This is a genomic window from Kineococcus sp. NPDC059986 (assembly GCF_040702905.1).
Classification (GTDB): Bacteria; Actinomycetota; Actinomycetes; order Actinomycetales; family Kineococcaceae; genus Kineococcus.
The window spans coordinates 114,864-170,276 of sequence record NZ_JBFBND010000002.1; the positions used below are offsets into that span (position 1 = coordinate 114,864).

The 55,413-nt window shown below is 74.4% G+C and carries 56 protein-coding genes, 5 tRNA genes, 1 other RNA gene and 1 riboswitch (2 of these 63 running past the window's edge); of the genes, 26 read left to right on the forward strand and 36 right to left on the reverse strand.

What is annotated here, in order from left to right; genetic code table 11:
- Window positions 1–1,515: the 3' portion of a DEAD/DEAH box helicase gene (locus AB0637_RS02525; RefSeq protein ID WP_366169750.1), read on the forward strand. 831 nt of this gene lie to the left of the window's left edge; the window shows 1,515 of its 2,346 coding nt (coding positions 832–2,346); its start codon lies beyond the left edge, outside the window; its stop codon occupies window positions 1,513–1,515.
- On the opposite strand, the gene AB0637_RS02530 is transcribed toward AB0637_RS02525, so the two are convergent.
- The 8 genes from AB0637_RS02530 to AB0637_RS02565 form a co-directional block, all read right to left on the reverse strand.
- Window positions 1,467–1,928 (reverse strand): Rv3654c family TadE-like protein, encoded by a 462-nt coding sequence (locus AB0637_RS02530; RefSeq protein WP_366169589.1) that lies wholly within the window; start codon window positions 1,926–1,928, stop codon window positions 1,467–1,469. The genes AB0637_RS02525 and AB0637_RS02530 overlap by 49 nt on opposite strands.
- Window positions 1,925–2,299 (reverse strand): TadE family type IV pilus minor pilin, encoded by a 375-nt coding sequence (locus AB0637_RS02535; RefSeq protein WP_366169590.1) that lies wholly within the window; start codon window positions 2,297–2,299, stop codon window positions 1,925–1,927. The genes AB0637_RS02530 and AB0637_RS02535 overlap by 4 nt, the downstream gene beginning before the upstream one ends.
- Complete coding sequence (locus AB0637_RS02540) at window positions 2,296–2,556, reverse strand: DUF4244 domain-containing protein (protein WP_366169591.1); 261 nt, start codon at window positions 2,554–2,556, stop codon at window positions 2,296–2,298. The genes AB0637_RS02535 and AB0637_RS02540 overlap by 4 nt, the downstream gene beginning before the upstream one ends.
- 210 nt (window positions 2,557–2,766) lie before the next feature.
- Window positions 2,767–3,387: a type II secretion system F family protein gene (locus AB0637_RS02545; protein ID WP_366169592.1), complete on the reverse strand. Its 621-nt coding sequence runs from the start codon at window positions 3,385–3,387 to the stop codon at window positions 2,767–2,769.
- A gap of 31 nt (window positions 3,388–3,418) precedes the next feature.
- Window positions 3,419–4,042 (reverse strand): type II secretion protein F, encoded by a 624-nt coding sequence (locus AB0637_RS02550; RefSeq protein WP_366169593.1) that lies wholly within the window; start codon window positions 4,040–4,042, stop codon window positions 3,419–3,421.
- Window positions 4,039–5,262, reverse strand: a complete 1,224-nt coding sequence (locus tag AB0637_RS02555) for a TadA family conjugal transfer-associated ATPase (RefSeq protein ID WP_366169594.1) — start codon at window positions 5,260–5,262, stop codon at window positions 4,039–4,041. Before AB0637_RS02555 ends, AB0637_RS02550 begins: the two co-directional genes overlap by 4 nt.
- Window positions 5,259–6,437, reverse strand: coding sequence for a septum site-determining protein Ssd (gene ssd / locus AB0637_RS02560; RefSeq protein ID WP_366169595.1), 1,179 nt, complete (start codon window positions 6,435–6,437; stop codon window positions 5,259–5,261). The genes AB0637_RS02555 and ssd overlap by 4 nt, the downstream gene beginning before the upstream one ends.
- Window positions 6,438–6,826: 389 nt before the next feature.
- Window positions 6,827–8,893 (reverse strand): penicillin-binding transpeptidase domain-containing protein, encoded by a 2,067-nt coding sequence (locus tag AB0637_RS02565; RefSeq protein ID WP_366169596.1) that lies wholly within the window; start codon window positions 8,891–8,893, stop codon window positions 6,827–6,829.
- A 46-nt stretch (window positions 8,894–8,939) separates the two neighbouring features.
- Here AB0637_RS02565 and AB0637_RS02570 point away from each other — a divergent pair.
- The 3 genes from AB0637_RS02570 (at window position 8,940) to AB0637_RS02580 (ending at window position 10,587) form a co-directional block, all read left to right on the forward strand.
- Window positions 8,940–9,031 (forward strand) — tRNA-Ser (locus AB0637_RS02570).
- A 175-nt stretch (window positions 9,032–9,206) separates the two neighbouring features.
- Window positions 9,207–9,279 (forward strand) — tRNA-Arg (locus AB0637_RS02575).
- 723 nt (window positions 9,280–10,002) lie between these two features.
- Window positions 10,003–10,587: a histone-like nucleoid-structuring protein Lsr2 gene (locus tag AB0637_RS02580; protein ID WP_366169597.1), complete on the forward strand. Its 585-nt coding sequence runs from the start codon at window positions 10,003–10,005 to the stop codon at window positions 10,585–10,587.
- A 97-nt stretch (window positions 10,588–10,684) separates the two neighbouring features.
- Here the strand turns inward: AB0637_RS02580 and AB0637_RS02585 are convergent, their stop codons facing one another.
- The 3 genes from AB0637_RS02585 to upp all read right to left on the reverse strand — a co-directional run bounded on the left by AB0637_RS02585 (window position 10,685) and on the right by upp (window position 12,555).
- A complete protein-coding gene (locus AB0637_RS02585) occupies window positions 10,685–11,473 on the reverse strand; it encodes a PH domain-containing protein (RefSeq protein WP_366169598.1) in 789 nt (262 codons plus the stop codon).
- Between the two features lie 56 nt (window positions 11,474–11,529).
- Window positions 11,530–11,691: a hypothetical protein gene (locus AB0637_RS02590; protein ID WP_366169599.1), complete on the reverse strand. Its 162-nt coding sequence runs from the start codon at window positions 11,689–11,691 to the stop codon at window positions 11,530–11,532.
- 228 nt (window positions 11,692–11,919) lie between these two features.
- On the reverse strand, window positions 11,920–12,555 hold the full coding sequence (upp, locus tag AB0637_RS02595; protein WP_366169600.1) for a uracil phosphoribosyltransferase: 636 nt from the start codon (window positions 12,553–12,555) through the stop codon (window positions 11,920–11,922).
- A 114-nt stretch (window positions 12,556–12,669) separates the two neighbouring features.
- On the opposite strand from upp, the gene AB0637_RS02600 reads away from it, so the two are divergent.
- From AB0637_RS02600 to AB0637_RS02610, 3 genes are all read left to right on the forward strand, one after another.
- Window positions 12,670–13,233, forward strand: coding sequence for a hypothetical protein (locus AB0637_RS02600; RefSeq protein ID WP_366169601.1), 564 nt, complete (start codon window positions 12,670–12,672; stop codon window positions 13,231–13,233).
- Window positions 13,230–13,703, forward strand: coding sequence for a tRNA adenosine(34) deaminase TadA (gene tadA, locus AB0637_RS02605; RefSeq protein ID WP_366169751.1), 474 nt, complete (start codon window positions 13,230–13,232; stop codon window positions 13,701–13,703). Before AB0637_RS02600 ends, tadA begins: the two co-directional genes overlap by 4 nt.
- Window positions 13,704–13,787: 84 nt before the next feature.
- Window positions 13,788–13,874: transfer RNA gene (locus AB0637_RS02610), tRNA-Ser, on the forward strand.
- A 56-nt stretch (window positions 13,875–13,930) separates the two neighbouring features.
- Here the strand turns inward: AB0637_RS02610 and AB0637_RS02615 are convergent.
- The 3 genes from AB0637_RS02615 to AB0637_RS02625 form a co-directional block, all read right to left on the reverse strand.
- Window positions 13,931–14,626, reverse strand: a complete 696-nt coding sequence (locus tag AB0637_RS02615) for a LytR C-terminal domain-containing protein (RefSeq protein ID WP_366169602.1) — start codon at window positions 14,624–14,626, stop codon at window positions 13,931–13,933.
- A 41-nt stretch (window positions 14,627–14,667) separates the two neighbouring features.
- A complete protein-coding gene (locus AB0637_RS02620; protein ID WP_366169603.1) occupies window positions 14,668–14,967 on the reverse strand; it encodes a type II toxin-antitoxin system VapB family antitoxin in 300 nt (99 codons plus the stop codon).
- 109 nt (window positions 14,968–15,076) lie between these two features.
- A tRNA-Ser gene (locus AB0637_RS02625) sits at window positions 15,077–15,161 on the reverse strand.
- 109 nt (window positions 15,162–15,270) lie between these two features.
- On the opposite strand from AB0637_RS02625, the gene ffs reads away from it, so the two are divergent.
- The 6 genes from ffs (at window position 15,271) to AB0637_RS02655 (ending at window position 21,416) form a co-directional block, all read left to right on the forward strand.
- An RNA gene (gene ffs / locus AB0637_RS02630) (signal recognition particle sRNA small type) lies at window positions 15,271–15,367 on the forward strand.
- 101 nt (window positions 15,368–15,468) lie between these two features.
- Entirely contained in the window at window positions 15,469–17,724 is a 2,256-nt protein-coding gene (locus tag AB0637_RS02635) for a DNA polymerase III subunit gamma and tau (RefSeq protein ID WP_366169604.1), read from the forward strand.
- A gap of 65 nt (window positions 17,725–17,789) precedes the next feature.
- The gene (gene recR / locus AB0637_RS02640; protein WP_366169605.1) at window positions 17,790–18,389 is read left to right on the forward strand and encodes a recombination mediator RecR; all 600 of its coding nucleotides are present in this window, start codon (window positions 17,790–17,792) and stop codon (window positions 18,387–18,389) included.
- The gene (locus tag AB0637_RS02645; RefSeq protein WP_366169606.1) at window positions 18,382–18,963 is read left to right on the forward strand and encodes a DUF5063 domain-containing protein; all 582 of its coding nucleotides are present in this window, start codon (window positions 18,382–18,384) and stop codon (window positions 18,961–18,963) included. Before recR ends, AB0637_RS02645 begins: the two co-directional genes overlap by 8 nt.
- 93 nt (window positions 18,964–19,056) lie before the next feature.
- Complete coding sequence (locus tag AB0637_RS02650; protein WP_366169607.1) at window positions 19,057–20,349, forward strand: aspartate kinase; 1,293 nt, start codon at window positions 19,057–19,059, stop codon at window positions 20,347–20,349.
- On the forward strand, window positions 20,346–21,416 hold the full coding sequence (locus AB0637_RS02655; RefSeq protein ID WP_366169608.1) for an aspartate-semialdehyde dehydrogenase: 1,071 nt from the start codon (window positions 20,346–20,348) through the stop codon (window positions 21,414–21,416). Before AB0637_RS02650 ends, AB0637_RS02655 begins: the two co-directional genes overlap by 4 nt.
- A gap of 61 nt (window positions 21,417–21,477) precedes the next feature.
- On the opposite strand, the gene AB0637_RS02660 is transcribed toward AB0637_RS02655, so the two are convergent.
- Window positions 21,478–21,894 carry a hypothetical protein gene (locus tag AB0637_RS02660; protein ID WP_366169609.1) on the reverse strand — a complete coding sequence of 139 codons (417 nt, stop codon included), beginning with the start codon at window positions 21,892–21,894 and terminating at the stop codon, window positions 21,478–21,480.
- A gap of 50 nt (window positions 21,895–21,944) precedes the next feature.
- On the reverse strand, window positions 21,945–22,328 hold the full coding sequence (locus AB0637_RS02665; protein ID WP_366169610.1) for a hypothetical protein: 384 nt from the start codon (window positions 22,326–22,328) through the stop codon (window positions 21,945–21,947).
- On the opposite strand from AB0637_RS02665, the gene AB0637_RS02670 reads away from it, so the two are divergent.
- Entirely contained in the window at window positions 22,323–23,447 is a 1,125-nt protein-coding gene (locus AB0637_RS02670; protein ID WP_366169611.1) for an NAD-binding protein, read from the forward strand. The two genes, AB0637_RS02665 and AB0637_RS02670, sit on opposite strands and share 6 nt — an antisense overlap.
- A gap of 2 nt (window positions 23,448–23,449) precedes the next feature.
- On the opposite strand, the gene AB0637_RS02675 is transcribed toward AB0637_RS02670, so the two are convergent.
- A complete protein-coding gene (locus AB0637_RS02675; protein ID WP_366169612.1) occupies window positions 23,450–24,736 on the reverse strand; it encodes a solute carrier family 23 protein in 1,287 nt (428 codons plus the stop codon).
- A gap of 57 nt (window positions 24,737–24,793) precedes the next feature.
- On the opposite strand from AB0637_RS02675, the gene AB0637_RS02680 reads away from it, so the two are divergent.
- Window positions 24,794–25,378 (forward strand): hypothetical protein, encoded by a 585-nt coding sequence (locus AB0637_RS02680; RefSeq protein ID WP_366169613.1) that lies wholly within the window; start codon window positions 24,794–24,796, stop codon window positions 25,376–25,378.
- Here AB0637_RS02680 and AB0637_RS02685 read toward each other — a convergent pair.
- The 6 genes from AB0637_RS02685 to AB0637_RS02710 all read right to left on the reverse strand — a co-directional run bounded on the left by AB0637_RS02685 (window position 25,344) and on the right by AB0637_RS02710 (window position 30,480).
- Window positions 25,344–25,484 carry a hypothetical protein gene (locus tag AB0637_RS02685; RefSeq protein ID WP_366169614.1) on the reverse strand — a complete coding sequence of 47 codons (141 nt, stop codon included), beginning with the start codon at window positions 25,482–25,484 and terminating at the stop codon, window positions 25,344–25,346. The two genes, AB0637_RS02680 and AB0637_RS02685, sit on opposite strands and share 35 nt — an antisense overlap.
- 248 nt (window positions 25,485–25,732) lie before the next feature.
- Entirely contained in the window at window positions 25,733–26,092 is a 360-nt protein-coding gene (locus AB0637_RS02690) for a UBP-type zinc finger domain-containing protein (protein ID WP_366169615.1), read from the reverse strand.
- 1 nt (window position 26,093) lies between these two features.
- Window positions 26,094–27,512 carry an ATP-binding protein gene (locus tag AB0637_RS02695; RefSeq protein ID WP_366169616.1) on the reverse strand — a complete coding sequence of 473 codons (1,419 nt, stop codon included), beginning with the start codon at window positions 27,510–27,512 and terminating at the stop codon, window positions 26,094–26,096.
- Window positions 27,509–29,224: an FAD-dependent oxidoreductase gene (locus tag AB0637_RS02700; RefSeq protein ID WP_366169617.1), complete on the reverse strand. Its 1,716-nt coding sequence runs from the start codon at window positions 29,222–29,224 to the stop codon at window positions 27,509–27,511. Before AB0637_RS02700 ends, AB0637_RS02695 begins: the two co-directional genes overlap by 4 nt.
- 50 nt (window positions 29,225–29,274) lie before the next feature.
- Window positions 29,275–29,577 carry a hypothetical protein gene (locus AB0637_RS02705; protein WP_366169618.1) on the reverse strand — a complete coding sequence of 101 codons (303 nt, stop codon included), beginning with the start codon at window positions 29,575–29,577 and terminating at the stop codon, window positions 29,275–29,277.
- 150 nt (window positions 29,578–29,727) lie between these two features.
- Complete coding sequence (locus AB0637_RS02710; RefSeq protein ID WP_366169619.1) at window positions 29,728–30,480, reverse strand: methyltransferase domain-containing protein; 753 nt, start codon at window positions 30,478–30,480, stop codon at window positions 29,728–29,730.
- Between the two features lie 34 nt (window positions 30,481–30,514).
- Here AB0637_RS02710 and AB0637_RS02715 point away from each other — a divergent pair, with 34 nt between their 5' ends.
- Window positions 30,515–32,149, forward strand: a complete 1,635-nt coding sequence (locus AB0637_RS02715; RefSeq protein WP_366169620.1) for an ABC-F family ATP-binding cassette domain-containing protein — start codon at window positions 30,515–30,517, stop codon at window positions 32,147–32,149.
- A gap of 93 nt (window positions 32,150–32,242) precedes the next feature.
- Here the strand turns inward: AB0637_RS02715 and AB0637_RS02720 are convergent, their stop codons facing one another.
- On the reverse strand, window positions 32,243–33,796 hold the full coding sequence (locus AB0637_RS02720; RefSeq protein WP_366169621.1) for a DUF4038 domain-containing protein: 1,554 nt from the start codon (window positions 33,794–33,796) through the stop codon (window positions 32,243–32,245).
- A gap of 200 nt (window positions 33,797–33,996) precedes the next feature.
- Here AB0637_RS02720 and AB0637_RS02725 point away from each other — a divergent pair, with 200 nt between their 5' ends.
- From AB0637_RS02725 to AB0637_RS02735, 3 genes are read left to right on the forward strand one after another with little or no spacing between them, the layout of a single operon-like run.
- Window positions 33,997–35,214 carry an MFS transporter gene (locus AB0637_RS02725; RefSeq protein ID WP_366169622.1) on the forward strand — a complete coding sequence of 406 codons (1,218 nt, stop codon included), beginning with the start codon at window positions 33,997–33,999 and terminating at the stop codon, window positions 35,212–35,214.
- Entirely contained in the window at window positions 35,211–35,678 is a 468-nt protein-coding gene (locus AB0637_RS02730) for a GNAT family N-acetyltransferase (RefSeq protein ID WP_366169623.1), read from the forward strand. The genes AB0637_RS02725 and AB0637_RS02730 overlap by 4 nt, the downstream gene beginning before the upstream one ends.
- 50 nt (window positions 35,679–35,728) lie before the next feature.
- Complete coding sequence (locus tag AB0637_RS02735) at window positions 35,729–36,970, forward strand: Nramp family divalent metal transporter (protein ID WP_366169624.1); 1,242 nt, start codon at window positions 35,729–35,731, stop codon at window positions 36,968–36,970.
- A 104-nt stretch (window positions 36,971–37,074) separates the two neighbouring features.
- Here the strand turns inward: AB0637_RS02735 and AB0637_RS02740 are convergent, their stop codons facing one another.
- The 4 genes from AB0637_RS02740 to AB0637_RS02755 form a co-directional block, all read right to left on the reverse strand.
- Window positions 37,075–38,856, reverse strand: coding sequence for a prolyl oligopeptidase family serine peptidase (locus tag AB0637_RS02740; RefSeq protein ID WP_366169625.1), 1,782 nt, complete (start codon window positions 38,854–38,856; stop codon window positions 37,075–37,077).
- Between the two features lie 34 nt (window positions 38,857–38,890).
- Complete coding sequence (locus tag AB0637_RS02745) at window positions 38,891–39,901, reverse strand: hemolysin family protein (RefSeq protein WP_366169626.1); 1,011 nt, start codon at window positions 39,899–39,901, stop codon at window positions 38,891–38,893.
- A complete protein-coding gene (locus AB0637_RS02750; protein ID WP_366169627.1) occupies window positions 39,894–41,282 on the reverse strand; it encodes a hemolysin family protein in 1,389 nt (462 codons plus the stop codon). Before AB0637_RS02750 ends, AB0637_RS02745 begins: the two co-directional genes overlap by 8 nt.
- Before the next feature lie 197 nt (window positions 41,283–41,479).
- Window positions 41,480–42,202 carry a DUF2071 domain-containing protein gene (locus AB0637_RS02755; RefSeq protein ID WP_366169628.1) on the reverse strand — a complete coding sequence of 241 codons (723 nt, stop codon included), beginning with the start codon at window positions 42,200–42,202 and terminating at the stop codon, window positions 41,480–41,482.
- A 74-nt stretch (window positions 42,203–42,276) separates the two neighbouring features.
- A riboswitch (SAM riboswitch) is annotated at window positions 42,277–42,369 on the forward strand.
- 86 nt (window positions 42,370–42,455) lie between these two features.
- Here AB0637_RS02755 and AB0637_RS02760 point away from each other — a divergent pair.
- From AB0637_RS02760 to AB0637_RS02770, 3 genes are read left to right on the forward strand one after another with little or no spacing between them, the layout of a single operon-like run.
- Window positions 42,456–43,199: an ABC transporter ATP-binding protein gene (locus AB0637_RS02760; protein ID WP_366169752.1), complete on the forward strand. Its 744-nt coding sequence runs from the start codon at window positions 42,456–42,458 to the stop codon at window positions 43,197–43,199.
- Between the two features lie 40 nt (window positions 43,200–43,239).
- The gene (locus tag AB0637_RS02765; RefSeq protein WP_366169629.1) at window positions 43,240–44,289 is read left to right on the forward strand and encodes an aliphatic sulfonate ABC transporter substrate-binding protein; all 1,050 of its coding nucleotides are present in this window, start codon (window positions 43,240–43,242) and stop codon (window positions 44,287–44,289) included.
- Entirely contained in the window at window positions 44,286–45,092 is an 807-nt protein-coding gene (locus tag AB0637_RS02770) for an ABC transporter permease (protein WP_366169630.1), read from the forward strand. The genes AB0637_RS02765 and AB0637_RS02770 overlap by 4 nt, the downstream gene beginning before the upstream one ends.
- 3 nt (window positions 45,093–45,095) lie before the next feature.
- Here AB0637_RS02770 and AB0637_RS02775 read toward each other — a convergent pair whose 3' ends face one another.
- The gene (locus tag AB0637_RS02775) at window positions 45,096–46,232 is read right to left on the reverse strand and encodes a GNAT family N-acetyltransferase (RefSeq protein ID WP_366169631.1); all 1,137 of its coding nucleotides are present in this window, start codon (window positions 46,230–46,232) and stop codon (window positions 45,096–45,098) included.
- Between the two features lie 192 nt (window positions 46,233–46,424).
- Here AB0637_RS02775 and AB0637_RS02780 point away from each other — a divergent pair, with 192 nt between their 5' ends.
- Window positions 46,425–47,894, forward strand: coding sequence for an NAD(P)/FAD-dependent oxidoreductase (locus AB0637_RS02780; protein ID WP_366169632.1), 1,470 nt, complete (start codon window positions 46,425–46,427; stop codon window positions 47,892–47,894).
- Here AB0637_RS02780 and AB0637_RS02785 read toward each other — a convergent pair.
- Window positions 47,881–48,744, reverse strand: a complete 864-nt coding sequence (locus AB0637_RS02785) for an NAD(P)H-binding protein (protein ID WP_366169633.1) — start codon at window positions 48,742–48,744, stop codon at window positions 47,881–47,883. The two genes, AB0637_RS02780 and AB0637_RS02785, sit on opposite strands and share 14 nt — an antisense overlap.
- An 88-nt stretch (window positions 48,745–48,832) precedes the next feature.
- On the opposite strand from AB0637_RS02785, the gene AB0637_RS02790 reads away from it, so the two are divergent.
- Window positions 48,833–49,540 (forward strand): TetR/AcrR family transcriptional regulator, encoded by a 708-nt coding sequence (locus tag AB0637_RS02790; protein WP_366169634.1) that lies wholly within the window; start codon window positions 48,833–48,835, stop codon window positions 49,538–49,540.
- 106 nt (window positions 49,541–49,646) lie between these two features.
- Complete coding sequence (locus AB0637_RS02795; protein WP_366169635.1) at window positions 49,647–49,991, forward strand: hypothetical protein; 345 nt, start codon at window positions 49,647–49,649, stop codon at window positions 49,989–49,991.
- 176 nt (window positions 49,992–50,167) lie between these two features.
- On the opposite strand, the gene AB0637_RS02800 is transcribed toward AB0637_RS02795, so the two are convergent.
- From AB0637_RS02800 to AB0637_RS02815, 4 genes are all read right to left on the reverse strand, one after another.
- On the reverse strand, window positions 50,168–50,419 hold the full coding sequence (locus tag AB0637_RS02800) for a Txe/YoeB family addiction module toxin (protein WP_366169636.1): 252 nt from the start codon (window positions 50,417–50,419) through the stop codon (window positions 50,168–50,170).
- The gene (locus tag AB0637_RS02805) at window positions 50,416–50,688 is read right to left on the reverse strand and encodes a type II toxin-antitoxin system prevent-host-death family antitoxin (RefSeq protein WP_366169637.1); all 273 of its coding nucleotides are present in this window, start codon (window positions 50,686–50,688) and stop codon (window positions 50,416–50,418) included. Before AB0637_RS02805 ends, AB0637_RS02800 begins: the two co-directional genes overlap by 4 nt.
- Before the next feature lie 161 nt (window positions 50,689–50,849).
- A tRNA-Pro gene (locus tag AB0637_RS02810) sits at window positions 50,850–50,923 on the reverse strand.
- Between the two features lie 76 nt (window positions 50,924–50,999).
- A complete protein-coding gene (locus AB0637_RS02815) occupies window positions 51,000–51,926 on the reverse strand; it encodes a metallophosphoesterase (RefSeq protein WP_366169638.1) in 927 nt (308 codons plus the stop codon).
- Window positions 51,927–51,985: 59 nt separating this feature from the next.
- Here AB0637_RS02815 and AB0637_RS02820 point away from each other — a divergent pair, with 59 nt between their 5' ends.
- A complete protein-coding gene (locus tag AB0637_RS02820; protein WP_366169639.1) occupies window positions 51,986–52,453 on the forward strand; it encodes a GatB/YqeY domain-containing protein in 468 nt (155 codons plus the stop codon).
- Between the two features lie 13 nt (window positions 52,454–52,466).
- Here the strand turns inward: AB0637_RS02820 and AB0637_RS02825 are convergent, their stop codons facing one another.
- Both AB0637_RS02825 and AB0637_RS02830 read right to left on the reverse strand, forming a co-directional pair.
- Window positions 52,467–53,153 (reverse strand): GPP34 family phosphoprotein, encoded by a 687-nt coding sequence (locus AB0637_RS02825; RefSeq protein ID WP_366169640.1) that lies wholly within the window; start codon window positions 53,151–53,153, stop codon window positions 52,467–52,469.
- Between the two features lie 204 nt (window positions 53,154–53,357).
- On the reverse strand, window positions 53,358–55,413 hold the 3' portion of the coding sequence (locus AB0637_RS02830) for a penicillin-binding protein (protein ID WP_366169641.1). The gene runs 407 nt beyond the window's last position; the window shows 2,056 of its 2,463 coding nt (coding positions 408–2,463); its start codon lies beyond the right edge, outside the window — the gene reads right to left on this strand; the stop codon is at window positions 53,358–53,360.

Genomic DNA, 55,413 nt, shown 5'->3' on the forward strand with positions numbered 1-55,413 from the left:
GCCACGGCCGAGGCGTCGGACCTGCTGGGCGACCTCGTCCTGGAGGGCGTCCGCACCCTCGCCTTCGTCCGCAGCCGCACGGGGGCCGAGTCCGTGGCCGCCGGGGCGCGGCGGCGGCTGGCCGACGTCGACGAGGACCTCGCCGGGAAGGTGCTGGCCTACCGCGGCGGGTACCTGCCCGAGGACCGGCGCGTGCTGGAGGAGGGGCTGCGCTCGGGCCGCGTCGTCGGGATGGCCACGACGAACGCCCTGGAGCTCGGCGTCGACGTGGCCGGGCTGGACGCCGTGCTCGTCGCGGGCTGGCCGGGGACCCGGGCCTCCTTCTGGCAGCAGATCGGCCGCGCGGGACGCCGCGGGACGCCGGCGCTCGGCGTCTTCGTCTCGCGCGACGACCCGCTCGACACGTACCTCGCCCACCACCCCGAGGCGCTGTTCGGCGCCGGGGTCGAGGCCACCGTCCTGGACCCCGACAACGTCTACGTGCTCGCCCCGCACCTGGCCGCCGCGGCCCAGGAACTTCCCCTCACCGAGGCCGACCTCGACCTGTTCGGGCCGGTCGCCCGCGACGTCGTGGACCTCCTCGTACGGCGGGAGATGCTGCGGCGCAGGGCGAACGGCTGGTACTGGACGCGTCGCGACCGCGCCGTCGACCTCACCGACCTGCGCGGTGCCGGCGGCAGCGTCCGGATCGTCGAGGACGTCACGGGCCGCATCCTCGGCACGGTCGAGGCGTCCTCGGCCGACTCCGCCGTCCACGACGGGGCGGTGCACGTGCACCAGGGCCGCACCTACCTCGTCGACCGCCTCGACCTCGAGGACTCCCTCGCCGTCGTCCACCTCGAACCCGACCCCGGTTACACGACCCACGCCCGCTCCAACTCCGACGTGCGCATCCTCGGCGTCGACGGCACCCGCACCGCCGGACCCGTCACCGTGTCCTCCGGCGTCGTCGAGGTGACCAGCCGCGTCACGGGGTTCCTGCGCCGGCGCACCGGCACCGGCACGGTCCTGGGGGAGCAACCGCTGGACCTGCCCGAACGACGGCTGCGCACCCGCGCCGTCTGGTGGACCCTCGACGTCGACGTCGCCGAGGGCGTCCTGGGCGACGTGCTGCGCCTGCCGGGGGCCCTGCACGCCGCCGAGCACGCCTCCATCGGTCTGCTGCCGCTGCTCGCGACGTGCGACCGCTGGGACCTCGGAGGGCTGTCCACCGCCCTGCACCCCGACACCGGCCGACCGACCGTCTTCGTGCACGACGCCGTCCCCGGCGGGGCGGGGTTCGCCGACCGCGGCCACGACCGGTTCCTGGAGTGGACCACCGCGACCCGGGACGCCGTGGGCGCGTGCGGGTGCGAGGACGGCTGCCCCGCGTGCGTGCAGTCCCCCAAGTGCGGCAACGGGAACGAGCCGCTCGACAAGGCCGGCGCGGTCGCCGTCCTCGACGTCCTGCTCGGCGCCGTCAGCGCTCACTGGGACGTCCCCGCGGTCGGCACAGCGTCACCCGACGTGGCCTGATCCGGCGTGGCCTGACCCGACGTGGCCTGACCCGACGTGGCCTGACCCGACGTGGCCTGACCCGCACGGGCCGTCGCCCGGGCCGGGCCCAGCAGACCCGCCGCCCCGGCCGCAGGGACGAGCGCCGTCACCGTGACGCTCCCGTCGGCGGCCACGGCGCACGCCCCGGCCGCGGCCCCCTGGGCGTGCAGGACGGCGGCCGCCCGGGCGCACGGGTCGCCCGTCGCACGCCCCACGGCGACGTCGGCGCCCGCGAGCGCCGCGAGGTCGGCGGCCGCCTCCGCCCGGTGCCGGGCGACGACGGCGCTCGCCAGGGCGAGCACGACGAGCAGCAGCGAGAGCAACGCGGCGCACGCGCCGACCACGACGACCGAGCCGCTGCCCCCGTCGCGCGGACCCCGTCGCGCGGTCACGGCGTCTCCACGGCCGCGGTGGCCGCACCGCGGGCCAGCACCGTGCCACCCACCGGACCGGCCAGGCGCCGGGTGGCGCTGACCTCGACCGTGACGGTCGCCGACCCCGCCGCGGTCCCGGTGGCGACCCGGACGGTGGCGCCGTCCGGGCCTGCGGCGTGGGCCACCTGCCGCACGACGTCGACGGACTCGCCGCGGGCCGCGACCCGGGCGGCGGCCCGCGCCGCGTCGACGCACTGCAGCTGCGTCACCACGACCCGGACCGCCCCGAGCGCCAGGGCCAGCAGGACGACCACGGCGGGCAGCAGGAGCGCGAACTCGGCCGTCACCGACCCGCGGTCCTCCCGCCCGTCCACCCCGGCGCCGCTCACCCCAGCGTGAGGGCCTGCCGGACGATGCCCAGGAGCATCCCCCGCACCTCGTCGCTGCGGAGCACGGCGATGAGCAACCCGGCGAAACCGCAGGCGGCCAACGTCGCCATCGCGTACTCGGCCGTCGCCATCCCCGCGTCCCGGGGTTCCCCGCCGTCCCGTTCGCGCCGCACGAGTTCCCGCAACCCCAGGCCCCGCAGCCCGGGTTCCGGGCGCCCGGGTTCCAGGGCGACCCCTCCCACGGTCCCCCGGTCCACCACAGAACCCTCCAGCACAGAACCCTCCCGCACAGAACCCTCCACCGCTGGACCCTCCACCTCGTCGTCGCGCACCGTGTCCTCCTCCTCGCCGCAGCACCGGGAAACCCCGGCCCGCAACCACTCTCACCGTCCGGCCGCCACCGGGGAACCGCGTCGGGCGGGCCTGTGGACGAAACCCCCGGGCCGGAACCTGTGGAGACCGGGACGTCACCCGAGCACGTCCCCGGCCAGGCTGAGGACGACGGGGACGACGCCGAGCAGCAGGAACGCCGGCAACGTGCACACCCCGAGCGGGAGCACGAGGCCGGCGGCGAGCCGCGCCGCCGCCGCCTCGGCCTCCCAGCGCCGCCGGTCCCGGCCCGACGCGGCCGCGGACCGCAGCAGGTCCGCGACCGGGGCACCCGTGCGTGCCGACAGGAGCAGCGGATCGGCCACGTCGTCCCACCGTCCGGGTTCCTCGGCGAACGCCTCGGCGCACCCCTGCGGACCCGAACCCCACGACAACCGGGCCGCGGCCCGCTGGACCGCGGGTTCGGGGGCGAAACCCTCCCCGACGAGCGCGTCGAGGACGGCCGTGAGGGCGCGTCCCGGCGGCAACCCCGCGGTCACGGCGGCCGCCAGCAGGTCCGCGACGAGGGCGGCGTCGGCGCGCGGGACGACGGGTTCCCGGGACGCGCCGCGCGACAGCGCACCGCGGCGCCACCACCCGTGACGCCGGCTCGCCCCGTCACGGCGACCGCGCCCCGGCACGAGGACGGCACCGGCGAGCAGGGCCGCCACGCAGACCGCGGCGGCCGGTGCCCCGAGGTCGGGCCACGGTCCGCTCACCGGGACCACCGACGGGTCCACCCACGGGGCCTCACCGGCCGGCCCGTTCCGCGCGGCGGACCAGCCGCGCACTCCACCGGTGCCCGAGCACCAGCAACGCGACCCCGGCCACGAGGCACAGCCGTCCGGGCGCCGACGTCAGCAGCACCTCCCAGGGCCGGGCCCCGAGGAGTGCGCCGAGCACGACGCCGAGCAGGGGCAGGGCCGAGACCGTGCGGGCGCTGACCCGGGCCCCGGCCAGAGCGGTCCGGACGGCCGCCTCGGCCGCGGCGTCGGCCCGCAGTCCGGCGGCGCACGCGTCGAGCGCCTCGGCCGCGGGGGCTCCCGTGGCCGCGACCAGGCGCCGCACCGTCCGCAGGACCTGCGCCTCGCGCTCGCCGCCGTCGGGGGACGCCCCGTCCCCGAGCACCGCCCACGCCGTGGCGGGCGCGACACCCGCGCGCAGCAGGGCCGCCGCCTGCTCGGCGCTGCGGGCGGCGGTGAGGCCGGGCGCCGGGACCGCCGAGCTCCCGGACCCCCGCGGACGACGGACCCGAGGCCGTCGCCGCCCGCCCCGCCGACCCTCGGCCGGCGGCCGCCGCCCGGGGCGCAGGACCGCCGCGGCGAGCAGCAGTCCCGCGACGACCAGCGGGGTCGCGGCCCCCGGACCGCTCACGGCAACGCCTCGAGGTGAGCGGCGGGGTCGGCCGCGAGGTCGGCGGGAACCCCGTCCGTCCACGTCCCCGGCCCGAGGCGGTCGTGCAGCCGCGCGAACCCCGAGGCCCGGCACGCCCCGGCGGGTCCCCGCACGATGGCCGGGACGACGCCGACCCGGCCGTCGTGCCGGTCCACGACGCCGACCTCCGCGACGGCCCGCGTCCCGCCGCGCCGGTCCACGTGGACGACGACGTCGACCCCCGCCAGCAGCTGCGCGTCCACGACGGCGGGGGCGACCCCGGCGGTGGCCGCCAGGGCGTGCAACCGCACCGGGACGTCGGAGGCGGTGTTGGCGTGCACCGTGCCGGCCCCGCCCGCGTGCCCGGTGTTGAGCGCCGCCAGCAGGTCGCGGACCTCCGCGCCGCGGCACTCCCCCACCACGAGGCGGTCCGGGCGCATCCGCAGCGCCTGCCGCACGAGGTCGTCCAGACCGACCGCGCCGCGGCCCTCGACGTTGCCGTGCCGCGCCTCCAGGTGGACGACGTGCGGGTGCTCCGGACGCAACTCCCCCGCGTCCTCGACCAGGACGATCCGCTCCGACGGTGCGACCAGGCCCAGGAGCGCCTGCAGGAGCGTGGTCTTGCCGGTGCCGGTGCCGCCGCTGACGAGCAGCGAGAGGCGCCCGGCGACGACGGCCCGCAGCACCGGCCCGAACCCCGGGGGCACCGCGCCCGAGCGTTCCAGCTCGTCGAACCCGAGGCGGCGCACGGCCGGCACCCGCAGGCTCAGGTGGGTCCCGGCGGGGGCCAGCGGGGGCAGCACCGCGTGCAGCCGGGTGCCGTCGGGCAGCCGGGCGTCGACGAAGGGGCTGGCCTCGTCGAGGCGGCGGCCCGCCCCCGCGGCGAGCCGGACGGCGAGGGGACGGACCTCGTCCTCGCCCGCCAGGGACAGGTCCGCGCGCCGCAGCCCGGCCCCGTCGTCGACCCACACGGCGCCGCCGCCGTTGACGAGCACGTCCGTCGTGCCGGGGGCCTCGAGCAGGGGCTGCAGCCGCCCGGCCCCCGTGAGGGCGGCGCCGACGCCGTCGAGGAGACGGAGCAGGTCGGCCGCCCCGAGCACGACCCCTTCGGCGCGGGCGGCCGCGGCGACCGCGGGTGGGTCCGGTGGCGTGCCCTCGCGCGCCAACCGGTCCCGGACCGCCTCGACGACCCCGCCGAACCCGGCGTCGGCGGCCCTCACCGCACCCCGCCCGCGACGGGGGTCCGGTCCCCACCGCGGTCGTGCGCCCAGTCCCTCGCCAGGGTGGCGGCCACGGCGCGCAGGCTGCTGCGGCGACCCCCCGGCACGCCCTCCCCCAGCTCCAGGGCCGCGTCGAGACCGCGGTCCGGGCGCACGACGCCGGCCAGCGGTGCCCCGGCCGCGTCCGCGACGTCCTCGGGGTCCAGTCCCACCCCGGCGTCGCGCACGACGAGGCGGGTCCGCGTCACCCCGGCCACCCGCAGCTCGTCGAGCACGGCGCAGGCCGCCGCGGCCCCCCGCGTCGTCCCGGGGGTGACGACGAGGAGGTCGTCGCACGCGCCGAGGACGGGGCCCAGACCCGCCAGGGCTCCCCGGGGCAGGTCGACCACCGTCGCCGCGAAGGCGCGGCGGGCCGCGTCGAGCACCGTCCAGACGGCCTCGGGGTCCGGACCGGGGCCGCCACGGCGGTCCGAGGGCAGCACGTGCAGGCCCGCGCCGAGGTGGACGGCCGAGCGCAGGACGTGCGGTCCCAGCCGCCCCTGCACACCGGCCAGGTCCCCCCAGCGCAGCCCGGGCAGGGCGTCACCGCCGACGAGGAGGTCCAGACCGCCGGACCGCGGGTCGCCGTCGAGCAGCAGGCACCCGCCGAGGGTGTCGGCCAGCGCACGGGCGAGCCCGGCGGCGAGGACGCTGGCTCCGGCGCCCCCGGTGCCGCCGACGACGCCCACCACCGGCCCGCGGCGGCCGCGGCCGTCGGCGACGTCGGACAACCGCTCCAGCAGCCAGTCCTGCGCCTCGGGCAGGACGACGGCGTGGTCGGCGTCCAGACCCGCGGCCTCCTGCCACCACACCGGGTCCAGGGGCGCCCGGCCCACGACGACGAGGGGCACCCCGGGTCGCCGCAGGGCCGACAGGCGGTCCAGGTCGGCGTCGACGCCGGCCAGGACGAGGACGGTGTCGTCCTGGTCCGCGGGGCCGGGACCGTCGCGGTGCAGCGGACTGCCCGCCGCGGCCGCGAGCCGCACGAGCGCGGCGGCCAGCTCCTCGTCGCCCGTGACGAGGACGACGGTTCCCTGCGCGGGGGTGGACCCGGGGCGGTGGGAGGCGCTGCGGGGGCGGTCGGGGTGCCGGGCGGGGTGGGGCACGGGTCGGCGGCCGGGTTGCTGGGTGGGCACGGGGGCTCCTCGCGTCGGTGGGAGGACCACACTGGTCACGCGGGCGAGCGCCGGGCCCCGTGCGGCGGCCCGCCTGTGGACACGCGCGGGGCGGGCGGGGCTGTGGACACCGGATCGACACGGCGGGGACAGGACACGCCGGGGTGTGGACGAGCGGAGGGGGAAGTGGAGACGGCCCCCGCTGGGGGGGAGCGGGGGCCGTCAACGGTCCGGCTCGGGGGGGATGAGCCGGGCCGCATGTAGCCCACAGGGCGTACTCCAGCATCCTCACCCCTGGCAGGGCCGGTTGGCAATTCCTCCACGCCGACTGACGGAGAATTCGTGTCGGCCCGGTGGACTCTGCACGCGGCGCGGTCGCAGTTCCCGCACCGGACCCGCACAGGAAGGGGTCAGGAACCCCCCGTGTAGCCCCCCGCGGCGGCGATCCGACCCAGGAAGTCCCCGGCGACGGGGGCGGCGACCGTTCCCCCGGACACCCCGTCGGTGACGAACACCGCGAACGCCAGCCCGTCCTGGTACCCGATCGTCCAGGCGTGGGTCGCCGGCGGGACCGCGGTCCCGTACTCGGCCGTCCCGGTCTTGGCGTGCACGGGCGCACCGGGGACGCCGGCCAGCACCGTCGCCGTCCCGGACGTCACGACGTCCCGCATGAGGTCGCCGATGGTCCCGAGCAGAGCGGGTTCGGGCAGGGTCGCGGGCGCCGACGGGGCCGTGGGCGCCGGGTCGACGACGACCTGGGGCCGGCGCAGTTCCCCCGCGGCCACCGAGGCGGCCGCGACCGCCATCGCGAGGGGGGACACGAGCGTGCGGCCCTGCCCGAAGCTCGCGGCGGCCAGGTCGACGGCGGACTCCGCCGTCGGGACCGTCCCGGGGAACGCGTCCACCCCCGTGGCCCACGGCGCCCCCACGCCGAGCGCCGCGGCCGCGGTCGGCAGGTCGTCGTCGCCGAGACGGGGACTCAGGCTCGCGAAGGCCGTGTTGCACGAGCGGGCGAAGTCGGTGCGGAACGGGAGGTCACCGAACGCCTCGCCCTCGAAGTTCGAGAAGGACCGCCCGTCGACGGTGTACGTGGGCGTGCACGGGACGTTCTCCCCCACGTCGAGCCCGTGCCGCAGCAGGGCCAGGGTGGTGACGACTTTGAACGTCGACCCCGGTTCGAAACGTCCGGTGAGCGCCCGGTCGCCCCCGTCGACGGGGTAGTTCGCGACGGCGACCACGTCCCCCGTGGCGACGTCCACCGCGACGAGCGCGGCCTCCGCGGCACGGGCGGCGAGGGCGTCGTCCGCGGCGCGCTGGACCGCGGCGTCGAGAGTGGTGGTGACGGCCTGTCCGGGCAGGGGAGCCACCCGGAACAGTTCCGAGGAACTGGCGTCGGCACCGCCCGCGGCCTGCACGGTGATCCCCACCCGGCCCGCGAGGCGTTCGTCGTAGGTCTCCTGCAGCCCCGACAACCCCGCCAGGTCGCCGGCCTCGTACCGGCCGCGCGACGCCTGGACGACCTCGGCAGTCGCCTGCCCGACGCCGCCGAGCAGGGCCCGGGCGAAACCCCGCGTCGGCGCCAGCGGCTGGGTCGACTCGGCGAACACCGCACCGGGGATGGGTTGCAGGACGGCGCGCTGGGCGTCGTAGTCGCTGCGGCGCAACGTGATGACGTCGACGAACGCGGTGGGGGCGGCCTTCTGGATGCGGGTGGCCAGCGCCGCGGGGTCGACGCCGAGCGCGGCGCCGAGGGCGTTGGCCGTCGCGACGGGGTCGGTCGTGCGGGAGGGCTGCACGCCGACCCGCACGACCGGGGTCGCGGTGACGACGGGCGACCCGTCGCGACCGAGGACGTCCGCCCGCGCCGGAGCCGTCCGGTCCACCTGGAACGTGGAACCCGAGACCAGCGCGGGGTGGACGAGGGCGGGTTCCCACAGGGGCCGCCAGGTGTCCTCCACGCGCGCGAACCGGGCGGTCGTCCCGTACGCGAACCGTGCGCCGGCGGGGGCGCCGTGGGTCGCGGCGAGGTCGAACACGACCTGCAGGGCCGCGGCGGCCGTGCGGGGGTCCTGCTGGTCGACCGTCACCGAGGTCACCGAGACCGCGGGCGCCGGCTCGGCGAGGTCCCCGGTCAGGCGGGCGTACTCGGCGGCCACGTCGGCGGGCAGCTGGGCGCCGGCGGGCGCCTGGAAGCGCACGCGCCCGAGCGTTCCGCCGGACCAGGCCGCGGCGAGGGCGTCGGCCGCGGCACGCACCTCCTCCGCCGGGTCGTCGCGGCGGCCGGAGACGAGCCACCAGGCCCCGGCCCCGGCGCCCGCGACGAGGACGGCGGACCCGGCGGCGACGACGGCGCGGCGCCCCAGGTGCCGGGGCCCCGGGCCGGGGGGCGAGCCGTCGGGCGTCCCCCCGGGGGCCCCGGTACTGCCTCCGGTGGGCTCGGGCGGGGTGGGACCGGGGTCCGGTGCGTTGTCGGTCATCGTCGGTGATGCTCGCACGTCACGGGCTGCTAACCTTCGAAGCGTTGGAGGCGTCGCATAGTGGCCTAGTGCGCCCGCCTGCTAAGCGGGTTGGGGGCCAACACCCCCTCGCGGGTTCAAATCCCGCCGCCTCCGCCAGGGCCGAGGGCCCCGGTCGCACCACGCGGCCGGGGCCCTCGCTCGTTCCACGGGCCCGGGACCGCCCCCCACCCCTGCAGCGACCTGAGCGCGACCCCTTGCGGCGCAACCGATTGGTGACCACGCCGGAAGCCCGCTACAGTAGGTCCAGTCAGCGCGCCTCGGCGCGCCGGACGCGCCCGTAGCTCAACGGATAGAGCATCTGACTACGGATCAGAAGGTTAGGGGTTCGAATCCCTTCGGGCGCACACAGCAGCTGAGAGGCCCCCGGGACGTCCCGGGGGTCTCTCGCCGTGTGGGGCCACCCCGCGAGCCGCCCCCGTGAGCCGTCGGCGGGCCGGCCCCACCCCTTCGGCCACCACCCGGTCCGCCGCGACCGTGGGTGACGGCGACGGACCACCACAGGACCGGAACCCGAAAATGCGCGAACCGCTCCCCCGGCCCCGCGACGAGGACCGGAAAACGACCCCCGGCTCCGCGCGGAATCCGCCGCGGGCCCGCGGCCACGACCGCCTCCGGAACAGCGTGGGAACCCGGCGGGAACTCCCCCGGGAAGGCGCCGGGGAACGTCCGGGGGAACGCACAGGGATCTCACCCCACCCCGGGTCCGGTCCTCGACGGGACCCCGTCGCGCCCAGCCCCCGGGGCCACGCACCGGAGCAGGACGGGGTGGTGCGCGGGCGGTGCGGGACAGCCGGGAACAGGCCGGGAACCCCTGGCCGACAACCCGGCCGGGGCGCCACCGAACGCGGATCCCGCGGGCGCGGAACGGGTTCTCCGATCCGCCTCCCGTTCAGCCCCCCAGTTCCCCGGTGAGCGGTTCCGCACAACTCCTCCACGGAGATCACGGCGCGGATACCGCGAGAAGGGGGAACTGCGGCGAGAATCACTCGTTCGATGCGCGAACTCCCGGAGAACTGTGGTTCCATTGGTCACGCATGATTCCAGCCAACTTCCCCCGGGAGCCCAGCATGGCAAGTCACGACGTTGCACTGAAGGTGGCCACCGAACTGCCCGTCGGTGCCGTCGACCTCGAGATCCCCGTCAAGCGGAACGGTCGCAAGATCGGCACCTTCACGGTGAACGCGAACGGTGTCTCGTGGAACCCGGCGACCGCGAAGGCCGCCACCACCGTGACGTGGGAAGACCTCCCCGCCGCGCTGGCCGGCACCCCCGCCGCCGCCCCGGCCGCTGCGGCCCCGGCGAAGAAGGCCGCTCCGGCCAAGAAGGCGGCTCCGGCGAAGAAGGCCGCCGCCAAGAAGGCCGCCCCCGCACCGGTCGAGGAAACCCCGGCGCCCGTCGTCGAGACCCCGGCCCCGGCCGCCACCGCGACGAAGAAGGCGACGACCAAGTCGGCCGCCAAGTCCGCCGCGAAGTCGACCGCCGCCGCGAGCACCACCAAGAAGGCCGCCACCAAGAAGTCGACCCCGGCGGCCTCCTCCTCGGCCGTGGACGCCCGCGCCGTGCGCGAGTGGGCCGCTGCCAACGGGATCGCCGTCGCCCCGCGCGGCCCGATCTCCTCCAGCATCATCGACCAGTTCAAGGCCGCTCAGTGAGCTGAGCCCCACCTGGAACGCCCGAGAGGGGGCGGGATCTCCGGATCCCGCCCCCTCTCGCACGTCCGCCCTCCGGTGACGGTGACGTCCCCCGTCCTCAGCGGAAGCGCGGCGGCAACGCCTTCCGCGCGATGCGCCGCACCCGGGTGCCCCGCCGCCGGGGCGCGTCCACGGCCCCGACCTCGCCGAACAGCTGCTCGCAGATGCGGACGTACACCTGGTCCGGCATGGGCAGCCGGTCCACGTCGCTCAGGGCCTGGTCCTGGCCGGCGGATTCCATGACGAGCTCGCCGTAGCCGAGGAAGCGCCCGAGCAGCGAGCGGTTGTAACTCATGTCCGTCACCTTCGACAGGGGCATCATCGCCACCTGCCGCTTCACGACGCCGTAGGTCAGCAGCAGCCGCTTGTCCGTGGCGATGAACCAGTCGCCCCGCCACTGCAGCCACCGCCAGAAGGCTCGCCCGAGCAGGACGAGCCAGGCGAGGAAGGTGACGTTCGGGAGGTAGGCGACGTCGCCGGCCTGGGCCACGAGCCAGAACCAGCCGGCCAGCCCGACGACGCTGCTCAGGACGGGTTCGGCGAGGACGACCAGGTGCCGCCGCAGGCAGACGAGGCGCTTCTCGGTGCCGAGGACGTAGCGCTGGACGCGGCGGGGCGGTCGCTCCCACAACGGGTCTGCGCCCCGGCCGACCGGGCGGGGACGTCGCCCGCCGGATCGCGCGCCGTCGTCCTCGTCGCTCTCGTCGTCCTCGTCGTCGACGAGGTCACCGGCCGGCAGCGGGTCGTCGTCCAGTTCCGGCAACCGCGAGGCCTCACCGTCCTCGTCGTGCACCACGCGCCAGGTGCCGTCCCGACGGGACTTGCGCAGCCGGGTGCCGGAGAACATGACGAGTTCCCGGCCCTCCTCGTCGAGGTCCGGCTCGTCGCGGTGCCGGTCGTGCTTCAGCTGAGCAACCCGTTGAAGAAGCTCATGATGCTGTTGACGGCCGTCCCCAACCATTCCCCGACGCCGCGGACGAAGCTCGCCGCCTGGTCGGGCGAGCGGTAGACCGCGTAGAGGGCGAAGACGACCAGGACCCACCACAGAACTCGGCGCCACTTCACGGCCCGGCTCCCTTCCGACGTTCCCCGGGAACGCCCTGCTGCTCACCGAACGAGGACACGACTGCGCTGATCGGGGGACATCCTGCCGGAAAGGGCCGCGCAGCACGAAGCCCCGCGCCGCGGAACGCGCAGCGCGGGGCCGGTGGGTCCTCGCGGACCCGGGTCCGGGAACCGTGCGGGGAACGGGCCGAGAACCCGGCGGGATCCCCGCGCTCGCTCCCCGGAGGATCAGACGACGCCGTACAGACGGTCCCCCGCGTCGCCGAGGCCGGGGACGATGTACCCGTTCTCGTCGAGCCGCTCGTCGACGGCGGCCGTGACGACCGTCACCTGGGCGTGGTCGTCGAACGCCGTCCGCACGACCTCCAACCCCTCCGGGGCGGCCAGCAGGCAGATCGCCGTCACGTCCTGCGCACCGCGGTCCAGGAGGTAGGTGATGGCGGCCACGAGGGTTCCGCCGGTCGCGAGCATCGGGTCCAGCACGAAGCAGTGCCGGCCCGTCAGGTCGTCGGGGAGACGGTTCGCGTAGGTCGTCGCCTGCAGCGTCTGCTCGTCCCGGATCATGCCGAGGAAGCCGACCTCGGCCGTCGGCAGCAGCCGGACCATGCCGTCGAGCATCCCCAGACCCGCACGCAGGATCGGCACGACGATCGGTTTCGGGGAGCGGATCCGTACCCCCGTCGTGGGTCCGACCGGGGTGGTGATCGGGTGCGGTTCGACCGCGACGTCCCGGGTGGCCTCGTAGGCCAGCAGCGTCACCAGTTCGTCGGCGAGGCGGCGGAACGTCGGGGAATCGGTGCCGCGGTCCCGCAGGGCGGTCAGTTTGTGGGCGACGAGGGGGTGGTCGATGACGGACAGGCGCATGAGGCCCCAAAGTACGCCGCCCGGGCCCGGCGCGACGAGCGGCGGGCTTTCCCACCAGCGACGACACCACCGCACCGGTGGCCCCGGCCCACCTGCTCCTGCCACGATGGGTGCGTGGCGTACTTCACCGCAGTCCTTGCCCCCGAGGGTTCCGGCGCCGACCGCGGCTGGCGGTCGGTCGACATCGACCTCGAGGCGGGTTCTCCCGACGAACTCGGCGACGCGTTGCGCGGCACCGTCGACGACGACCGGCCCGTCCTGGCCGTCCTGGAACGCGAGGACGAGTGGTTCGCCCTCGTGCGCACCGACGGCGACATCGACGTGAAGGTGTTCGTCTCCGACGCCGTGGCGGCCGCCGAGAGCGCCTACGCGCCGCTGTTCGCCGAACTGCCCGCCGCGACGGGGCTGCCCGTCCGCGCGGCGGCCGTCGACGACGACGAGGACGACACCGACGAGGACCCGGACGAGGAGGAGGCGGCGGCCGAGCCGACGAGCGCGCGCAGCGAGTCCGGGATCGCGGAGGACGTCTGGGCCGGTGACCCCGAACTGCTGGGTGACCTCGGGTGCCCGGCGGACGTCCTCGTCCGCCTCGCCACCTCCAGCGCCGACCCGGCCACCGCCACCGTGGAGATCGGCGAGCTCCTCGGCTGCGCCGACGTGCTCGAGTCGCTGCGCTGAACGGACTCGCCACCCCCGCCGCGTGGTCGTCGTGGCTCGACGCGGCCCTGGCTGAAGCCCGCGCCTGCCTGAGCACGGGTGACGTCCCGGTCGGGGCGGTCGTCGTGGACGCCGCCGGCACGGTGCTCGGTCGCGGCCACAACGAGCGCGAGGCGTCCGCCGACCCCACCGCGCACGCGGAGGTCCTCGCCCTGCGCGCGGCCGCGCGGGCGCGCGGGGAGTGGCGGCTCACGGGGTGCACGCTCGTCGTGACGCTCGAACCGTGCGTCATGTGCGCGGGGGCGACCGTCCTGTCCCGCGTCGACCGCCTGGTCTTCGGGGCCTGGGACGCCCGGTTCGGAGCGGCGGGCTCGTTGCGCGACGTCGTGCGCGACCCCCGGCTGAACCACGTCGTCGAGGTCGTCGGCGGCGTCCGCGAGGTCGAGTGCCGGACCCTCCTGGACGACTTCTTCGCGCAGCGGCGAGCGTGACGGACGACCCGTCACGCCGTGTAGGGTGGTCTAGCGACGCAACGCGGTCGGTCCCAGACCGGTGCAGCGGGGGGTCGTGGACAAGGTGATGTGTCCGAGCGGCCTAAGGAGCACGCCTCGAAAGCGTGTGAGGGGGCAACTCCTCCGTGGGTTCAAATCCCACCGTCACCGCGTCGTGCGAAGGGCCCCGGAACCACGGTTCCGGGGCCCTTCGTCGTCGGTGCGGCTCAGCAGGTCTTCGCGCCGGGCGGCAGCGGGGCCACGAGGGCACCCTCGCCCAGCATCTGCTGGTAGCCGTCGCCCAGGCTGAGCGTGATCACCTTCGCCGCCGGGTCCGGGACGAGCTGGACGTCCGGGAAGCGGGCCGCGACGGTGACGGCCTGCTGGACCGCCGCCTCGGGGTAGGTGACGACGGCCGTGCCCGGTCCCGCGGGCGCCGAGGCGTTGCCGACGGTCCCCACGACGAACCCGCGCGTGCGCAGCTCCCCTGCCACCGAGGCCGCCAGCCCCCGCCGACCCGTGCCGTTGAGGACGTCGACGGTGACCTGCCCGGGGGTGAGGAGCGCGGGCCGCGTGGCCGGCACGCAGCTCGGCGAGGGCGCCGCCGACGGCGTCGTCGTCCGGCCGGGCTGCCACCGGTCGCTCCACACGAGGTAGGCGCCGCCGCCGACCGCGAGCACGAGGACGACCACGACGGCGAAGACGAGGCGCTGGCGCACCAACCGCGCCCGCCGCCGGCCCGTGAGCCGCTCGTAGGACTCGACGTCGAGGTCGTCGTCCACCTCGGGCAGGACCACCGCGTCCCGTCCCTCGTCGGACCCCCGACCGCGGCGCCCCTCCTGCTGCCCGCGCTGCTGCTCGTGCTGGTCGTCGTGCTGGTCGTCCTGCTGGTCGTCCTGCTGGCCGTCGTGTTCCCGTGCCACTGCTCCCCCTCGCCGTCCCCGTGCGACTCTCGGTCCGGCTCTCAGTCCGGCAGCGTCAGGACGCGGGCGTGCAGGACCTGGCGCTGGTGCAGCGCGGCCCGCACGGCGCGGTGCAGGCCGTCCTCGAGGTAGAGGCGGCCGCGCCAGGACACGACGTGGGCGAAGAGGTCGCCGAAGAAGGTGGAGTCCTCGGCCAGCAGGGCGTCGAGGTCCAGCGTCCGCTTCGTCGTCGTCAGCTCGTCGAGCCGCACCTGCCGAGGGGGCACCTCGGACCACTGGGCGACCGACTCGTACCCGTGGTCGGGGTAGGGGCGCCCTTCGCCGACGGCCTGGAAGATCACGGTGCTGGAGTCTAGAGGTGGTGCGGCGCACCGCCGCGGCACCGCGCCGAAGTGCCGGGAGAACCAGCGAGGCCCGCCCCGGAACGTGTCCGGGACGGGCCTCGTGCGGCGGAGGATAGGGGATTTGAACCCCTGAGGGCGTTAACCCAACACGCTTTCCAAGCGTGCGCCATAGGCCACTAGGCGAATCCTCCAGTGCCTCCAGCGTAGCGCGCCGTGACGGGTGCTCGTGACGGCACCCACCGCCGCCACCCCCGCACGCGGGCGGTTGGACCCGGGGCCCACGGCTGTCGTACGGTGTGGCCAGACCCCTCGTGCGGCGTCACCCCGTCAAACCCCCCCAGGGCCGGAAGGCAGCAAGGGTAGATGGGCTCTGGCGGGTGTGCGGGGGGTCCCTTGCGCCCCCCCTTGCTCCCCGTCCACCTCCCCGTCCAGCTCCCCGTCCACAGGCCTCCGTCGCGACCGGCGGTCGTGTCGCAGGGGCGGGTTAGCCTCGGACCCGTGACGACAGCGCTCTACCGCCGCTACCGGCCCGAGGCCTTCTCCGAGGTCATCGGCCAGGACCACGTCACGACCCCGCTCATGCACGCCCTGTCCAAGGGCCGGGTGACGCACGCGTACCTCTTCTCCGGCCCGCGCGGCTGCGGGAAGACGACGAGCGCCCGCATCCTCGCCCGCTGCCTGAACTGCGCGCAGGGCCCCACGCCGACGCCGTGCGGCACCTGCGACTCCTGCCAGGACCTGGCCAACGGGGGCGGCGGCAGCATCGACGTCGTCGAGATCGACGCCGCCTCGCACAACGGCGTCGACGACGCCCGGGACCTGCGCGAGCGCGTCTCCTTCGCCCCGGCGCGGGACCGCTTCAAGGTCTACATCCTCGACGAGGCCCACATGGTCACGCCGGCGGGCTTCAACGCGCTGCTGAAGACGGTCGAGGAACCCCCGCCGCACGTGAAGTTCATCTTCGCGACGACGGAACCGGACAAGGTCCTCACGACCATCCGCTCCCGGACCCACCACTACCCCTTCCGCCTCGTCCCGCCGGCCCAGCTCACGACCTACCTGGGGGAGCTGGCCGAGAAGGAGGGCGTGCAGATCGGCAAGGGCGTCCTGCCCCTCGTCGTGCGCGCGGGCGGCGGGTCGGTGCGCGACACCCTGTCGGTCCTGGACCAGCTCATCGCCGGCGCGGGCGACGACGGCGTCACCTACGACATCGCGGTGGCGCTGCTGGGCTACACGCACGCCTCCCTGCTGGACGACGTCGTCGAGGCGATCGCCGCGGGCGACGCCGCGACCGTCTTCCGGGCCGTCGAACGCGTCGTCGACACGGGGCAGGAACCCCGTCGCTTCGCCGACGACCTGCTGCAGCGCCTGCGCGACCTCGTCATCGTGGCCGCCGTCGGCGACGCGGCCGGCGACGCGCTCGCCGTCCCCGAGGACGCGCTCGAGCGGCTGCAGGCCCAGGCCACGCACCTCGGCCGGGCCGAGCTGTCCCGCGCCGCCGACGTCGTCGCCGCCGGGCTGGAGCAGATGACCGGGGCCACGTCGCCGCGGTTGCAGCTGGAGCTCCTGTGCGCCCGCCTGCTCCTCCCCGGTGCGGATGCCGACGGCGGGCTCGGCACGCGACTGGACCGGCTCGAACGCCGGATCAGCGCGGCGGGCGGGGTGCCCGTCGCGGGTCCGCCCGCCCAGCCGGCACCGCCCCGCGAGAGCGCACCGAACCCCGTCAGCGCGCCCCCGGCCCGGCCCGACAGCGCCCCGGCGCCCGCTCCGACGCCCACCCCCACGGACCCGGAGCCGACCCAGACCCCGTCCTCGTCCTCGTCCTCGTCCTCGTCCCCGGCCGGTCCGTCCTCCGGCGGGTGGCCCACCGCGCGCACGCCCGGGTCCCCGGAGCCGGAGGGGCGCGCCCCCGCACCGGCGCGCACCCCGCCCGGCGCCCCGTCCGGCGGTGCCCAGTCCGGGTCCTCGGCCCCGACCCCCGTCCCGGTCGACGCCCCTCCGCCGCCCGCCCCGGCCGCCGGCGGCGACGCCGAGACGGTCCGGCGGTTGTGGACGGAGGTGCTCGGGACGCTCTTCACGATCAAGCGCCTCACGTGGTCGCTCGTGGCCGAGAACGCGACCGTCGCGGACTTCCGCGGGGGCGTGCTCAGCCTGCAGTTCCGCTCGCCGCAGCTCGCCGCGCGGTTCGCCCGCGGCAACGACGCGGGGTTCGTCGCCGAGGCGCTGTTCCAGGTCACCGGCATCGAGGCGAAGGTCCAGGCCGTCGGCGCGGAGTCCCCCGGCGGCGGGGGCGGCGGTCAGCGGGGTGGGCAGCGTCCCTCGCGGGGTGGTTGGTCCTCCCCCGCGCCCGCGACCCCCGCACCCGCCGCGGCTCCCCCGCGGCCGGCGGCACCGGCGCCCCAGCAGCCGGCGCAGCAGCAGGCCCCGCAGCAGCGCGCGTCCCAGCAACCGGCCGCCGCACCGTCCTCGGCACCGGTCTCGACGGGCAACGACTACTACGCCGACGTCCCCCCGCCGGAGGAACCCATCGACGACCCGGGCGAGGAGCAGCTGTCCCGCCCGCGGCGGTCGGAGGCGACCGCCGACGCCCCGGCCGCACCCACCGCGACCTCCACCCCGGCCCCGGCCGTCGCCGTCTCCCCGGAGGAGGACACCCCGAGCCGGGACGACGAGGACGCGGAGGACGCCGGGCTCGTGGGCATCGCGGTCGTGGAGCAGATCCTCGGCGGGCGGGTCCTCAGCGACGACGCCTGACGCCACGGGGCCACCCGTCACGCTCGGCGGTCCGCCCGCTGCGGTCGGCCACGTAGTCTCCTCGTGTGTACGAAGGAGTCGTCCAGGACCTGATCGACGAGCTCGGTCGGCTCCCCGGCGTGGGACCCAAGAGCGCGCAGCGCATCGCGTTCCACCTGCTCGCGGCCGACGCGGCCGACGTCAAGCGCCTCGCGGAGGTGCTGACGGAGGTCAAGAGCCGCGTCCGGTTCTGCACCGTCTGCGGGAACGTGGCGCAGGAGGACCTGTGCCGGGTGTGCCGCGACCCGCGGCGCGACCCCACCGTCATCTGCGTGGTCGAGGAGGCCAAGGACGTCGTCGCGATCGAGAAGACGCGCGAGTTCCGCGGCCGGTACCACGTGCTGGGCGGGGCGATCAGCCCCATGGAGGGGATCGGGCCGGACGACCTGCGGATGCGCGAGCTGCTGTCCCGCTTGTCGGACGGCACGGTGACCGAGACGATCATCGCGACGGACCCGAACCTCGAGGGCGAGGCGACCGCGACGTACCTGGCGCGGTTGCTGAAGCCCATGGGGATCGCGGTGACCCGTCTGGCCTCCGGCCTCCCGGTCGGCGGCGACCTGGAGTACGCGGACGAGGTGACGCTCGGGCGGGCGTTCGCCGGACGGAGGTCCCTCGATGGCTGACCCGACCCCCGACCCCACCGAGCTCACGGGCCTGGTGCAGCTCGCGGACGCCACGGCCGCGGAGGTGCGCGCCTACCTGTCCAGCGTCACCGAGGTCGCGACGGGGCGGATGGACTCGACGGCCCTGTCCGTCCTGCTGCTCGCCGTGAGCCAGACGCTCGTCACCGGTGCCCGCCTCGGCGCGGTGGACGACATCGTCCCGGCGCGCCGCTTCGAACCGGACGCCGGTCCCGACCCGGACGTCGACCCGGTCCGCGCGAGCCTGGCCAACGTCCTGGAGGGCCTGGACGACTACGCCGACGTCGTCGACCCCCTGACGAACGCCAAGCTCGTGCGCGGCGCCCTGTCCGACGACCTCGCCTCGGTCGCCGCCGACCTCGAGCACGGTCTGCGCCACCACGAGCGCGGTGACGTCACCGAGGCGCTGTGGTGGTGGCAGTTCTCCTACCTGTCCTCCTGGGGCCTGCGCGCCACGGCGGCGCTGCGGGTGCTGCAGTCGCTGCTGGCGCACCTGCGGCTCGACGTCGACGCCGAGACCGCCTCCGACGCGGAGTTCGACGCCCTGCACCCCTGAACCGCCCCCGCCCGGTGGACACATTGCCCAGCAGGTCAGCGCGGGCCTGGGCACGGCCCGGGGCACCCTGAGCGGGTCCGTAGAATCCCGCTCGTGGCTCTCGTGGTGCAGAAGTTCGGCGGTTCCTCGGTCGCTGATGCCGACGGCATCAAGCGTGTCGCGAAGCGCATCGCCGCGACCAAGCGCGCCGGCCACGAGGTCGTCGTCGTGGTCTCGGCGATGGGTGACACGACGGACGAGCTCATCGACCTCGCCGAGCAGGTCAGCCCCATGCCCCCGGCCCGCGAACTGGACATGCTGCTGACCTCCGGCGAGCGGATCTCGATGGCGGTCCTCGCCATGGCGATCTCGAACCTGGGTCTGGAGGCGCGCTCGTTCACGGGCTCGCAGGCCGGGGTCATCACCGACTCCTCCCACGGCCGCGCGCGCATCATCGACGTCACCCCGGGGCGCATCCGCTCCGCACTCGACGAGGGCGCCATCGCCATCGTCGCCGGGTTCCAGGGCGTCAGCCAGGACACGAAGGACATCACGACGCTCGGCCGCGGCGGCTCGGACACGACGGCCGTCGCGCTGGCAGCAGCACTCAAGGCCGACGTCTGCGAGATCTACACCGACGTCGACGGCATCTACACCGCCGACCCGCGCATCGTCCCGACGGCCCGGAAGATCAACCGGATCGTGACCGAGGACATGCTGGAGATGGCCGCCAACGGAGCCAAGGTCCTCATGCTCCGCTGCGTCGAGTACGCCCGGAACTACGACCTCCCGATCCACGTGCGCAGCTCCTTCAGCCCGCACGAGGGCACCTGGGTCACCGACTTCCCCATCCCCGCCGCGCTCAGCGCCAACGCCCCGGAGGAACCCGTGGAACAGCCGATCATCTCCGGCGTCGCGCACGACGACAAGGAAGCGAAGATCACCGTCGTGGGCGTGCCGGACAACCCCGGCACCGCCGCCGCGATCTTCAAGGCCGTCGCTCAGGCGGAGATCAACATCGACATGATCGTGCAGAACGTCGCCGCCGGGGCCTCGGGCCGCACGGACATCTCCTTCACGCTGCCCAAGGCCGAGGGCGCGACGGCGATCGCCGCGCTCGAGAAGGAGAAGACGTCGATCGGGTTCGAGCGCCTCGAGTACGACGACCAGATCGGCAAGGTCTCGCTCATCGGCGTCGGGATGCGCTCGCACCCGGGCGTCTCGGCCACGTTCTTCGAGGCGCTGGGCAGCAAGGCCATCAACATGGAGATGATCTCGACGTCCGAGATCCGCATCTCGGTCGTCACCCGCGCCGACCAGTTGAACGACGCCGTCCGCGCGATCCACACCGCGTTCGGCCTGGACGCTGACGCAGAAGCCGTGGTCTACGGAGGTACCGGACGATGAGCACCCGCAAGCCCACCCTCGCGGTCGTCGGTGCCACCGGCGCCGTCGGCACCGTGATGCTCGGCATCCTGTCCCAGCGCCCGGACGTGTGGGGCGAGATCCGCCTCGTCGCCTCCGCCCGCTCGGCCGGCAAGGTCCTGCAGGTGCGCGGCGAGGACGTCGTCGTGCGCGAGCTGACGCCTGAGGTCTTCGACGGCGTCGACGTCGCGATGTTCGACGTGCCCGACGAGGTCTCCGCGGTGTGGGCGCCCATCGCCGCGGAGCGCGGGGCCGTCGCCGTCGACAACTCCGGCGCGTTCCGGATGGACGACGAGGTGCCGCTCGTGGTGCCCGAGGTCAACGGGGCCGCGGCGCGCAACCGCCCCAAGGGCATCATCGCCAACCCGAACTGCACGACGCTGACGATGATGGACGCCCTCGGCGCCCTCCACGACCGGTGGCAGCTCACCGAGCTCGTCGTCGCCAGCTACCAGGCCGCCTCCGGCGCGGGGCAGCCCGGTGTCGACCGTCTGTACGACGAGATCGAGGTCGTCGCGGGTCAGCGGACCCTCGGCTCCACGGCCGGCGACACCGCAGAGCTCGTGTCCGAGAAGCTCGGCGACGACTCCCCGTTCCCGACGCACCTCGCCCTCAACGTCATCCCGGTCGCGGGGTCGCTGAAGGACGGCGGCTGGACGAGCGAGGAGCTCAAGGTCCGCAACGAGTCCCGCAAGATCCTGGGCATCCCCGACCTCAAGGTGTCCGCGACCTGCGTCCGCGTGCCGGTGCAGACGACGCACTCCCTCGCGGTGCACGCGACGTTCGCCCGGCCCGTCACGGTCGCCGAGGCGACCGCGGCCCTCGAGGCGGCCCCGAGCGTCGAGGTCCAGGACGACCTGGCGAACGGCGTCTTCCCGACGCCGGCCCGCACGGTCGGCGGCGACCCGACGGTCGTCGGCCGGATCCGGCAGGCGCTGGACTTCCCGAACACGCTCGACCTGTTCGTCTGCGGGGACAACCTGCGCAAGGGCGCCGCGCTCAACACTGCGCAGATCGCCGAACTGGTGGCGGCCGAGCTCACCGCCTGACCGACCGCTCGCCGCGAAGGCCCCGACCGTCGAGACGGTCGGGGCCTTCGTCGTCCTGGGCTCAGAGCCCTCGGATCCCCAGGGCGGCGTTGTGGGCCCGGCACCGGGCGTACCCGGTGGCGGCCGACACGGCGAAGGCCGCGATCCAGACCGGGATCGTCACGACGAGGGACACCCCGAACGTGATCGTCGCGAGGAACGCCGCCAGCGGCGCGCAGACCACCTGGGCGACGATGAACGTCACTCCCAGCCCGACCTGGCCCGCGTAGCAGTTCCCGGCCCCCAGCCAGAGGAACGAGAAGAGGACCGCCAGCCCCGGCGTCTTGGCCGGGACGAACACGACCGGCCGCGGAGCCTGCCCGTACGGCACGAGCGGGGCCGACGGCGGGGGCTGGGGCTGCCACGCCTGCCGTTCGCGCACCGGGTCGCGGTCCTGCCACGCCCCGCCGTCGCGTGGCCCTGGTCCGTAGCCGCTCATCCCGTCCCCCGTTCGTCGAACCGCCATCGTGGCAGTCGTCGACGCGGCTGTCAGGACCCGCCGGGCTCCGGGTCCACGAGCAGTTCCCGGCAGCGGGTGCGGGCGGAGGACCCGGCGACGGCGACGGCGGCCAGCCACACCGGGACCGAGACCAGGAGCGAGACGCCGAGGGTGACGGAGGCGAAGAGGCCGGCGAGCGGGAGGCAGACGAGCTGCGCGAGCGCGAGCGTCACGCCGAGCCCGACCTGACCGGCGTAGAGGTTGCCGGCGCCGAGCCACAGGAACGTCAGGAGCACCGCCACCCCGGGGCGGCGGCTCCGGGCGAGGACGGCCGGCGGCAGCGCCACGTCCACCACCGCGGCCCCCGCGGTCGCGACAGCGGTCTGCGGCGCGCCCGGCCAGGCCCGGTCGTCGTCCCACTCGTGTCCGTGCACGTCGTGCCCCCGCTCGTCGGCGCCATCGTGACACCCGACCGGGCCGTGCGCCCGGCAGCGCGCCGGGCCGGCGATCACCCGCGCGACGCGACGGCACCCGTGCAGCAGACTGCGGGGGTGGCCGAGACCGTCTCCCGACTGCGCCTGCCGGTGCGGCGTCCGACCCCGCCGGTCCTGGCCATCGCCGGTCGCTTCGCCGTCGCCCTGGGGCTCGTGCTCGTCAGCTGGGGCGTCGTCTACCTCGAACGGGACGGCTACCGCGACAACGTCGACGGCACCCTCTCGGGGCTGGACGCGCTCTACTACACGACGGTCACGCTCTCGACGACCGGCTACGGCGACATCGTCCCGGTCACCGACGGGGCCCGGCTCGTCAACGCGCTGTTCGTGACGCCGGTCCGGATCCTCTTCGTCGTCATCCTCGTCGGCACGACCATCTCGGCGCTCACGGAGCGCTCCCGCACGGAGATCCGCCTCGCGCGGTGGAGGGCCCGCATGCGCGACCACGTCATCGTCCTCGGCTACGGCACGAAGGGCCGCAACGCGGTCCGCGAGCTGCGGGCCACGGGCACGCCCGCCGACCGCGTCCTCGTCGTGGACCGCAGCCCGCTCGCGACGGCGGACGCGGCCCGCGACGGCTACCTGTGCGTCACGGGTGACGTCACGCGCTCGGAGACGTTCGTGACGGCTCTGGCCGACCGCGCCCGGACGGTCCTCGTCGCGGTCGACCGGGACGACACCGCGATCCTCGCGACCCTGGCCCTGCGCCGGGTGAACACCCGGGCCACGGTCGTCGTCACCGCCCGCGAGGCCGAGCACGCCGACCTGCTGCGGCAGTCCGGTGCGAACTCCGTCGTCGTGACGAGCGAGACGACGGGCCGGTTGCTGGGCCTGGCCGCCGGCAGTCCGGCGGCCGTGGAGGTCGTGGAGGACCTCGTCTCCTTCGGGTCGGGTCTGGACCTGGAGGAACGGGCGCTGCGGCCCGAGGACGAGGGCCGGCGTCCCGGCGACCTCGACGTCCCGGTCCTGGCGGTGCTGCGGGACGGGCGCACACTGCTCTACCACCAGGTGACGACCCTGCAGGCCGGTGACCGGCTGCTGCAGGTCACCGGCCGCTGAGGTCAGCTCGCGCCGACCGTCCCCCGCGCCCGCCCGACGGCGCGCATGAGGTGGTACAGCCCGATGGCGGCCACGGTCCCGAGCGCGATGCCCTGGAACGTCAGCCCGCCCGAGGTGGTGAGGGTGTAGTTCGCGATGCCGACGATGAGCGCGACGGCCGCGGTCGTGAGGTTCACGGGGTCGGAGAAGTCGACCTTGTTCTGCACCCAGATCCGCGCACCGAGGACGCCGATCATCCCGTAGAGCAGCGTCGCGGCACCGCCGAGGACGCCGGGCGGGATGGACCCGATGAGGGCGCCGAACTTCGGCGAGAACGACAGCACGAGCGCCGCGGCCGCCGCGACCCAGTACGCCGCGGTCGAGTACACCTTCGAGGCGGCCATCACGCCGATGTTCTCGGCGTACGTCGTCGTCCCCGAGCCACCGCCGAGACCGGCCAGCGTCGTCGCCAACCCGTCCGCCAGCAGAGCCCGCCCCGCGAGCGGGTCGAGGTCGCGGCCGGTCATCGCGGCCACGGACTTCACGTGCCCGACGTTCTCGGCGACGAGCACGAAGACGACGGGCAGGAACAGCGCCAGGTCGTCGACGTGCAGCTGCGGGGCCCGGAACTCCGGCAGCCCGAGCCACGCGGCCTGCTCCACGGCGGTCCAGGAGACGAGCCCGCGCGCCGCCGCGACGGCGTACCCGACGGCGACGCCGAGGAGGATGGCGAGGCGGCCGAGCATCCCGCGGAACACGACGCTGGCGAGGGCGATGGCCAGCAGCGTGACGATCCCGCCCAGCGGGTCGGCCCGGAACCCCGACGTCTCGGTCGTCCCCCAGGCCGCCGGGGCCAGGTTCAGGCCGATGAGCGCCACGATCGTGCCCGTCACGACGGGCGGCATGACGACGTCGATCCAGCGCGATCCCGCGACGTGGACGACGAGGCCGACGACGGCCAGGAGCAGACCCGTGACGAGGACGCCGCCCGTCGCCGACCCCGCGGAACTGGCGAGGATCGGGGCGATGAACGCGAACGAGGAGCCGAGGTAGCTGGGCAGCCGGTTGCGCGTGATGAGCAGGAACAGCGCAGTCCCGACCGCGGAGAAGAACAGCGTCGTGGCGACCGGGAACCCCGTGAGGGCCGGGACGAGGACGGTCGAGCCGAACATCGCGACGACGTGCTGCAACCCGATGCCGACGGTCCGGCCCCAGGACAGCCGCTCGTCGGGGGCCACGACGGCGCCCGGGGAGACGGACCGCCCGTCCCCGTGGAGCCGCCAGCCGGTCCTCGTGGTGGTCCCTGCCATCGCGTGAGTCCTCTCGTCCGGGCCCGTCCGGCGCGGGCTCCGCGGAAGACTACGAGGATGCGCGCACCCCGCTGGACGGTTCCCGCCCTCGTCCTGGCCCTGACGGTGGTCCAGCTGCTCGTCGCGACGTTCGCGCGGGACCTGCCGCAGTTCGCGGGCAAGGCGTTCGGGGCCCGGCTGGTGTTCTACCCCGTGATGATGCTGTTCGTCCCGGGCGTCTGGTTCGCCGTCCACCGCGGGTCGCGGCCCGCGCCGTGGGGCGGGTTCTCGCTCGTCATGCTGCCGTTCCTCGTCGACGTCTCGGGGAACACGCTCGACCTGTACGACCGGGTCGTCTGGTGGGACGACCTGCTGCACTTCGGCAACTGGTGCCTGCTGACGCTGGGGCTCGGCGTCGTCCTGCGCCTGGCCGACGTCCGCCCGCGGTGGGTCCGGGCCGTGACGGCCGTCGGCGGCGGGGCGCTGCTGGCGCTGCTGTGGGAGGTCGGGGAGTGGTGGACGTTCATCCGCCACGGCACCGAGCTCGACACCGCCTACGAGGACACGCTCGGGGACATGGTGCTCGGCACCACCGGCTCCGCGGTGGCGCTCGTCGTGCTGGTGGCGCTCAGTCGCCGGAGTTCTTCTGGAACTCGTCCCTGAGCTTGCGCGGGTCGGCGTCGCGCAGCGAGGCGCCCGAACCCTTGAGCTTGCGCACGGCGATCACGACCGCGATCGCCACGACGATGAGGATCAGCACCCACTTCACACCGCGAGCCTAAGCGCCCCAGGGCCCCGACCCCCCCTCCACCGGCCCCCGACCCCGCGCGGAAAACACCTTTTCCGCCCCTGCGGGAGCCTCTGAGGGGCGCCGAGCACGACATCCGCCCTCGCCAGGACGGGGCGGAAGGCGTGCTTCCGGCCCTGAAAATGCACGACGAAGGGCGGAAAGAGTGTTTTCCGCGCCGGGTCGGGTCGTCGCGAGGGTGAGGGTCGGGGAGTCGGGGTCCGCGGCGGTCAGTGCAGGAGGGTGGTCCAGTTCCACGGCACGCGACCGCGGGGGCCGGGGGCGGGCTGGTCCTGCGGGTGGTGCAGGGGCGGGGCGAGGTCGGGGCCCGACGCGTACGTCTCGTCGCTCGCGAAGTCGTAGAACCACTCCTCCCCCGGTTCGTAGCTGCGCACGACGGAGTGGCCGGGCTGCGTGGCGTGGGCGCGGGCGTGCTGCCCGGGCGAGGAGTCGCAGCAGCCGACGTGCCCGCACGCGGCGCAGCGGCGCAGGTGGAACCACCAGCCCTGCGGGTCCGCGCCCTCGCAGTCGGCGCAACCGGGGCCGCTCGGGGCCGCCGCAGGATCGATCTGGTCGGTGGGGTCGCTCACGTCAGTCCTCCGTGCTCGTCGTGTCGTCGGGGTCGTCGAGGGGGTCCTGGGGCGGCTGGAGGGGCAGCCAGACGCTGAAGACGGTGTCGCCCGGCACGCTGCGGACGGCGAGCCGGCCGTGGTGGCGGTGCACGACGACGCGCCAGGCGATGTCGAGGCCGAGCCCGGTGCCCTCCCCGACGTCCTTCGTCGTGACGAACGGTTCGAAGATCCGGGGCAGGACCTCCGGCGGCACGCCGGGGCCGTCGTCGGCGACCTCGACGCAGACCCCTTCGCCCACGCCGTCGGCCGGCCGATCGGGGCGCACCCGCACGGTGACGGTCCCGCCCGCCGCACCGAGGGCGTCGAGGGCGTTGTCGAGCAGGTTCGTCCACACCTGGGTGAGTTCGCCGGTGTGGCCGAGGACCTGCGGGACGTCGGCGTAGTCGGTGACGACGCGCGAGTTCCCGACGGCGCGGCCGGCGCCCGCGCCGAGCATCGAGACCGCCCCGTCGATGAGCTCGCGCACGTCGACCCAGCGTTCGGGGGCGCGGTCGAGCTGGGCGTAGCTGCCCGCCGACGCCAGCAGCGCGCTGATCCGGGCCGACGCGGCGGCGGCCTCGGCGACGAGCGAGCGGACGGCCACGGTGCGCGCGAACCAGCTCACCGTCTCCGCGTCGTCGGGCAGGTCCGCGGGGCCGAACCCGTGCTCGACGAGCACGGCGGCCACGTCGTCGGCGTCGGGGACCTCCCGCTCCTCCAGCGCGTCGAGCAGGCCGTCCTCGGCCTCGGCCCGGCGGACCGCGGTGCCCGGGACGGGCGAGGTCCCGGCGGCGGGGACGGTGGGCAGCCCCGGCGCGAGCCGTCCGACGGCCGTCTCGAGCGCGGCCAGTTCCTCCTGCACCTGCTGCAGGGTCCGGGCCAGCGCGGCGGCGGGGTTGCCGAGTTCGTGGGTCAGGCCCGCGGTCAGCGACCCGAGGGCCAGCAGCCGGTCCCGCTGCCCGGTGAGCTGCAGGGCCTCGGTCAGGCCGATGCGCAACCCCTCCAGCAGGTGGACGGCCATCGGGAACCACTCGCGCACGACGTGCCCGAACTTCGCGGCGGGCAGCACGAAGAACGTCGCCGGTTCCAGGACCCGCAGCGAGGACGTGTACCCGGCGGGTGCGGCCTCGCCGAGGTAGGCCTCCCAGGCCCCGGAGTAGACGCCTCGCTGCCGGGTGCGGCCGACCTCGAGGTCGTCGCCGCCGCTGCGCCGGTGCAACGAGACCGCGCCGCTCAGCAGGACGTAGAAGCAGGTGGCCGGTTCACCCTCGCGGTACAGCCAGCCGGCGTCGACGGCGACGACGTGGCCGGCCGCGGCGAGCTTGGCCAGCTGGCCGTCGCTGAGGGACTCGAAGAGGAACAGGGACCGCAGGTCCTCGGGGGCCAGCGTGCTGCTCACTGCTGGGCCAGGTAGCGGTGGACGAGCATGACGGCCATCGCGCCCTCGCCGACGGCGGAGGCGACGCGTTTCACGGAGTCGGCCCGGACGTCGCCGGCGACGAACACCCCGGGCATCGAGGTCTCGAGGTGGTACGGGTCGCGCGCGGGGTGCCAGCCGGGCGGTCGCCGGCCGTCGACGACGAGGTCGGGACCGGCCAGGACGAACCCGTGGTCGTCGCGCTGGACGGCGCCGTCGAGCCACTGCGTGCGGGGGGCGGCGCCGATGAACACGAAAACGTGCTGCGCCGGGACCACCTCCTCACGACCGGACTGCCTGTCCCGCAGCGTGATCGACGAGAGCCGTTCGTCACCGGCGGCCGCGGTCACCTCGGTGCACGTGCGGACGTGGACGTTCGGCAGGGCGCGGATCTGGTCGACGAGGTAGGCCGACATCGACGCCTCGAGCGACGGGCCCCGCACGAGCACCGTCACGCTGCGGGAGGCCCGGGCGAGGTTCACGGCGGACTGCCCCGCGGAGTTCGCGGCGCCCACGACGAACACGTCCTCGTCGGCGCAGGACGTCACCTCGCTGAGGGCTGCGCCGTAGTAGATCCCGCGACCGGTGAACTCGGCCAGACCGGGTCCCTCGAGCGTGCGGTACGCGACACCCGTCGCCAGCAGGACGGTGTGGGCGGCGAGGCTGGTGCCGTCGGAGAAGCGGACGACGCGCGACCCGCCGGAGCGTTCCAGGCCCGTGACCGTGCGCGCCGTGAGCGTCTCGGCGCCGAACTTCGCGACCTGCCGGCGGGCGCGGTCGGCGAGCTGCGCACCCGAGACCCCGTCGGGGAACCCGAGGTAGTTCTCGATCCGCGAGCTCTGCCCGGCCTGCCCGCCCGTGGCGTGCTCCTCGACGAGCACGGTCCGCAACCCCTCCGACGCCCCGTAGACGGCGGCGCCGAGGCCGGCCGGGCCGCCGCCGACGATCGCGAGGTCGTAGAACTCGCGCCGGGGACGCGTCGTGAGGCCGACGTGGTCGGCGAGCGTGGTGTCGTCGGGGTCCAGCAGCACCTCGGGGCAGCCGTCCGCGACCGGGGCCAGGACGACGGGCAGCGTGCGGGGGCCGTCGGCACCCTGGCCGGCGGCGGTCAGCAGCCGTTCCGCCTCGGGCTGGCCGGCGAGCATCCAACGGTACGGGACCTCGTTGCGCGCCAGGAAGTCCCGGACGGCGAACGACCGCGCCGACCAGCGGTCGCCGATGACGACGACCTCGTCCGGCGGCCGCACGGGTTCGGCCCGCCAGCGTTCGAGCAGACCGTCGAGGACGGGGTAGAGCTTCTCCTCCGGCGGGTTCCAGGGTTTGAGGAGGTAGTGGTCGAGGTCGACGTCGTTGATCGCGCGGATGGCGGCGGAGGTGTCGGCGTAGGCGGTGAGCAGCACCCGGCGGGCCGAGGGGAAGAGGTCCACGGCGGCCTCGAGCAGTTCGACGCCGTCCATCTGCGGCATCCGGTAGTCGGCGAGCACGGCGGCCACGGGTTCACCGCGCAGCTTCACCTCGCGCAGCGCACCGAGGGCGTCGGCGCCGGACTCGGCGCGCAGGACGCGGTACTCGCGGCCGTACCGGCGCCGCAGGTCACGGGCGACGGCCCGCGAGACCGCCGGGTCGTCGTCGACCGTCAGCAGGACGGGACGTGCTGCGCCGGTGGGACCGTCCGGCGTCTCCTCTGGGGCCACGGACGGAAGCTTCCAGACCTTCTAGTGACCGTCAAGGCACGGCCGCGGGGTCACCGCCAGGAACGGTCCTCCGCGCGTCCCGCCGCCCGCCAGGCGGCCACGGCCGACAGCAGGACGAGCACGCCCCAGGCCGGCAGGGTCACCCGCCAGGCACCGGGCAGGACGGTGAGGACGACGAGCAGCACCTGGACGGCGGTGAGGGCCACGGCGGCGGTGGTGCGGCCCAGGTAGGCGTGCCCCAGCCCCGGCCACAGGGCGGACAGGCCGGCCGCGGCCACCTGTCGCCGGTCGACTCGTGGACGCCGCACCACAGGCCTCGTCTCGTCCCACGCGCCGGTCTCTTCCCACTTCACGACGGTCACGTCGCACCCCCGTTGGTCGCCCGTTCGGTCGGCGCCCCCCGGCACCCAGGGGTGAGTCTGCCCCATCGGGACCCGGTTCCGGAGCCGATCGGGGGATCCCCGTCACAGCCAGCGTGTCGCCGTGACTGCCTGTGACACAAGTCAACTCAGGGTGAAGCGCGAGCAGTGCGTGACGTACGGGACGCGGACCTCACCCCCGTCGGGGAACTCCTCGTCCAGGACGCGCGCGACGCCGGCCAGCACCTGCGCGCGATGCGCCTCCGGCAGCACGATGACGTAGCTGCGGGAGGCGACGAGGTCGAGGACGCCCGCCCGGTCGGTCGCGTGCTCGAAGCGGGTCCGGAAGTGCTCGGGGGCACCGAAGGGCGCCCCGACGGTGTCGACCGAGGCCCGCATCTCGTGCTCGGAGCCCTGCTGCGCGACCTCCCACAGCCGCGCCACCCAGGGGACGGACTCGTCGCGCACGTTCCAGACCAGGCCCAGCGTCCCGCCCGGGCGCAGCACCCGCGCGACCTCCGGGACGGCGAGCGCCGGGTCGACCCAGTGCCAGGCCTGCGCGACGACGACGGCGTCGACCGAGGCGTCCGGCAGCCCCGTCGCCTCGGCGGTGCCCTCGTGCGCCTCGACGTCGAGCGTCGACCGCAGCTGCGCGAGCATCCGCGTCGACGGTTCGACGGCGACGACGTCCAGACCGCGCGCGGCGAGGGAGGCCGTGAACTTGCCCGTCCCGGCCCCGAGGTCCAGGACGCGCCGGGCTCGCCCGACGAGGAAGTCGACGGCGTCGTCGGGGTAGCCGGGGCGGGCCCGGGCGTACGCGTCCGCGGCGGCGCCGAAGGAGTGGGCGTGCGCGGCGAGGTCGTAGGGCTCGCTGGGACCGGGGTGCTCTGGGGCCACGGGCCCATCCTGCTCCGGGGGGAGAATGCCGCGTGTGACCGCCACCCTCGTCGCCAAGGACCTCAGTGCCGCCCACGGGACGCGAGCGCTGTTCTCCGGTCTGGACCTCGTCGTCGCCCCCGGCGACGTCGTCGGGCTGGTCGGCGCGAACGGGGCCGGCAAGTCGACGCTGCTGCAGCTGCTCGCCGGCCTCGACCGACCCGAGACCGGGACCGTCTCGCTGTCCCCGCCCACCGCGACCGTCGGCTACCTCCCGCAGGAACCCGAACGCCGGGCCGGCGAGACCGTCGGGCAGTTCCTGGGCCGTCGCACCGGGGTCACGGCCGCGACGACCGAGATGGACGACGCCGCCACCGCGCTCGGCGAGGGCGTCGCGGGCGCCGACGACCGGTACGCCGACGCCCTCGACCGCTGGCTGGCGCTCGGCGGGGCCGACCTCGACGAGCGCACGGGCGAGGTGCTCGCCGACCTGGGTCTGACGGTGTCCGCCGACGCCCTCACGACGTCCCTGTCCGGCGGGCAGGCCGCGCGTGCCGGGCTCGCCGCGCTCCTGCTGTCGCGCTACGACGTGTTCCTGCTCGACGAACCCACGAACGACCTCGACCTCGACGGCCTGGCCCGCCTGGAACGGTTCGTCACCGACCTGCGCTCCCCCGCCGTGGTCGTCAGCCACGACCGGGAGTTCCTGGCGCGGACCGTGGACCGGGTCGTGGAACTCGACCTGGCCCAGCAGGTCGTCCGTGTCGTCGGCGGCGGGTACGAGGCGTTCCTCGCCGAACGCGAGGTGCAGCGCCGGCACGCCCGCGAGGCGTACGAGGACTACGCCGAGACGAAGTCCGGCCTGGAGGCGCGGGCCCGGATGCAGCGCGGCTGGATGGCCCAGGGCGTCCGGAACGCAGTCCGCAAGGGCGACCCGGACAAGAACATCCGCGCCAAGATGCGCGAGGGCAGCGAGAAGCAGGCCGCCAAGGCCAAGCAGACCGACCGGATGATCGAGCGGCTCGACGTCGTCGAGGAACCCCGCAAGGAGTGGGCGCTGCAGATGTCGATCGCGGCGGCCCCGCGGTCGGGGTCGGTGGTGGCGACGCTGCGCGAGGCCGTCGTGCGGCGCGGGGAGTTCACCCTCGGACCCGTGACGCTCGCCGTCGACGCGGGCGACCGGATCGCCGTGACGGGCCCGAACGGGGCCGGGAAGTCGACGTTGCTGAACCTGCTGCTGGGCCGAATCCAACCCGACAGCGGTTCGGCCGCAACGGGTTCGGGGGTTCGGGTCGGCGAGATCGACCAGGCTCGCGGCGCGTTCCTCGACGAGCGCACCCTCGCCCGCGCCTTCGGCGACGAGGTGCCGGACCAGCCCGACGCCGACGTCCGGACGCTGCTGGCCAAGTTCGGCCTCGGCGCCCACCACGTCGGCCGCACGGCCGCGAGCCTGTCCCCGGGCGAACGCACCCGCGCCGCCCTCGCCCTGCTGCAGGCGCGCGGGGTGAACCTCCTCGTCCTCGACGAACCCACCAACCACCTGGACCTGCCGGCCATCGAGCAGCTCGAGGAGGCCCTCGCGAGCTACACCGGAACCCTGCTGCTCGTCAGCCACGACCGGCGACTGCTCGAGGCCGTCGCCGTGACCCGGCGCCTCGTCGTCGACGGCGGGCGGGTCGGCGAGCTCTGACGCGCGCGCCCTCCGGGGGCGGGATCGTTGACGCATCCGGCTCATTGGGTGAGCCTGCGGCGTCAACGATCCCCACCCCCCGGCGGGACGGCGTCAGGCGATCGCGGACCCGCTGAAGTCGTCGCAGAACACCACGACCCGCGGCGCACCGCCGGGGCCGCGCACGACGCCGTCCTCCCCCAGCTCGCCGCGTTCCAGCACGTCCCCCGTCCGCGGGTCCACGACGCGGTAGGGCTGCGGGACGTCGGCCGGGACCACGATCCGCAGATTCCCGCCGGCGGCGACGTAGGCGAGGAAGAACACGCCGGGCACGACGACGTTGCGGGGGTTCCCGGTGCGCGTCCAGTCCGGGACGGCACCGGTGAACGGCAGACCGTGCAGGACGCGGGCGAGGACGCCGGGGTACCGGGACCCCTCGAAGCCGAGGGCCTCGCGCCACCCGGCGCCGGGGGCGGAGAAGTAGGGCGACTGCCCCTCCTCGTCGGGGCGCAGCTGCCACTGCCACAGGCTGCCCGCGCCGTATACGACGCCCATCGTCGCGCCCGCGCAGAAGGTGCTCCAGGCCTCGTGCCCCTGCCACCAGCCGCCGGCGAACCCCTCGACCCGCGTTCCCTCGTAGGACGGTTCACCGTTGGCGACGGCCTTGGCGGGCAGGTTCCGGGCCATGTCGGCGACTCGTTCGGGGACGTGGTCGCCGAGGTGGCCGGTCTGGCACCACTGGAAGTCGAGCCAGTCGGCGTCCTGCTGCTCGCGGTTGCTGCCGAACGGGGCGTAGTGGATGCCGGCGGGCTGGGCGTAGTCGTCCCAGGCCTCGACCTCGGCGCCCCCCGCGGCGACCTGCGGTTCGTCGCCGAAACGGTCGGCGCCGACGAGCCACACCGCGGGCGCGGCGCCGTAGCGCGCGACGAGGTAGCGGCAGTAGCGGGCGTAGTCCTCCGGCGGCACCTCGGCGCCGGCCGTGCGCAACCCCTTCCAGCCGAACCCCTGGAACACCGGCTGCCAGACGGGAACGATGCCGTGCCGCCCGAGGGTCGCCGCGAGGACGTCGAGCTCGGCGAAGTACTCCGGCCGCAGCCTGCGCAACGTGAGGTCGGGCAGGTCCTCGAAGGCGACGGCGAACCCCCCGTCGGCGGTCCGGTCGGCCGGGCCGCGGGCGCCGGAGTCGGGTTGCACGCTCATGAGCAGGACGGCGTTGAAGCCCTTGGCGGCGCGGTCGGCCGCGTACGTCTCGGCCTGCTCGGGCGTCGCCCGCCACGGGAACGCCCACGCGGTGTCGGCGGCGAGGAACGCGGGGGTGCCGTCGGCGTGGACGAGGTGCCGGCCCTCGTCCGACATCCGCCAGAACCCGTGCCGTCCGAAGACCCCGTTCCCCTCCCCGGCGACGTCGACCGTGCCGGTGAGCCCCGCCAGGCCCGCGTCGTCGACCGAGGCCGCGCTCTCCCAGGTCCACCGGCCGGTGAGGCCCGGCGAGGCGAACCGCACCCGCCAGGTCGAACCGCCGTCCCAGAACGCGGGACGGCGCACGGTGCGGCCGCTCTCGTGGGTGAACGTGGCCCACACGTCGACGGCGGTGTAGGGGTCGGAGTGGGGGGTGTCGGCCGTGAGCGCGATCTCGTGCGGGGACCACGGCGCCGTGGGTGTCGTCACCGGACCATCCTGCCCCGCACGGCGCACCCGCGGCCCTGAGGGGTTCGTGAGGTCCTCCCGCCACGCCCGGGACGGCCTGTCGGACAACGGTTCCGGGGCGAGGTGCCGGACGGCTGGAACATGTGTGCCCCGGGACGCGATGATCCAGGGGACGGGCCGACGCCCGGACCCCCACCCGCGACCTCCTGAGGAAGACGCCTGTGCCTCTCGCCATCCTGGCCCTCGCCGTCGGTGCCTTCGGCATCGGGACCACCGAGTTCGTCGCCATGGGGCTGCTGCCCCAGATGGCCGCGAGCTTCGACGTGTCGATCGCCTCGGCCGGCTGGCTCATCTCGGCGTACGCGCTCGGGGTGGTCGTCGGCGCCCCGACGCTCACCGCCCTGACGCACTCGTGGCCGCGCAAGCGCGTGCTCACCGCGCTCATGGGCCTGTTCGTCGTCGGGCACGCGGCGACCGCGCTCGCCCCCGGGTTCGAGGCGCTCGTCGGTGCGCGGTTCCTCTCGGGCCTCTCGCACGGCGCGTTCTTCGGCGCCTGCGCCGTCGTGGCCCGCAAGATCGCCCCGCCCGGACGGCAGGGCCAGGCCCTCGCCCTCGTCTTCACCGGGCTCACCGTCGCGAACGTCGTGGGTGTGCCCGCCGGGACCTACGTCGGGCAGCAGCTGGGCTGGCGCCTGACGTTCGCGCTCGTGGGCGTCATCGGGCTGGTGACGATCGCCGCGATCGCGACGATGGTCCCCGAGGTCGAGACCCGCACCGGGTCGCTGCGCTCGGAGTTCGCCGCGTTCCGCCGCGGTCAGGTCTGGTGGACCCTGCTCATCACGACGGTCGGGTTCGCCAGCCTCTTCACCGTCCTCAGCTACGTCGCCCCGCTGCTCACCGAGGTCGCCGGGTACTCCGAGGGTTCGGTGAGCTGGGTCCTCGTCCTGTTCGGTCTCGGCGCGACCGTCGGCAACCTCGTCGGCGGGCGGCTCGCCGACTGGCGCCCGTACCGGACGCTCGCCGTCGGGTTCGTCGCCCAGGTCGTCGTCTTCGGGCTGCTCTTCCTCTTCGCCGACCACGCGTGGGTCGCGGCCGCGGCCGTGTTCTCCTTCGCCTTCGTCGGGTTCGTCATGTCGGCCCCGATCCAGACGCGGGGCATCCTCGCCGCGGGCGGTGGGGCGTCGATGGCCTCGGCCGCCATGCAGGCCGCCTTCAACGTCGGCAACGCGATGGGCGCCTTCCTCGGCGGTCTCGTCATCGACGCCGGGTTCGGCTACTCCTCCCCCGCGCTCGTCGCGGTCGTGCTCGCGCTGCTGGGCCTGGTGATCCTCGCCGAGGCGACCCGCGCCGACAAGAACGGCCGGGCTCCGATCGACCCGCAGGTCGCGGCCGTCCCCGCCCAGCGGCGCCGACGGGTGCGTGCGAGCGTGGAGCAGTGACGCAGGGTCTCCACGTCGAGGAGCGGAAGGCCGGTGACCCCGAGCTCGACGCGCTCGTCGGCGCGGCGGTGCTCGAGCTGAACCGCCGCTACCGCGACCCCGGCGAGCCGTGGGAGGACTACCCGATCTCCGGTGACGTCGTGTTCCAGGTCGCGACGGTCGACGGCGTGGCCGCCGGGTGCATCGCCCGTGTGGACGTCGACGAGCCCGGCTGGACGCACACCGTGGAGATGAAGCGCGTCTTCGTCGACGAGGGGTTCCGCGGCCGGGGTGTGGCCCGGGCCCTCGTGGGGGCGTTCGAGGACGCGGCTCGTGAGGCCGGCGCCGCCCGGGTGCGGCTGGAGACGGGGACGCGGCAGCCCGAGGCCATGGCGTTGTACGAGGCACTGGGCTACGCGCGGACGACGAACTTCGGGCCGTGGGCCGACAGCCCGCTGTCCGTCTGCTACGCCAAGGAGCTGTGAGGTCCGAACACCAGAGTTCGGCGCACCGAACTCTCGTGCATGATGGTGGCATGACGACGGACGCCCGCGCCACCGCGCCCGCCCGCCCCGGCCGGTCCGGGCTGCTGCGCCTGCTCGGCCCCGCGTTCGTCGCGGCCATCGCCTACGTCGACCCCGGCAACGTCGCCGCCAACCTCACGGCCGGCGCCGGCTACGGCTACCTGCTGCTGTGGGTGCTCGTCGCGGCCAACGGCATGGCCGTCCTCGTGCAGTACCTGTCGGCCAAGCTCGCGGTCGTCAGCGGCAGCACCCTGCCGGAGGTGCTGCGGGACAGGCTCGGACGCAAGGCCCGGCTGGCGTTCTGGGGCCAGGCCGAACTCGTCGCCATCGCCACCGACCTCGCCGAGGTCATCGGCGGGGCTGTCGCCCTGCACCTGCTCTTCGGCTGGGACCTGCTGGTGGGCGGGATCGTCACGGGCGTCGTGTCGGTCTTCATCCTCCTGCTGCAGAGCCGCACGGGCATCCGCCGGTTCGAGGCCGTGATCATGGGGTTCCTCGTGGTCATCGTCATCGGGTTCGTCTCCGGGGTCGTCGTGTCCCCGCCGGACCCGGGCGAGGCCCTCGCCGGCCTCGTCCCCCGCTTCGACGGCGCCGAGACCGTCCTGCTCGCCGCCAGCATGCTCGGTGCGACCGTCATGCCGCACGCGGTCTACCTGCACTCGGCGATGGCCCGCGACCACCACGGCACCGTCGCCGCCCGCGACACCCGCCGGATCCTCGGCGCGACCCGGGTGGACGTCGTCGCGGCGCTCGTCGTCGCCGGGCTCGTCAACATCTCGATGCTGCTGCTGGCCGCGTCCGCCCTGCGCGGGGTCGAGGGGACCGACACCCTCGAGGGCGCGCACGCGGCCGTCGCCACCCACCTCGGGACCGGCGCCGCCCTGCTGTTCGCGATCGGCCTGCTCGCCTCGGGGCTCGCCTCGACCTCGGTGGGGGCGTACGCGGGCGCGGTCATCATGCAGGGGCTGCTGCGCATCGAGGTCCCGCTGCTGGTGCGCCGGGTCGTCACCCTGATCCCGGCCCTGGTGTGCCTGGGGATCGGCGTCGACCCGACCCGCGCGCTCGTCGTCTCCCAGGTCGTCCTGAGCTTCGGGATCCCGTTCGCCCTCGTCCCCCTCGTCCGGCTCACGAGTTCGCCCGACCTCATGGGCGAGCACGTGAACCGGCCGCTGACGCGGGTGCTCGCGGTCGTCGCCGTCGGGCTCGTCGTGGCGCTCAACGTGGCGCTGCTGTACCTGACGTTCTTCGGCTGACCCGGCCGCGAACGGGGGTGGGCGGGGGCGGATCGTTGGCCCCTCGCTCTCGATGAACGAGAGCGAGGGTTCAACGATGCGGAACCCGGGCGGCCGCGGAACGCTCAGGCGGGCAGGTGCCGCCGCACGAAGTCGAGCTCGACGCGCATCTGCCGCACCCGCTCGTCGTCGAGCAGCGACCCGTGCCCCGCGTCGTACCGGTACACCTCGTGCGTCGCACCGCGGGCGGCGAGGCGTTCGAGGTAGTTGTCGATCTGCCGGATCGGGCAGCGCGGGTCGTTGCGGCCGGCGAGCACGAGCACCGGGGCGCGGACGGCGTCGACGTACGTGAGCGGCGACGAGTCGGCGTACTTCTCCGGCACCTGCTCCGGGGAGCCGCCGAACAGCGACCGGTCGAACGCCTTCAGCCCCTCCATCTCGTCCTCGTAGGCGGCGACGTAGTCGGCGACGGGAACCCCGGCGAGCCCGACGGCCCAGCGGTCCGGCTGCGTCCCCACCCCGAGCAGCGTGAGGAAACCGCCCCACGACGCCCCGGCCAGCACCAGCTGCGCGGGGTCGGAGATCCCGGCGGCCACCAGGTGGTCGGCGACCGCGGCGACGTCCTCGAGCTCGACGTGACCGACGCGCGCCTCGAGCGCGTCGCGCCAGGCGGACCCGTACCCCGTCGAGCCGCGGTAATTCACCTGCACGACGGCGAACCCCTCGTCCACCCACGTCGCGCAGTACGGCCGGAAGGCGTCGGCGTCGTGCGCCGTCGGCCCGCCGTGCACCTCGACGACCGTCGGCAGCGGGCCGGTCGCACCGGCGGGCACGCGCAGCAGGGCGTGGATCCGGCCGCCGGGACCCTCGACCCAGACGTCGGAGACGTCGACCGACGGCGGGGCGGGTTCACCGGGGGCGCGCAGCAGCACGGACCCGTCGAGGCGGCGGACGGTCGAGGGCTGCGCGGCCGAGGACCACGTGAACCAGACGTCGCCGTCGGGGCGGGCCGTGGCACCGCCGATGCTGCCGGTCGTCGGACCGACCGGGGTCACCCCACCGTCGCCGAGGTCGACCCGGTACGCCAGCGTGCGGGCCTCATGGTCGAGGAGGACGACGAGCCCGGAGGCGTCGCGCGTCCACTCCGCCCCCGCGACCTCACCGGGAACCCCGAGCGCGATCGGCACCTCCCGGCCGGTCGCGACGTCGAGGACGAGCAGCTCGGGCCGACCCGCGCGTTCGTGCTCCACGAGCAGCCGGGTGTCACCGGGCACGGGCGAGAACCCCAGCGGGGACACGCCCTTGCCCGGTCCGTCGGACAGTTCGGCCACCGTCGAACCGTCGGCCAGCGCGAGCACCCGCAGGTCGGGGTGCCGGGAGTCGCCGCGTTCGGAGTGCGCGATCGCCACCCACTGCTCGTCCGGGGACAGGTCCCCGGCCCAGGCGTCCTCGCGGTGCTCGTACAACCGGCGCGCCGTGCCCCCCGAGACGACGTCGATGCGGGTGCCGTACTCGTCGTCCTGCGAACCGACGACGACGGTTCCGCTGCGGCCGATCGCGAGCCCGGCCGGGTAGGCGGCGGGCAACCCGAGGGGGTCCTCGACACCCTCACCGGGGGCCGAGCCGAAGGGTTGGCGCCGCCAGACGCCGTACTCGTCGCCCGCGGTGTCGTCGAACCACCAGACGAACCGCCCGGCGTCGTCGATCGTCGCGCTCGAGGTCCCCTCGGGCCGGTCGGTCAGCCGGCGCAGCTCACCGGTGCCGACGTCGAAGGAGTGCACCTCGAGCACTCCCGCGACGCTGGCGGTGACGACGCAACGGTCGGGCGCCTCGAGCGCCCACTCCGGCAGGCCGACACGACCGGCCCGGAACCGCTTCTCCCAGACGGGGACCTCAGGTTCGCTCACGCGACCGATGGTGCCACCCGCCGGACGGCCGGGCTCAGGCGGTGGCGGGCGAGGGGAACACCCGGCGCAGGACGTCCGACAGGGTCACGACGCCCTCGACGCGGCCGCCGTCGGTGACCACGGCCAGGTGGTTGCTCGTCTCCCGCATCCGCGCCAGCGCGACGTGCAGCGTCGTGCCGCCGTCGAGCGCGAACACCGGGCGGACGAAGTCGTCGGTCGGCGCCTCGTCCGGTTCGGTGAGGGTGTCCCGGACGTGGACGATGCCGTGCAGGTGCTCGGGCGACCCCACGAGGATCCGCAGGTGGCCGGAACTGCGGGCCAGGTCGCGGACCTGCTGCACGGTCGCACCGGCCGGCACGCTCGCCGTCGTGGCCCCCGGACGCAGGAGTTCGCGGACGGTCAGCCGCTGCAGGTCCAGCGCCCCGGACAGCTGCGCGGAGAACCTGGCGTCGAGCGCCCCGACGTTCGTCGAGTGCTCCAGCAGGTGCCGCAGCGAGTCCGGGCTGTGCCCGACGACGACCTCCTCGGTGGGTTCGGCGCCGACCCTGCGCACGAGCACGTTCGCGGACTCGTTGAGCAGCTTCAGGACGGGCCGGAACACCCACATGAACCCGCGCATGGGCACGGCCAGCAGCAGGGCCGACCGCTCGGGGTGGGCGATGGCCCACGACTTCGGCGCCATCTCCCCCACGACGAGGTGGATGAACGTCACGACGAACAGCGCGAGGACGAAACCGAGCACGTCGGCCGCGACGACCGGAAGGCCGGCGGACTCGAACAGCGGGGTGAGCCAGTGGTGCACGGCGGGTTTGCTGATGGCCCCCAGGAGCAGCACGCAGGCGGTGATCCCGAGCTGCGAACCGGCCAGCAGCACGGTCAACTCGTGCGAGCTGCGCAGCGCGGCGCGTCCGGAGACGGTGCCGGCGGCGTCCTCCAGGCGGTGCCGCTTGGCCCCCAGGAGGGCGAACTCGACGGCCACGAAGAAGGCGCTCGCGGCGACGATGACGATGGTCGCGACGACGACGACGACCGGGTTGTCAGTCATGCGTCACCTCCTCCGTGGTGTCCTGGGCGTCCGCGGTGACCGCGGCCCCCGTGAGTTCCAGCCGCACCCGGCCGGGCACGTGCCGTTCGACGGACAGGACGCGGATGTGCAGCCGCTGGGGTTCGGGGTCGAGTTCGCCGAGGTCGACCGGCAGGTCGACGTCGAGTTCGGTGCCCTTCTCGGGCAGCCCGCCGTGGGCGGCGATGACGAGACCGGCGATCGTCTCGTAGTCCCCGGGGGGCAGGTCCACGCCGAGGGAGCGTTCGACCTCGTCCACGTGCACCTCCCCGGACATCTCCCACACGCCGTCGCCCTCGACGGGGACGTACGTGGGGTCGTCCTCGTCGTGCTCGTCGGTGATCTCGCCGACGAGTTCCTCGGCGAGGTCCTCGACGGTGACGACACCGGAGAACCCGCCGTACTCGTCGACGACGCAGGCCAGCTGGTTGCGGGACTCCCCCAGCTGCCGCAGCACGTCCGGCAGCCGCGTGAGCGTCGAGACGACGAGCGCGGGCCGCATGATGCGCGTCACCGGGGCGCTGTCGTCCTCCTGCGTGGCGAGCAGGTCGGTGAGGTGGACGACGCCGAGGACGTCACCCGAACCGGTCGCCAGCACGGGGTAGCGGGAGTGGCCGACGGCCATGAGCGCGCGCACCAGGCCGAGGTCGGCCGACTCGTCGACGGTGTCGACGCGCGAACGCGGGATCATCGCGTGCTCCACGTCCTGCTGCGGGAAGTCGAGGATGCGGTCGAGCATGACGGCGAGGTCGTCGGGCAGGTCCCCGCTCTCGCGCGACTCCTCGACGATGGCCTCGAGGTCCTTCGGCGTCGCGGCGTGCTCGACGTCGTGGACGGGTTCGATCTTCAGCGCGCGCAGCAGGGCGTTGGAGGACTGGTCGAAGAACCAGATCAGCCCGCCGAACACCTTGAGGTAGACCAGCGTCGAGCGGCCCAGCCAGGTGGCCACCGGTTCCGGCTTCGCGATGGCGAGGTTCTTCGGGAACAGCTCGCCGAAGAGCATCTGGACGATCGTCGAGAACACCAGGGCGATGACACCGCCCACGGCCACGCCCGCCCCGGCCGGGACGCCGGCGCCGCCGAGCAGGGAACCGAGGGACTCCCCGATGAGGGGTTCGGCGACGTACCCGACGAGCAGGCCCGTCACGGTGATGCCGAGCTGGGCTCCGGAGAGCATGAAGGACGTGCGGCGCGTGACCTTCAGCGCCCGTTCGGCGCCCGGGTCACCGGACTCGGCGCGGACCCGCAGGCCCGAGCGGTCCACCGACATGTAGGCGAACTCCTGGGCCACGAAGTAGGCCGTGGCCGCGGTGATCAGGAGGACCACCACGACACCGAGGAGCAGGGCGAGCACGTCGGTCACGGGGTCACCTCACCGTGGCCGGGCGCACCCGCGCAGGGACTTGAAGGGTCGTCGGCGTGATCGTCGTCGCACATCGGCGGCGGCGGTCCTCTCCTGGTGTCGGGATCGGGGACAGGTGTGCTGAACGGTGAACGGAGGATGCCACGTCGGAGTTCCCGCAGCACCCCGCCGCCCTCGGCCGCTGGACGCGCGCAGGCTCAGAGCGGGCGGGGCAGGACGAACCGCGTCGTGACGCGGCGCGCGAACGCCACGTGGTCCGGCGGCCCCGCGACGTCGACCCCCGCGGCCGCGACGAGCCCGTCGTCGAGTTCCAGCAGCTGCGCCGAGCGCAACGGCCAGCGCTCGTGCTCGTTGGCGATCCACCACGTCCGGCCAAGGTGCCCGGCGTGCAGCCCGAACCGCGAGGTCAGGAACACCCCGAGGTCGTCGACGGCGGGGCCGCCCTCGCGGACGGCGACGCGACTCGTGACCCCGGACCGGGTGCGGCACGTCCACAGCAGCTCCCGCACCCCGTCCTGGACGCGGATCGCGTGGCGCATGAAGGACCAGCGGTAGGGCAGGCCGAAGGCCGCCTGCGCCCCCAGGACGACCGCGAGCCGGCTGGCGTCCAGGCTCGCGAACACGACACCGCGCCGGCCCTCGTCGTCGACGGAGTAGAAGCGCACGTTGGTCTCGAGGAACGTCCCCGCGTACGGCACGCTCACCCGCCGGCCGGGTCCCGCCCCGCGCAGCGTGAAGGGGATGAGCCCCACGTAGGTGGCGCCGTCGAGGACGTCGGGACGCACCCCGCGCGGCATGAAGGGGGCGACGCGCTCGGGGTCGACGGCCCAGTGCAGGAAGGCCAGGTCGTCCCAGTGCTGGTGCATCATCACCGGGCCGTCGAGGGCGACGGCGTCGGGCGAGGGCAGGCGGTCGATCACCTCGCCAGGGTGCCCGAGCGTGCCTCCCTCGGCGACCGGTTCGGCGCGCGGCCCACAGCTGGCTTACAGTGGCCGCACCATCCAGAGCGGCCGAGAGACCTGGCTCGACGACGCCGCAGCAACCGCCTCCTCGTGAGGTGTGGTGCTCATGCCGGGACCGATGGAGGAGATCGTGACCACCACACCCTGGACACCCAGCGCCCCGACGTCCGCCGCGCCTGCGGCGACGAGGGTCGACGCCGCCGCCGTCAGCCTGCGCGGTGTGAGCCGCTCCTTCGGCGGCCGCCGGGTCATCGCGCCCCTCGACCTCGACCTCGCCGCGGGCAGCACGGTCGCCCTCGTCGGCGCGTCCGGCTGCGGGAAGTCGACGCTGCTGCGGCTGGTCGCCGGGCTCGACACGCCGTCCTCGGGGACCGTCGAGGTCGCCGGCAGGCCCGTCCACGGCGTCGACCCCCGCACGGCCGTCGTGTTCCAGGAGCCGCGGCTGCTGCCGTGGCGCGACCTCGCCGGGAACGTCGCCTTCGGCCTGCCCCGGGGCACGAACCGCGCCGACGGCCGGGCCGAGGTGCTGCGCTGGCTGGAGGTCGTCGGGCTCGAGGAGTTCGCCGACCACACGCCGCGCCGCGTCTCCGGCGGCATGGCCCAGCGCACCGCCCTGGCCCGCGCGCTGGTCCGCCGGCCCGGCGTGCTCCTGCTCGACGAACCGTTCGCGGCGCTGGATGCCCTGACGCGCCTGAAGATGCAGGACCTCCTCGACGAGGTGCAGCGCGGGACCGGCGCGACCGTCGTGTTCGTCACGCACGACGTCGACGAGGCGCTGCACCTGGCCGACCGCGTCCTCGTGCTCGGCCGCGACGAGGACTCGTCGGAGGACGGCGCCCGCGTCGTCCGCGACCTCGTCGTCGACGCCCCGCGTCCGCGCGACCGCGCCGACGCCGCCACGGCGCGGCTGCGCGTCGAACTGCTCCACCTGCTCGGCGTCCCGCGTTCCGCCTGACGCACCCCGCACCCCTCACCCCCCACGTCTCGGGAGACCTGTGTCCACGCTGCCCTCGTCCGCGTCCTCGTCCGCCACTTCGACCACCCGTCGCGCCCTCCTGGGGTTCGGTCTCGGCGGTCTCGCCCTCACCGCCACCGGTTGCGTGCAGGGCGAGTCGTCCTCCGGCAGCCCCGCCCCTGCGAGCGGCGGCGCGTCCGGCGGGGGTGACCGGGTACGCCTGGACTACGCCCTCTACAACCCGCTGAGCCTCGTCGTGCGCGAGCAGAAGCTCCTCGAGAACGCCGGGCTGACCGTGCAGTGGGAGCAGTCCCAGGGCAGCAACAAGGCCAACGAGTTCCTCCGCAACGGCAACCTCGACCTCGCCTCCACCGCCGGGTCGGCCGTCCTGCAGGCCCGCACGAACGGGTCCCCCGTCCAGACCGTGGAGGTCTACTCCCAGCCGGAGTGGACCGCCCTCGTGGTGGGGAAGGACTCGACCGTCACGGACGTCGCCGGGCTGCGTGGCGCGAAGATCGCCGCCACCACGGGCACCGACCCGTACTTCTTCCTGCAGCAGGCCCTGGCCCAGGCCGGTCTGTCGGGGTCCGACGTCGAGATCCTCAACATCCAGCACGCCGACGGCCGCGCGGCCCTCGAACGTGGGGACGTCGACGCGTGGGCGGGTCTGGACCCGAACATGGCCGCCACCGAGCTGCAGTCCGGCTCGAAGCTGCTGTACCGCAACGTCGACTTCAACACCTACGGCGTGCTCAACGCCCGCGAGGAGTTCGTCCAGAACTCCCCCGACCTGGTCCAGCAGGTCGTCGACGCGTACGCGAAGGCCCGGGCGTGGGCGCTGTCGAACCCCGCCGACCTCGCCACCCTCTACGCGACGACGGCGCAGTTGTCCCCCGAGGTCGCCGCCCGTGTCCTGGAACGCACGACGCTCGACCTCGACGGGGTTCCCGGCGACGCGCAGCGTACGGTGCTGTCGGGGATCGTGCCGCTCATGGCCGCGACCGGGGACGTGCCGTCGGAGGACGCGGCGCGCAAGGCCCTCGACACGTTGCTGGTGCCGGAGTTCGCGCAGAAGGCGAGCGCTGCGTGAGCGTGCTGGACGCCGGTGCGGCGCCGGCGACCGCGGACAGCACCCCGGCCCGGCGGGCGAGGTCGCACCGGTGGCTCGGGGCCGTCGTCCCCGCCGCCCTCCTGGTGGCCTGGTGGGTCACGACGGCCGCGGGGTTGTTCCTGCCGAGCCAGTTGCCGTCCCCGGCCGCCGTCCTCACCGCCGCGCAGCAGTTGTGGGCGACGGGTGCGCTGCAGCTGAACGTCGCGATCAGCGTGCAGCGGGTCCTGCTCGGGTTCGCCGCCGGCGCGGCGGCCGGTCTCGTGCTGGGTGGGCTGACGGGTTCCTCCTCCGTCGCCTACCGGCTGCTCTCCCCCACGTTGGGGGCCTTGCGGGCGGTGCCCTCGTTGGCGTGGGTTCCCCTGCTCGGTCTGTGGATCGGACTGGGGGAACCCCCGAAGATCACACTGGTCGCGATCGGCGCGTTCTTCCCCGTCTACACGACGGTGCTGTCCTCCCTGACGCACCTCGACCCCGCCCTCGTCGAGGTTGGCCGCGCGTACGGCCGCCGCGGGCTCGGGTTGTTCACGTCGATCCTCCTGCCCGCCACCGCTCCCGCGCTGCTGTCCGGGTTGCGGCTGGGCTTGGCGCAGAGCTGGCTGTTCCTCGTCGCGGCCGAGCTGATCTCGTCCTCGATCGGACTGGGCTACCAGATGACGAACGGGCAGAACACGTCCCGCACGGACCAGGTGATGCTGGCGATCATCCTGCTCGCCCTGCTGGGCAAGGCCACCGACGTGGTGCTCGGCCTCGTGGAGAACCGGGTCAAGGCGTCCCGGAACTGACCGTCAGACCCGGTGCGCGCGCCGCGCCTCGGCGAACCCGGCGAGCACGGCGTGCGCGTCGAGGGCCACCATCAGCGCCTTGGACCGGCGGCGCGGGCCGACGACCGCGAACTCCTGTGACGTGCGCACCTCGTCGGTCCAGCGCAGCTTGGCCTGGTTCGGACCCGTCGAGAGGTTCAGCAGCCGGTGCCCGGCGTCCTGGGCGTCCTTCACCGCGAGCGACAGCAGGTACGTGACCGCGGAGTACGGCCACGCCCGGTCGGACACTCCCGACGTGGAGGAGTAGCTGGCCGTGCGGGTGTGCAGCACGAGCTGGCTCGCCTCGACGGCGTCGCCGACGAGGAGTTCGTAGACGCTCGCACCGCCGTGCTCGCCGGACCGGGTCACGACGTCGCGCAGGTAGGCGAGGACACGGGGGTCGGCGTAGATGTCCGCGTGGACGGGTCGGCCGTCGCGCAGTTGCGCGCGCTGCCCGTGGAGGGCGACGAGCCGGTCGAACGCCGCCGGGAGCTGGGCGGGGTCGGTGACCCGCCGGACCGACCAGGCGTCGGCGCCGACGTCCCGGGTGAGACGGTTCCGCGCGCGCCGCAGCGACTCCTTGAGGTTGCGCCGGCCGGCGTAGACGTTCTCGACGCCCTCCAGGCGCAGGACGGCCGAGGGGCTGGTGCGGCGCTGCAGGAGGGTGAAGGACCAGTCCGGCAACCACTCCGGCTCGAACCACGGGACGTTCTCCCCCAGCGCGAACCGCGCGACGTCCCAGCTCGTCGGGTCGGCGCAGAGGTGCCCGACGACGGCGCGCGCGACGTCGCGGGCGCACCCGGGGTCGGTCAGCAGGGCGGGCTGCTCGTAAGGCCCGATCCACAGGCTGCCCGTGCCGATGGGCTGCACGACCGTCGCCAGACCCCGCAGGACCGACCGGCGGTAGAGCGGCGCGAGGCCGACGAGGCGGTCGCCGTCGCGGACCTCGAGCACGCAGGGTTCGTGCCGGGGGTCGCCGGCGAAGTGGTCCAGCCACGTGAGGGCCCAGTCGGGTCCGGTGAACGGGTTGGCCTCGCCCGCGGCGTCGTGCAGCGCCCGCCAGTCGTGCGCGAGCTTCTGCACGGCGGTGAGCTGCCGGTGCTCGGTGATCTGCAGGTCCATGCGGCGCCCGCCCCCTCGGTCGTCTGCGGTGGTCTGCCCCGATGCTGCGGCGTGCAGACGGGTGAGGTCGATGACCCGGTGCGTCCGCGCAGGGCCGGACGGGGGACGAACCACCGGTTCGGCGCAGGTGGGTTCCCGACGAACGGGTGACTGCCGTTCCCGACGGCAACCAGGGGTCCGACGCTGGGATCCATGAGGATCGCTGTCGTGGGGGCCGGACCGTCGGGGCTGGTGACCGCCGCCGTGCTGACGCAGTTCGGCCACGAGGTCACCGTGCTGGAGAAGGCGCCGGACCTGGGTGGGGTGTGGAGCGCCACCCGCCGCTACCCCGACGTGTCGACCCAGGACGACCGGGTGTCGTACGCCTTCTCGGACGTGCCGATGCCGGCGGACTTCCCGTTGCACCCCACGGGCGACCACGTTCGCGCGTACCTCGAGCACTACGCCGAGGTGAAGGGCGTGCGCGACCGGATCCGCGTGGGCACGACCGTCACCCGCGCCGTCCCCGCCGGCGACGGCTGGTCGGTCGAGGTGGCGGACGGGGGCGGCAGTTCCGTCCTCGACGTGGACTGGCTCGTGCTGGCGAACGGCGTGTTCTCGACGCCGCACGTGCCGGACTGGCCGGGCCGTGACGTGTTCGACGCCACCGGCGGCCAGGTCGTCGAACCCACGCAGCTCGGGGACGGGGAGGTGCTCGCGGGGCGGGACGTCGTCGTCGTGGGCTGGGGCAAGACGGCGTGCGACGTGGCGGTGGCCGCGTCGCGCACGGCGCGGTCGACGACGGTCGTGGCGCGGGCCGTGCGGTGGAAGGTGCCCAAGCGCATCGCCGGGCCGTTGACGTTCCGCCACCTGCTGCTGACCCGGCTCGGGGAACACCTCATGGCGCCCGAGCGCTCGACCCCTGGCCGCGCGCTGATGGCCGCTGTGGACGCGCCCCTGCGGCGGGCCGCCCTGTGGTCGGTGGCGCAGCACGTGGCCCGCCGCACCGGTCTGCGCGGCATCGGCCTGCTGCCCACCGCTCCCCTGCCGTCCTCGGACAGCCTCGTGACCGACGGGTTCTTCGAGGCCGTCCGGCACGGCCGCATCACCGTGAAGCGGGAACGGTCGATCACGGCCCTCGGCGCGGGCGACGTGCAGTTGTCCGACGGTTCCCGCGTGCCCGCGGACGTCGTGGTCGCCGCGACGGGTTTCGAGCAGGACCTCTCCCTCCTCGACGACGCCGTGCGCGAACGCCTCCTCGACGAGGACGGCGTGCTGTCCCTGCACCGCAGGATCCTGCCCGCCGACGTCGCCCGTCTGGCGTTCGCCGGCTGGGGCAACACCTACCGCAGCCCGTTGTCGGCCGAGGTCGGCGCCGTCTGGCTCGCAGGTCACCTCGCGGGTGTCGTCCCCGCGGGACCGCGGGAGGAGGTGCGGCGCACGGGCCACCGGTTCCACCTGACCCACCGGCAGGCCGCCGTCCACCGGGAGCAGCAGGTGCCCAGCGGGTCGTTCGCGGTGCTGGACCAACTCCTCGACGACCTGGGTCTGCCGCTGCCGGCCGCGGTGCGGCGCGGGCAGTGGACGAAACCCCTGACCCCGTCGAGCTACGCCTACCTGGTGCCCGCGTTGCTCGCCCGGGTGGGCGCCGCCGCGGAACGCGCGTCCGTCACCGCGCACTGACCGCGGCCTCCAGCACAGTGCGCAGCGGGGTCGCGGGACGACCGAGGAGTTCCGCCAGCGTCGGGTCGACGACGGTGAACTCACCGGCGCGGGACGCACGGAACATGCCGAGGGTGAACTCCGCGGCGCCCGCGGGAACCCCGGCCGCGACCTGGTCGGCCAGCCACTGCTCGTCGTCGACGACGACCCGCTCGACCGGGCGCCCCGTGAGTTGGGTGAGCAGGCGGGCGACGTCGGCGAGGTCGAGCGCCTCCGGTCCGGTGAGCGCCGATGTCGGACCGTCGACCGGGTCGTCGTCGAGCAGCGTGAGCGCCGCCGCCTCGGCGAGGTCGTCGTGGCCGGTCCAGGACACCGGGCCGTCGGCGGGGGCCGTGAGGATCCCCGTCGTGAGGGCGTCGCCGAGGAGGTACGGGACCGTCGTCGCGTAGAACCCGTTGCGCAGCATGGTGTGGGAGCCACCCGCCGCCAGGTGGGCCTCCGTCGCCGCGTGTCCCCGTGCCGGGCCGAACTGCGAGGTGGGCGAGGCCGCCTGGTGGCTCGTGTAGAGCACCCGTTCCGCCCCGGCCGACCGGGCCGCGTCGATCGCCGCGCGGTGGGCCCGCGCCGCGAGCTCCGGGCCCCGGATCGCGGCCGAGACGACGAGCACGCGCTCGGCCCCCTCGAAGGCGTGGGCGAGGGAGTCGGGATCGGTGAAGTCGGCCGCGCGGACGCGGACGCCCCGCGCCGCGAGGTCGCCGGCCGCGTCGACGTCCCGGACGCTCACCGCGATCCGTTCCGCCGGGACCCGGTCGAGCAGGCTGCGGACCACGCGCGACCCGAGCTGCCCGGTGGCACCGGTGACGATGATCATGGGAGCTCCTCGTTTCCAGCGGTACCGTCTCATCGGTACCGGTGGAAGCACTGTAACCGCGGAAACGATCGAGCGCTACCATCGATCAGTGCCCATCACGACCGAGGACGTCGACCGCGGCGGCGTCCGCCTGCGCCTCATCCGCGTCGCCGCCAGCCTGCTGGCCGACCAAGGCTCCGCCGCGGTGACCACCCGCGCCGTCGCGCAAGCGGCGGGAATGCAGGCGCCGGCGATCTACCGGCTCTTCGGGGACAAGGACGGTCTCCTCGAGGCCGTGGCCGAGCACGTCATGGACACATACGTGGCGGAGAAGTCCGCGCACGTCGAGGCGACGGAGAGCGACCCCGTCGAGGACCTGCACGCCGGCTGGCGCGCCCACGTCGAGTTCGGGCTCGCCAACCCCGCCCTCTTCCGCTTCCTCCACGACCCCGAACGCGCCGCCGCCTCCCCCGCCACCGAGGCGGGCCTGGAGGTGCTCCGGACCCGCGTGCACCGCGTCGCCGCCGCCGGACGGTTGCGCGTCGCCGAGCCTCGCGCCGTCGCGATGGTCCACGCCGCCGGGACGGGAGCGGTGACGACCCTGCTGGCCGCCGCCGACAGCGACCTCGGGCTCGCAGAGGCGTTGTGGGAGGCCGTGTCCCGCGCGATCCTCACCGACGCCGCGCCCGTCGAGGACGGGGTGGCGCGGACCGTCGCGTTCCGGGCGACGGTGGATGTGCTGCCGGGGTTGACTGGATGCGAACGGAGCCTGATGGTGGAGTGGCTCGACCGGGCGATCGTCGCCACGGACGCGTGAGCAGCTGACGTGACCGGTTGACGATGGAGTGCCGACAGTGACGGTTTCTCACCATCCGCGTCTCGGACCCAGGGCACTTCTGGCACGACCACGGAAGGGATCCAGCGTGGGCATCGAGTACGCCACAGTCGTCCCTCTTCAGGTCGGTGCGGGCGTGTTCGCCTGCGCAGCGTGGTCGACCCTGCGGATGTGCTCACGTCGGGATCCGACCATCGACGTCGTCCTGAGGTGCTCGAAGGGCTTCTTCGGAGCCACCTGTCTGACGTCGCTCGCCTTTCCCGCAGTGCGGGTGTGGAGCCAGTTCGGGGCCATCGATCTCGGCATGGCGCTGTGGATCGCCCTGCTGCTGGTGGCAGCCAGCGCCCTCCTGTTCACCCTCTTCGCGGTGGCCGTGCTCCTGCTTCTGGTGGGTGCCGCGAGACAGCACGCACGGCGTGCCATCGAGGGCTGAGCGACGACCCCCGACCGGAGAACCTCGCGGAGCCGTTGGGGCTCCCGGATCGCACGCTGTCGGCACCATGTTCGTCGATCGTTCTCCTGCAGCCTGCGCCAGCGGGGTCGATCACAGCCCCCGACGCCCGAGGGCTTCTCGGCGGGGGCCGGCACGCGGTCACAGGCCTAGCACCGTCAGTAGTGGTACCGCGCCTGATGGACGACCACCGCACCGTCGACCACCTCGTAGACGAGGCGGTGCTCGTCCGTGATCCGCCGCGACCACAGCCCAGCAAGGTCACCGGCGAGTCGTTCTGGCTTCCCGATGCCCTGGCCAGCGTCGCGCCACGACTCCTCGATCATGCGGTTGATCTTCTGCAGCGTCTTCCGGTCGGCGCCCCAACTGCAGTAGTCCTCCCAGCCGTGGGAGGTGAACGCGACCTTCACGCCCCGGCAGGCGGAGTGGAGCCGGGCTCGACGAGGTCACGTGGCCGAGCGCCGCCGCCGCGGGCCTCGGCGAGGCTTTCGCGCAACCGCTCAGCGTTGCGCGGAGACCGCAGCAGGTACACCGTCTCGCGGAGGGACAGGTATTCGTCCTCCGAGACGAGGTAGGCCGTCCCCTTCTTCGAGGTGATCTCGACGGCGGCCTGGTCGTCGTTGACCTGCTCGATGAGCGGGAAGAGACGTGCTCGGGCTTCACTGACGGTGATGGCCATGACCCCTCCATCGGTTCGTGGTACGGGAACATGTACCACTGTACGCGCTCAGCGCACAGCGAGTACTGGCATCCGGCGACCGTCACGCCGTTGGCCCCGCACACGACGAAGGCCCGGCCCCGCTCTCGCGGTTCCGGGCCTCTGCGCTACAACTACGTGGGTCGGGGTGACAGGATTTGAACCTGCGGCCTCTTCGTCCCGAACGAAGCGCGCTACCAAGCTGCGCCACACCCCGATGGCCGCCTCAACGACCTCGACAAGAGTAGCCCACGCGGGACGGTGCTCCGCACCAGTCCCCACCCGGCCGTAGGTCAGCGCACCGGCACGAGCTCCAGCAGCGTCGCCTCGGGGCGGCAGGCGAAGCGGACGGGCGCGTACGGCGACGTCCCGAGCCCGGCGGACACGTGCAGCCACGCGTCGTGGCCGGCGGCGGACCAGCGGGACAGCCCGGACACCTGCTTCCGCGGGATGTCGCAGTTCGTCACCAGCGCCCCGAAGCCCGGCACGCACAACTGCCCGCCGTGGGTGTGACCCGCCAGGATGAGCCCCGCTTCGTCGGCCGTCATGGCGTCGAGGGTGCGGCGGTAGGGGGCGTGGGTGACGCCGATGGTGAGGTCCGCATCGGCGGCGGCCTTGCCCGCGACGTCGTGGTACCGGTCGTAGCGCAGGTGGGGGTCGTCGACGCCGACGAACTCCAGGTCGAGCCCCGCCACCGTCAACCGCGTCCGCACGTTGTCCAGGTCGACCCAGCCGGCGTCGGTGAAGCCCCGCACCAGGTCGTCGGTAGGCAGCCGGGGGATCTCCTCCGGCATCGGGATCTTCGACGGCCCCTTGAGGTAGCGCGCCCAGTTGCGCGGCCGCGGCGCCCAGTAGTCGTTGGAGCCCAGCACGAAGACCCCGGGGCGCTCCAGCAGCCCCGCGTACGTCTCCAGCACGGCCGGGACGGCGTCGAGGGAAGCGAGGTTGTCGCCCGTGGTGACGACGAGGTCGGGGTCGAGGTCGGCGAGCGCCGCCACCCACTCGCGCTTGCGGTGCTGGCGCGGCACGAGGTGCAGGTCGGACAGGTGCAGCACCCGCAGGGGGCGCGCACCGACGGGCAGGACGGGGACGACGGCATGCCGCAGCGCGAACGCCCGCACCTCGTACCCGGCCGCGTACCCCAGGCCCGCACCCGCGGCGAGGGCTCCGAGGCCGACGGTGGCGGCGGTGGCCTTGAGGACTCCGGCAGCGCTGGGCATCCGATCATCCTGCCGCGCGCTCGGAGAAACCCCTCGACGGGGGTGGGAGGATCGCCCCCATGAGCGACACCCTCAAGGACACCCTGCAGAGCGACCTGACGACCGCCATGAAGGCTCGCGACGAGCTGCGGTCGGCCACCCTGCGCATGGTGCTCACCGCGGTCCGCGGCGAGGAGGTCGCCGGGAAGACGGCGCGCACGCTCTCCGACGACGAGGTCGTCACCGTCCTGCAGCGCGAGGCCAAGAAGCGTCGCGAGGCGGCCGAGGCCTACGACGGAGCCGGTCGCGTCGAGCAGGCCGAGCGCGAGCGGGGCGAGCTGGGCGTCATCGACACCTACCTGCCGACGCCGCTGACCGACGAAGAACTCACCGCACTCGTCGACGAGGCCGTCCTCGTCGCGACCGGCGAGGGCCTGACGGGCATGGGCGCGATGGGTGCGGTCATGTCGCAGCTCAAGCCGAAGGTCGCCGGTCGCGCGGACGGCAAGCGCCTCTCGGGCGCGGTGCGGGCCCGCCTCCAGGCCTGACTCAACTCGAGACTCAGCTCGAGGCCGCCCCCGTCGAGGCCGCCGTCGTGCTGGCGACGATCGCGGCGGTGACGGCGGCCTGAGCGGACCGGACGGCCGCCGCGACGGCGCTGCCGGCCCACTGGTCGGCCTCCAGGGCCTTGGCGACGGAGGCGACGCGCGCGTCGAGCTCCTTGCGCGACCAACCGTGCCCCGGGACGAGCTTGCCGACCGCGCCGACGGAGTGGACGAGGGTCACCAGGGACGCCGTCCGCACGGAGACCGGCCGCTCCCCCTGGAGCGCGACGGCGACGGCCCGGACGAGCGGCTCGCGCACCGCCGGGTCGGGCAGGTCCCGCGAGAAGCGCAGGAACCCGCCCGGCTCGTGCCGCACCGCACCGCGGGCGACGAGCCGCGCGCGGACCTCCTGACCGGTCCGCCAGCCGATGGCCCGGGTGACCGCCGCGGTCGCCGCCGTGCGGCGGTCACCGAGACGTTCCAGGGCCCGGTCCAAGACGGTGTCGCCCGTCGGGGACGAGTCGTGCACCTGCACCTTGTCGCCGCCCCACCGGGACGGTTCGGCGACGAGCCGCCCGCGCAGCGCGAGCTCCAGGAGGACGGCCCCGCCGAGCACGGCGCGGAACCGGGTGCTGTCGACCAGCGGCCGACCGCTGTGCGGGTCGAGCAGGACGACGGTCAGGTCGTCGACGAGCGGTGTCACCGGGAACCTCCTCGGTCGGGGGGCTCCAGGCTGGCAGGGGTGGCGTCGGGTCGACGACAGCCGGTCGGTGGACACGGATCCGTCGATCGTCGCGACCTGCACGTCCGCCCCCTCCGCGCTTGTCGGTCCTCCCGGACGTGGAGAGACCCGGTCCCCCTCAAGGGCGGACCGGGCCTCTCCTCACAGGTCAGGAGTTCCGCGGAACTACTGCCCCGTGGGCGCCTGCGGCAGGGACGGCAGCGACGGGAGGTCCGACGGCAGCTGGATCCCCGGAGCGTCAGAGGACGGCGCCGGCGCGGGCTGCGAGGGGCTCGGCGCGGGCGGGGCGCCCGAGCTGCGGGTGATGGTGATCGTCGCGCCGGCCGCGGCGGACCGGGCGCTCTGCGCGGCGACGAGGCCCGCTGGGACGCTGGCCGACTGGACCCGGCCGCTCGCGACCGACACCTGGAAGCCGGCGGCCTGCAGGGCCGCCGTCGCCGAGGAGACGCTGCGGCCGACGACGCTGGGCACCTTGATCTTGCCGTCCACGGTCGTCGTCTTGAGGCCGTCGTTCGTGCCGTCCGTGAACGTGAGCTTCGGCGCGTTGAGGGCGTCGAGCGCGTTGCCGACGGAGTTCGCCCAGATCGGCCCGGGGATCGTCGCGCCGAACACGCGACCCACGCGGCGGCCGTTGATGCGCGCGTAGTTCAGGGACTTGACGCCCTGGTGGTGACCGACCCAGACGGCACCGGCCATCTGAGGCGTGTAGGCGGCGAACCAGATGTTCTGGCTGTCGTTCGTCGTCCCCGTCTTGGACGCGACCTGGCGGCCGTCCATGACGCCCTTGCCGACACCCTGCGCGGTCCCGCTCGTCCAGCCGAGCCGGAGCGCCTCGGTGACGTTGCGCGCGACGTTCTGGTCGAGGACCTGCTTGCAGTCCGCGGACGGGATCTGCAGCGGCTTGCCGTTGGTGTCCTGCACCTCGAGGATCGCGGTCGGCTTGCAGAAGTTCCCCTCGGCCGCGAAGGCCGCGTAGGCCCCCGCGATCTCGAGCGGGTAGACGAGGTTCGTCCCCAGCGTCATCGACGGGTTCTGGTCGAGGTCGAGGTTCTTCTCGCCCGTCAGGAAGTTCTTCGTCGGGGCGGCCTTGTAGACGCCCAGGGACTGGGCCGTGGCCGTGATGTCGCAGATGTCGAGCTGCTTCTCCATCGACATGAACGCCGTGTTCACCGACTGGGCCGTGGCCTGGCGGACGGTCATCGACCCGCCGTTCCCGCCACCCTCAGAGTTGCTGTACGTGTAGCGGCCACCGCGCAGCTTCTGGCCGCAGGCCTTGAAGGCACTGAACGGGTCGTTGCCGGAGCTGGGCGCGGCGACGCTGGAGTCCAGGGACCGGCCCGACTTCAGCCACGTCGCGAGGGTGAACGGCTTGAACGTCGACCCCTGCTGGAACCCGGCGGTGCCGCCCATCGACTGCCCGACGTTGTAGTTCAGCGTCGTGACGCCGATCTGGTCCTCGTCGGGCGAGTACGTGGTGTCCTGCGCCATCGCGAGGATGTTCCCCGTCCCGGGCTCGACGATCGACTCCGCCGAGCGCACGTCCTGGCCGGGGTTCACCCCGTTGTTCACGGCGGTCTGGGCGATGTTCTGCACGACGGGGTTGAGGGTCGTCTTGATCGTCAGCCCACCGCGACGCAGCAGGTTGCGGCGGTCGTCCGGCGTGGCCCCGAAGGCGGGGTCGCTCTCGATGACGTGGACGACGTAGTCGCAGAAGTAGGCCGCGCTGCCGGCCGCGAGGCAGCCCTGCCGGCTGGGGTTCGGGTTCAGGCCCACCGGCGCCGCCACGGCCGCGTCGTGGGCGGCCTGGTCGATCTTGCCGAGCTCGAGCATCCGGTTGAGGACGATGTTGCGCCGCTTCACCGAGGCGTCGGGGTACTTGACCGGGTTGTACGCGGCCGGGTTCTGCACCATCCCGGCGAGCAGCGCCGCCTGGGGCAGGGTGAGGTTGGCAGCGGAGGTGGAGAAGTAGTACTGCGCCGCGGCCTCGATGCCGTAGACGTTGTTCTGGAAGTACGACACGTTGAGGTAGCCGGCGAGGATGTCGTTCTTCGACATCTCCTTCTCGACCCCGATGGCGAGCTTCATCTCGCGCAGCTTGCGGGCGTAGCCGTCGACCCCCTCGGCCTCGACGGCGGCCGCCGCCGCCTGGGAGTTGCCCTGCTGGACGGCCTGCTGGACGAGGACGTTCTTGACGAACTGCTGCGTCAGCGTCGAGGCGCCC

Excerpts from the sequence above, each read along its gene's own strand:
- AB0637_RS02735 (WP_366169624.1), top strand. The coding sequence starts at position 35,729 with ATGACGACGGACGCCCGCGCCACCGCGCCCGCCCGCCCCGGCCGGTCC.
- AB0637_RS02660 (WP_366169609.1), bottom strand. The coding sequence starts at position 21,894 with ATGAGCGGCTACGGACCAGGGCCACGCGACGGCGGGGCGTGGCAGGAC.
- AB0637_RS02675 (WP_366169612.1), bottom strand. The coding sequence starts at position 24,736 with ATGGCAGGGACCACCACGAGGACCGGCTGGCGGCTCCACGGGGACGGG.
- AB0637_RS02645 (WP_366169606.1), top strand. The coding sequence starts at position 18,382 with ATGGCTGACCCGACCCCCGACCCCACCGAGCTCACGGGCCTGGTGCAG.
- AB0637_RS02785 (WP_366169633.1), bottom strand. The coding sequence starts at position 48,744 with ATGATCATCGTCACCGGTGCCACCGGGCAGCTCGGGTCGCGCGTGGTC.
- upp (WP_366169600.1), bottom strand. The coding sequence starts at position 12,555 with ATGCGCCTGTCCGTCATCGACCACCCCCTCGTCGCCCACAAACTGACC.
- AB0637_RS02580 (WP_366169597.1), top strand. The coding sequence starts at position 10,003 with ATGGCAAGTCACGACGTTGCACTGAAGGTGGCCACCGAACTGCCCGTC.
- AB0637_RS02745 (WP_366169626.1), bottom strand. The coding sequence starts at position 39,901 with ATGACTGACAACCCGGTCGTCGTCGTCGTCGCGACCATCGTCATCGTC.
- AB0637_RS02565 (WP_366169596.1), bottom strand. The coding sequence starts at position 8,893 with ATGACCGACAACGCACCGGACCCCGGTCCCACCCCGCCCGAGCCCACC.
- AB0637_RS02815 (WP_366169638.1), bottom strand. The coding sequence starts at position 51,926 with ATGCCCAGCGCTGCCGGAGTCCTCAAGGCCACCGCCGCCACCGTCGGC.
- AB0637_RS02805 (WP_366169637.1), bottom strand. The coding sequence starts at position 50,688 with ATGGCCATCACCGTCAGTGAAGCCCGAGCACGTCTCTTCCCGCTCATC.
- AB0637_RS02680 (WP_366169613.1), top strand. The coding sequence starts at position 24,794 with ATGCGCGCACCCCGCTGGACGGTTCCCGCCCTCGTCCTGGCCCTGACG.
- AB0637_RS02820 (WP_366169639.1), top strand. The coding sequence starts at position 51,986 with ATGAGCGACACCCTCAAGGACACCCTGCAGAGCGACCTGACGACCGCC.
- AB0637_RS02780 (WP_366169632.1), top strand. The coding sequence starts at position 46,425 with ATGAGGATCGCTGTCGTGGGGGCCGGACCGTCGGGGCTGGTGACCGCC.
- AB0637_RS02585 (WP_366169598.1), bottom strand. The coding sequence starts at position 11,473 with ATGTTCTCCGGCACCCGGCTGCGCAAGTCCCGTCGGGACGGCACCTGG.
- AB0637_RS02775 (WP_366169631.1), bottom strand. The coding sequence starts at position 46,232 with ATGGACCTGCAGATCACCGAGCACCGGCAGCTCACCGCCGTGCAGAAG.
- AB0637_RS02655 (WP_366169608.1), top strand. The coding sequence starts at position 20,346 with ATGAGCACCCGCAAGCCCACCCTCGCGGTCGTCGGTGCCACCGGCGCC.